Below are 57,671 nucleotides of genomic sequence, written 5' to 3'. Positions count from 1 at the left end.
CAGTGGTTTGGGTTGCTTGAACAGCGGAACGTTGCTGGCGATGATAAAATATATGGAAAATTTGAATTCAAAAAAAGCGAAGGATTTGATAGTATTTTTTCTTTTCGTCTTTGATTCTGGTGAGGTAAAAGAATAGAGCCATAGCATGCTCTGGTGATGGCTTTTGATTTTATTTGTTTTGAACGAGGGTTATGAGATGGATTTGAGGGTGATAACGGCAGAGTCCTGCCATTTAAATCCCTTGTTTTTGTTTATATTTTAATGAAAGCAGCCAAAGACTTCCTTTTCTGTGCAGCTACTCGATTTTGTGGGTAAGACGATGGATTGATGACGTTTCTGGTGAAAATGCACCTGCGAAATGGCAGAGTCCTGCCATTGTTGCCGTCCTCATGGTCTGAGAAACAGTTTTTTCGCTGAGTTCCCACTTCACTCCCCACTTTGGACGGCCAGTGCTCCAAAATCCGGGGTGAGACTTTTTGCTTTACCACTTGATGGATAAATTTGCACCAGAATAACTTTCCATTAACCACTTTTGCTCGAAGAGCAACGCAGCTATTCCCTCGGATTTTCGTATGGAATTAGTGCGTTGCAAACCGAAGAACGATTCTCTAACAGCCAGTTTTTGCGTAGCTTTTTCTGACATGCCAGCCAGTGACCGTCTTGGCGAAGCGTTTTTCAAGGTTTATTGAATTGAATTTATATCCTGTTCATTTCATTTTTTTTGGCCCAAATTCCTGCGGTTGACAGCTCATTGGTAGGGTGAGTCAATTTTTTGGAAAACATAAAGATCAGTCCTTTTGTATTTTGCTGGGTTCGAACAATGAAACGAACTTGTCGCTGTCTATTGCGCTTAAAAAGAAAGTTTTAAATAGTCTGTATAAAATATATGGAGACAAAACATTCAATAATATTACAGAAACGAGTATGTATATTATGCCGTTTAGAATGGTAGCGAAAAAATCTTTTAATCCTTTGATATCTTTATTTGGGGCATTGGGTGTTTCGTTCGATATGAATTCTTTTGCTTTGTCGAGTACAAACGTTGTGACTCCAACTGCTGCTTTCTTTGAAAGTCCTATTGCGCCGCCGTTCCTCCCGTATTCATCGTTGATGTTTTGAATTTGTTGTGAAGTGACTTGATTGAATACGTATGTTTCTGCGACAACAAGAAGTGGCATAAACGCATAAAGGAAGACTGTAAAAAATACAATTTTTTCACCAAATTTTCTCGAAGTATCAAATATTCCAAACCCGAATCCAAACGTTAGTCCTGTCTTGAATAGAAATCCTTGTTGGATAATTTTTAGCAACACTGTTTGTGCCGTTAGGGCTATTAATCCGTTCTCTAAGAATCCAGATATCCTACTGACAAATTCACTAATCCCTGTTAATGAAACTACGCTCAGTGACGTTATGTGTTTTGCTATGGATGCAATTATGAATATTGTTTCTATTGTAGCGAAAGAATTGGTGCAATATTCATATGAGATATCGTAGATTGGATTTAAAATTATATCAAACACTACATTGTAAAGACCTAAGAAAGCGACTACCGCCAATATCACGAAGGATTGCTTAGTGGAAATTTTTCTCTTGCAGATTTTTGAAAATGCCAAAACCGGAAATATTATAAGCAACCTTGTGTAGTTGAATATTTTCTGTAAAATTAAGTCAATTGTTATGTTTGTCCTTTGGGCGGTTGCGATAGGATTTTTATCTGGTGCAGATTTTTTGCTAACGACAAGTGCCTTTTCATCTACAACTGCATAAATACCAACACGTGTCAGCAGTGCTTTTATTTTTAGAGCTTGTTCTTTGTCCGAACCTTCAAAAAGGATTGTATTTTCTTTGTTTAAAAATTTAGAATAAATGGTTTTATTGTTTCTGGATATTCTCGCAAGCAGGCCATCGGCATTAGCTTTGTTGTAGTTCTTTAATTTGTTCCAACCAGTTGTGACAGTGTAGATAGTTTTAGACATAAAATGCCTCTTTTGTTGAAGTGTCATGCTTGACATGGAGAGGATATCGCCAGTAATCGTTAACGTTCTTAAATATGCAATAAATTCCTAACATTCAGATCATGAATTCTGCCGGTGACTCTTGGCCTGTCGATACAAAATTTCGGAGTCGAAATTGACAACGTAGTGTATTTAAAAATCATAAGATTTTTGTTTTGTATCTATTCTCTGGCTGTAAATATTCAAAAAAGTAGTGCCAAATAGTAACCGGAACAGATTGTTAAAGTGGCATTGACTCTCTTCGGCTAGCGATTCCATCGGGGGTGCCACGAGATACACTAGCTCAAAATGGGGCTACTCTGTGGAGAAAGATATTTTCACAATCATTTTGAAATTTCAATAAAATAGTGATGTTTATCTTGTGTTTCTGCTCAGCGGTGATGAATGCTTCGCCTGGGAAAGGACGTAGGGAGTCTCCGGGGTGGCATCTGGGGTTCAAACCCAGATCTAGGATAAGGGGGGAGCCGGGTCAAATACTAGTTGGTGGCAGGGTGTCGCGAAATAGGAAGGTGTTGGGGAAGGTGACAAACCCGAAAATTACCCCAAGGGGAGCTTAGACTCCTTATTGAAATTAAATATCGATATTTTAGCTAGTTATGAGATGCAAGGGGTTGTGTCTACGGATTTTCCGGGGCCTGGATAGGAGGTAGTTCTGCTTAGCGTCAATAACAGTTGGGCGTGTTTGTGTGTGGTCGGAGGGGGGCTGTATGAAATTTATACCATGATGTCAGTAGAATACTCAATTTTTTGTGGAATAGATTCATAATGATGATGCCTGTCGGCAGGATCCTGCCATTTCCAGAGGGAGGTTTTGGTGGAAGACCTTGCAACAATCAACTTTTGCTTGGCCTTTTGCCACGTCAACTCATCGTCCTCTGGCAGGATATTCATCATGGCCTGTTCTTCTTCGTCACCCAGAGCGAAGGGAAGCAATTCGGATTGTCGCTCGGTCAGAGCTTTGCATATGCTAAAACGGCAGCGGCAGATTCACCACTTTTGCTCGAAGAGCAACGCAGCTATTTCCTCGGATTTCCGTATGGAATTCGTGCGTGTAATCCGAAAACAGGTTTCAACTAACTGATTGATATTTCTCGGTTTTAATAAATATTACCATAATAATTTCAGGTAGGTAGTTATGGAATTGCAGGCAATTGCCATTGGTCTCTGTTTGGGGTTGGTCTTTTATGTTACTCTGACGTTGTATAGAGAAGCTACGTATGTGATGCCAAGAATCTTTAAAAGATATCGCGATGGAAAGTGGAAGAAGTAGTGGTAACCATGGAATGGTTCATAGGATCAGCCCTGGTCATGGGCATAATCGTCGTTCTTGCTCTGACTGTTGGCAAGAAGAAAGGTCAGAAGAAAGGCTCTGTTCCTGGATTCTTCAGCTTTGACCAGTACAAAGAGAAAGAACTCTCCCAACGAGGAGTGTTCGACAAGACGAAATGGTAGCGGGAAAGGGGGCAAGGCAAAACGTTTAACCCGACAAAGTTAGCCCTGTATGATTTGTAATGCCATCTTTGGCAAAGAATTCGCTTGCGATAGCATGGCAACTGCTGCTTGAGCTAGTATTTGTTCTTTCACAAATGAGGTCATTTCTTGGGCAACGTCTGTATCAGATATTTGCGATTCAGCGGCTTGGAGATTCTCCGCTTGGATTTGGATGTTTGAGATGGTGTTTTCGAGTCGGTTCTGTGTTGCTCCAAGGTTTGCTCTGATGTTGTTTGTTTTTACCATCGCTGATGATATTTTTTCCAGATGATCTTGAGCTCGGGTTTGTGTTCTTATGTCTAGGAGGGGTTGGTAAATTCTAACGGAAATTCCAACGCCAGAAGGATCTTCTCCCGCATCGTTGTTGTAAGCTATCGCGTAGCTTCCATCGTCTAATGCTGTAATCGCTGGATTTGATTGATTCCCTGTGGATTCGCTGTTAACCATAAATTCATTCCCAAGTTTTGATCCGTTATAGGCGAAGATTTGTGCGCCAGTCGCCCATCCAATTTTTCCATCAAACCCCCCTGAATTATAGGAAACAATGAATGATCCGTTTTTAAGGTCTGCGATAACGGGCGCGTGTTGGTCGTTAGTTGTTGCTTCGTTCACCTTAAATTCAGGTTTGTATACTGTGCCGTCCTGATTGTATATCTTTGCATAAACACCCCAGCTAGTCGGAGTGTCTTGTTCGAATGATGACCAAGAGACAACATATTTTCCGTCTGAAAGAGATTGGACGGATGACCAGTTTTGAGAATTTGACGTATAATCGTTGACTAATGTGTTGTTCCCAACTTTTGCCCCACTTGTGTCATATTCTTGAGAATAAATCCCATAACTACTTGGGTCAGGGCCGCCCCCGCCTCCTCCAGAGTATGTGACTATTGTATTCCCATTTGTAAGTTTAGTGATTGATGGTATTATATTTGATCCGTTTGGGTGGTCGCTGACAATGGATTCATTTGTTAAAGGATTTCCCTCGTTGTCGAATATTCTAAATATTGTATTCGACCCTGCGCCTCCTTGTTGATCCGACGACCAAACTGCTGCAAAACGGTTGTCGTCCAAGGCAACCAAAGGATTTCCTACATATTGTATGGATGTTTGTTGATCGTTTGGTGTCGTGTTGTTTAGCCGAAATTCACTTCCTATTTTTGAGCCATCTTTTTGAAGAACCTGTCCATAGACTCCTAGTCCAGATCCATCTTGTCCATTGGACGCCCATGTGACAAGTAAGTTGCCATTCCCTAGTGTTGTTGTTTTTGGTTGTGTCTGGTCGCTAGAGTTGTATGTATTTACCTGGAATTCAGATCCAACTTTATTTCCTACAGCATCCATAACTTGGCCATGAATCGACCATCCTGTTTCCCCTTGGTTTTGCGATTGCCATACGGATAGGAAATTTCCACCCTCTATTGAAGTTAGAGAAGGGTATTCTTGGTCGCCGGCTGTGAATGTGTTTACTTGTTTGCTACTCCCGTCTGGTTCGTACATTGGTATCGAGTCTGGCAAGACTGATCCAACGATGTTTGCATTGCTAAATAATGAAGGAAGTCTTGAATCATTGATTGAAATGGAATAGTAGTCTTCTGCTGAGTTATTGCTTGTGCCAAAATGGACAACAAGTGGTCCAGAAGAATTTAGGCCTGATGTATTGGATATTCCAGACAAATTACCATTAAGAAGAGGTATCCCATTGAAGTCAGTCGCATTTGAAATACGCTGTATTTCAAGTGCCATAGCTTGAAACTCACTGTTTATTATCGCTCTTTGATCGTCAGTGTAAGTTCCAGTAGCTGCTTGTTCTGCCAGTTCCTTCATCCGAATCAACTTTTCATCGACAACTTGTAAGGCCCCATCCGCTGTCTGGATCATGGAGATGGCATCGTTAGCGTTCCTTATTCCTTGGTTCAAGGTGCTGACATCAGATCGCATTAACTCCCGGACAGCGAGTCCGGCAGCGTCATCGGCGGCGGAATTGATCCGTAGCCCAGACGACAACCGCTGGGTCGACGTACTCAGCGCCCCATAGTGGGCTGACAGATTTCTGGCGGAGTTCATCGCCATGAGGTTGTGGTTTATGATCAATGCCATGGGGCGGCATCTCCTTCCTTGTTCAGCGGGCATTTCCCGGCAAATCACCGGAATTATTTTCCGGTGGCCCGGGGCCTGAACCACCAGAAATCAAGGCTCAGGCGGAAAAATTGGCATAAAATAAAGTTTACTTGTTAATATCTAGCAAATTACATACCTAACTTTCTTATAAGAACGACTCGCTAGCCCTAGACTGTCCGAAAAGGACGGTTCCATGGGCGAGATTCTTAAGGTTTTCGGGAAACGTGTCCGGGCATTGCGCCGGGCAAAGGACATGACCCAGGAGCAGCTTGCGGAGCGGGCGGGGCTGTCCCTCCAAAGCGTTGGGGAGATCGAGAGGGGTAGGGGGAATCCGACCTTGGTGAATATCGAAAGATTATCCGCCGCACTCGAGGAAGATTTGGCATCCCTCTTTGACCTCGGGGATGTCGGCATGACGCGGGAACAGGTGCAGAAGGAACTTCTGGAGTTGCTGGCCGGGGCCAGTGAAGAGCAAGTGCGAGCGATCCTGACCATGGCCAGGGTACTGATCCAGAAGTGACCGGGGATTGCCCCCGTCAACATTCAATCATCCTCGGGCAACATCAAGGTCAGAACTGGCTCCCCCTGATCACCAGGACCAATGTGCACGATGACGTCCACCGTCTCCGTTTTCCCAGGGGCCATGAGGAATGCGACCCGGACTGTCGCTCGATCCGCGCCGGCGTGATTCTTTCTGGCTGCACAGAGCACTAGGAACAGCAGATCATGGAGGCGGCCAGCTGTGGACTGACCCTCGCCTGTCAGCCCGGTGGGTGGTTCGACGTATCCGTTGTAAAGGGTAGCGGTTACGACAGTATGCACCTTGAACCCGACTCCCTTGGCCGCGTCGGTGACATCGATTAGAACCCCGTCCTCGATTGCTTGTGCCCTGGTATACGAATAAATCAGATTCCATTCGTTATCGCTGGTCATCTTCTTGCTCCTGTTCTTGAGTGGTTAGAAGGGCATCGAGTTTGAATCGAAAGCTTTTACATAGTTCTAAACCTACCTCTGCACATGAACGGGTCATATCGTCATGGATTCCTTCAGATTGTTTGCTCATGATCTTGAAAAGTTGTTCAATTGGATGAAATCCATTGATTATCTCCGATTTTAGATCAAGAAGGTCTTGATGATTTTTCTCCATAGTTTTGGCCTTTGTTTTTATAAAGGTTGTCAGGAATGTTCTCTGTTTAAGAAGTTGCTCAAGAAGAAGTGATAGGTGAAGAAACTTCGCAGGATGCTATTGCTAACACCCTGCGAAGTCGGCATAAAACTTACTCGTCGGAAGCGTCGTTCATCTCTTGGACGAACTGTTCCTGGTCGGCCGGCGACATCCGCTCGAAGGAGTCGTGCATCTCTTCACGTTCAGGATCAGGACCGAGGTCAGGTGCGCCAGGGATAAAGACGGGGCCAAAGGGATTCTCAACCATTGGATTTACCTCCATTTTTCATTAAGAAGACGAGCAAGTACCGCAAGAACCTGCGGTTACAGGTTCAAGGGGAAAAATACCCTCGGTGCTGGGGCCAGGTCACGGGGAAGGTGGAGTGGTTGGGACGGCAGGCACTGGAAACGGACATTGAGAGTATACGGGGCTTCCCTGGGATTTGGGACCAGGGTGAGACAAAGGGGGGAGCTTTAGGGAAAAACCCCAGGAAGGGGGCCTAGGGCGCGAATCCAGGGGGTGTCCGGGGAAGGAGTCCAACCCCCAAAATTCCCCCATGGGGTGCTTGAGCTGTTTGCTCCGAAAAAAATATGGCTATTTTAAGTAGTTATGTTTTGCAGGTTGCTGCATTTTTCGATTTTCAGCAGATGGAGTGGGAAATCGGTCTTTTGGGAGTGTAGTAAGTGTGTCGTGTCATTTGAAGTTTTCTTCTGTAATTTCGGTTGAATAAATTGATTTTGGTGAAATGTGCTGGAAATGGTTGGTGCCGGATGGCAGGAATCTGCCATTTTTAGGTCCTGTTTCTTGTAAATGGGCGTGAAGCTGGCGGTCCAGGGTCAAGTTGGAGGGGGAGGGGAGTGTCTCCAATATAATCATCCGGTATAATGAACTTTTCAAATGCGCGGTTGCCCGCGTTTTTGGAGCGACATAAGTTTGAATTCAGGTGACAAATTCGACCTCGCCGTTATCCATATCTAGCCACTCTTCCGAAATTGATTGTATTGACATCCTTTGTTTTTTCAGTACAGTTTACTCTCGAACATTGACATTAAATCCTAAGGAGACGCTACCCATGCCTGGAAAAGAATCGAAATTCGATGCGGTGAAACTTCGCACTTTGATTATCGGAAACAAGACCGCTCAGCAGATCATTGATTCTTTCGGGATTGATAAGGTGACTTTGAAAAATCATCTCCTGAAATTGATGCAGATGGATGAAAAGTTTTATAAGATCGAAGGGATGGAGACTCGGGCGGTTTCTGGAAATGTGAAGTTCTCAACCACTGGACTTCGCCTGTCCCCGACCCTTTTGTCAAACTATGGTTTCACCCTGGGCGACGAATTCAAGGTGTCCTGCCTGGAAGAAGGGAAGATTGTGCTGGAGCAGAAGTAGTTTGTTCCGGTAACGAAAAGTGAAAGCCCACGTGGTCCAAGTTGGGGCGTGGGCTTTTTCACTTGTACGTTTTGTAAAGCTTAAGCGCTTGTGTCTGGGCTAAATATTTGATCTATTGCGTTCTTTAAGTCTTCGAGGATGATTGGCTTTGATAAGTAGCCGTCCATGCCATGGGCCAAAAATTTTTCTCGGTCTCCAGCCATAGCATGAGCAGTCAGAGCTATAATAGGTATTTTGGAGAAGTTTTTGTTTGAATTCCTTATCGCTATAGTCGTTTCTACTCCATCAAGATTCGGCATTTGTATATCCATCAGAATTAAATCGTAATTTTCAGATTTTAGCAACTTTAAAGCTTCAACTCCGTCTTTTGCGCATAATGGAATGTGACCAATTCTTTTAACGAAGCTAGATATTGTCAATTGGTTAACGTAGTCATCTTCAGCGATAAGTATTTTTAGATTCGAAAAATTTTCGTGAGTGATGTCGGTAGTTTTATCTGTCTCCTCTAGGATCGGAGGCTCAGTAATCTTAAAAGGAATTGCAATACAAGTTGTAGTACCCCCTCCCTCATTGTTGTCGACAGTAATACTGCCTTCCATGATTAAAAGTAATTTTTTTACAATTGAAAGTCCAAGGCCTACTCCTCCGTATTTACGGGTCAAAGAACCATCAACTTGGGTGAAAGGGACAAAAATTTCATCGAGCTTATCTTCTGGGATTCCAATGCCGGTGTCAGATATTTCTATAAAAATGTGTATTGTTTTCTTTACTGTTAGTGAATTAATCGAGATATATACGCGCCCGTGTGGGGTAAACTTAATTGAATTTCCGAAGATATTAAATATAATTTGCCTGAGTCTGCCTGAATCTCCGTAAATAATTTCAGGAATAGATTTGTCAATGCGCGTAGAAAGTTGAATTTGTTTCGTTGTTAACTCAGTTATGAAAGTGTTGACAACGTCTTCTATGAGGTGGTTGATACTGAATCCATGATTTTCTAGGGTGACACTGCCTTGTTCTATTCGAGATAAGTCTAAAATGTCAGAGATTAAACGAGTTAAATTTCTGCCAGAACTAAGTGCAATATCAATATACTCGCTTTGCTCATGATCCGGGTTCGTAGATTCAAGTAATTGAAGCATACCCATGATCCCGTTTAATGGCGTTCTTATTTCATGGCTCATGTTGGCTAAAAATTCAGATTTTGCTTTATTCGCAGCTTCAGCAGTTTTTTTTGCTTTTTCAAGCTCAAGTTCCTGTTGTTTGCGTGTTGTGACATCGAGAAACATTACTGCTATCTGGTCAAGAAAAATTCGAAAGCAAAGAATTTCATAAATACCGGATATGTTGGCGTCCTCATATCCTAGTTGCTCAGTGTGCCATGTTTTACCCGTTTGCAATGCCTCGAGATAGCGAGCAGATATATCGTTTTCTGCAAGCATTGGGAAAGCGTCGGCAATATTTTTTCCAATTAAATCAGAGTGATTTATACCTAGTATTAAGTCTGCTGCTGGGTTCGCACCGCTAAATACGAGTGCGTTTTCGACAAGTTCATAGATATGTATGCCGATGGGCGTCTCATGAATTATTGAGCGGAGAGTCTCTTCGCTTTTTACGAGTGCTCGTTCAGCCTTTTTTTGGTGAAGTATTTTTGAAACGGAGTCCATTAACAGTGTTAACTGGTAGACGTCACTACTAGAGTAGTCAGTGTCTTTGTTCCCCATGCCAACGACTAAAATTATCTTGTTTTCTTTGAACACTGGAATCGTCATGAATGATTTCAAAAGAGCATGTCCAGTGGGAAACCCCTTTTTTAATGCGTGCTCCTCCTCAAATTTGTTTAGAATTATCGGCTTGCGTTGGCGGACCGCTTCTCCCCAGATGCCAGTTTTGTCTAGTTCATAACGAGCTTGCGGAGACGTGATGCTACATTCATGCATAACTTCATTTGACCACGTGTTTAAAGTAAAAACACGTCTATCCTCGTCGTAGTGATAAATATATCCAATTTTACTCTCAGTTAGTTTTATAGCTTCATCGAGAGCAAAATCCAAAAACTCCTGGGCAGAAGTGAATGGATGTTGGAGAATATTTACAAGGGAAAGTAACCTCGTTTCGTTTCGAAGAATTTGTTCTTCAGATTTTTTGCGATCAGTTATGTCGACAAAGGTTACAACAACTTGGAGCAGTTCATTTTGTTGATCAAACTCAGGAAAAGCATTAACTAGAACCCAAACTAAGTCGTTGTGCAAAGGACGATTTATCCCTAAAATTAAATTCCTCACTGGGGAACGAGTAGCGATCACCTGAGATACTGGGTATTCTACGAAGGACATTTTCGTTCCATTTTCATGAATAAAAAACCACTCAGGATCTATCGCATTTTTCCCTTTCAGTTGGGAAATGGAAAGCCCAAGTAGCTGAGAAGCTTGGTCATTAGCGACAATTATTCTAGAATCCGATGCGTGGACAACGACTCCTGCATGAAGATTTTGGATGAGGTCATAATTTTTCTTTTCACTTTCCTGTAAAGCTTTTTGTGTCATTTTGCGTTCTGTATGGTTGACGTAAATGCTCATTCCGCCTATACAGGTATTGTTTGTGTCATAAAGTGGAAAAATATTTGCTATGATATGAAGGTCATTTTCAAGATGATCCTTGGTAGGAACCTCAAGGTCGCGATAAACAGTTCCCTGACGAAGGGTGTGACTCATAAAAGTTATATGTGTTGGGTCATTATAAAAAACTTCACCCAAAGTTTTTCCGTAAGTGGTTTCAATAGGTCCAATAATTTTGAGCATTTCTAGACATGCTAGATTCGTTTGGAGAATACGCTCTGAGGTGTCGACAAGGAAATAAGGCATTGGAAGACAACTTAAGACAGTGTTGAACAATCCTTTGTCGTACATAGCTGTCTTGCTAAGAGCCTCCATCTCTTTGGATATTTGGCTATTAAATTCTTTAGGGTGTGACATCGGGTTCCTTGGGTATTTAAAGGTGTTAACCTTGCATCATAAAGTTGCAGTTGTCTTGGCTTCGTGTAACGTAGTGTTTAGTTTTAAATCTTAAAAAGAGTGAGTTTTTTCTGAAAAGAAAAAACTTATCTCGGAAAATTTTCAATATGTTGCTTTGACTGGTATTTTTCAATCAATTTTACAGAAACCTGCGGAACCTTGTGTAGGTCGGGTTTTGACATTTGCTCGTCTGCTCCAACCGATTGGCCCTTGTGGTATAGTTCTTCAGTGATGATTGAAGAATAAAGCAAAACAGGCAGATTTTTTAAAAGTGAATTTTGTTTAATTTTCTTTGTGAGAGTGAAGCCATCCATTTGAGGCATTTCGATATCTGTTATAACGATGTCAAAATCAAGTTGTTTTGGAAGTGAGTCGTCTGAAGTATCAGATGCACGCTGGTTTAAATAATTCCAACAGTCGAAGCCATTTGTGAACTCACGTACTTCAAAGTTTGCTTCTCCCAGAGAAATTCTTAGCATTTCGCGGATTAGTTTGGAATCGTCAGCTATTAAAGCTCGGTATTTCTTCTCTGAAATGAAACGGTCGATTTTCGCTTCAATCGTGACACCCGTCATATCAGAGATCATGTATTCTAAGTCAAGGAGTTGAATAATTTTTTCTTCGATTTGAATGATCCCAACTATGCAGTTCTCTTTGTAAGATGCTACTAGTTTGTCTGGTGATTCGACTTGGGTCCAATCCAGTCGATGAATTTCAACGACACCTGAGACTAAGAATCCGGCTATTTGCTTACTGAATTCAGTCACAATTATTATTTCATTTCTGAACTTTTTTTTAGGCAGCTTAAGCCATTTTGAAAGGTCGAGCACAGGTAAGATTTCACCCCGTAGAGGAATAACTCCCATGAAACAGGGATTGACATTGTCGTAGGTAAGTTCAAGCCCTGGATTTTCAATTACTTCCACGACTTTGGCAACGTTAATTCCGAACGAATTAACTTCAAGTGGTGATTCCTCATCTTTTTGTGACGAAATAAAAAACTCTAAAATTTCAAACTCGTTAGTCCCTGTTTCGAGTAGTATTTCTTGTGACATGGGTTTCCTCTTTTAGCGTATGCTATGATGGACTTGCTTTTGAGTTCATGGTGTTGGCCGACATATTTATAAGAAAATTTGAAAGTAGACGTACGATTTGACAGAAATCGTTTTCGTGAAAATTTTGCTCTACCTCTTCGAGTATTATTTCCGAATTGTAGAGGGAAATAAGTATGTTTTCTTTGCCCGCATTGTTATATGCTTTGAGAAATCTTTTATCTTCAAGAACTATTAAGTTAATAAAATATATGGCTAAAAAACTTTTGTTGATCTGGGTCCTGTCTTTGGTTTCTCCCAAAAGTTTATTCCCAACCATTTGAATCATTTCAGAAAGCTGTTTATTCGTATCTATGGCTTGGCAAAGATTCATCTGTGTGCTCATTGCAAGGAGGTGGGGGAAGGCCCCACCTCCTTGCGTAAACCGCTAAAATTTTTCGAAGTCGTGATCGTCCATATCCAAATCAATTTTTGCGGTAGAAGTTTGCTTTCTGGACGTGGAAACAACCCGTGCACGGCCAGTAGGCAATGCTTTTGGTGTTGCACGTCGTCTATTAGCAGTAGTGCCAACTTGGAAAAATTCAATTGTGCTTTGAAGTTGTTCAGCTTGACTCGAGAGTTCTTCAGATGTCGATGCCATTTCCTCGGAAGCAGATGCGTTCTGTTGGACAACCTGATCAAGTTGAGTAATGGCTTTATTTATCTGATCTGCTCCAGAGTTTTGTTCCATACTGGACGCAGCAATTTCCTGGACGAGTTCTGCCGTCCGCTGGATGTCTGGGACCATCTTGGTCAACATTTGCCCAGCTTGCTCAGCAATTCGAACACTCGAGGTCGAAAGATCAGAAATTTCCGAGGCAGCACTGCCACTCCGTTCAGCCAGTTTCCTGACTTCTGCGGCTACGACCGCAAACCCTTTACCGTGTTCACCTGCTCTAGCTGCTTCGATAGCTGCGTTAAGGGCTAACAGGTTGGTCTGACGTGCTATTTCTTCGATAATCGAAATCTTTTCAGCAATATTTTTCATGGCGGTCACAGCTGAAATGACAGCTTTTCCACCTTCTTGAGCGTCTTGTGCGGCTTTGACTGCAATAGACTGGGTTTGCTGGGCATTCTCAGCATTTTGTTTTATGTTTGAGGACATTTGCTCCATGGATGAAGAAATCTCTTCAACGCTGGCCGCTTGTTCTGTTGCACCTTGAGACATGCTTTGAGCTGAAGCAGATAATTCTTCTGAACCAGAAGCAACATTCTCTGAGGCAGATTGAATTTCAGCCACAACCTCACGCAATTTTACAACCATAGTATTAAGGGATGCTGCCAAAATACCGATTTCGTCTTTTTGATCTATTTCAAGGGTTTTGGTGAAATCTCCGTTAGACATGGCTTCGGCAAACTGAACACCCTTTTGAACTGGCCCCGTAATTGCTTTTGTTAAAACGACTGAAACGATAATACCTAGGAGAAGGGCGATAGAAAGTCCTACAACCATGGTAGTAGAGGCAGTCCCAAGACTGGTGACTGCTTCCTTCGAAATCTCACTTGTTTGATCCATACCTGCAAGTGATGTCTGAGCCGCAGCACTTAAAACTGCTTGGCCGATCTCTGTCCTTTTGACGTTGATTTTTTGTAATTCATTCCAATTTGTAACTAGACCTGTCATCGCAGATTTGTAAGCTTGTGCTGATTCACTGGTTGTTGCTAACTGCCGAATATTTGCTTCGGCAAACGTAATGCTTTTTATTTTTGCCAGTAAATCTTCAATCTTTGGGAAGTTACTCATTGCTCCTTCAAGAATTTTAGGTTCCCTGAGGGCTTGCGCTTTCCAGACCAAAATGCGTGTTTCATTTCCAATGTCTATGACATCGTTGATCATTGAAACTTTGCTGGTCCTTTCTTTAAGCTTGTCGCCAGATGTTCCATTGGAGATTTCTTTGGCAAGAGCATCTTCTTGACTTTTAAGGAAATCGCTTGTGTTTTTTGCGTAGCTAGTTGCTGCAGTGTCAAGTAGTTTTCGGTCTTTATCTAGTGCTTGGATTTGAGCTACGGTTTGATCGGCAAGTTTTGAATATTCATTAACTTTGCTTTGGGCCAGAGCAACGTTTTCCCGCAGCTTGACCAAGTCAGAGTACTTGTCGGCATGTGTTTTGGCATCAGATAAATGCTTTTGAACTTGGCTAAGTTCCTTTTTACCTTCTTCGAGAAAAGAGGTTTCTTCTGAAAGACTGTATCCGCGCCAGGCATACATTGTTAAAAATGATGAGCGTTCGACGTTGGTGGCAATAGCTACTTCTGGTACGTATTCGTCTGACAATTTTTTTGCATCGTGTTCAACGTTTGTCATGTTAAACACAGCCATTCCTCCAAGAGAGCATGCTATCAAAATGAGGATGCCAAAGCCAATGCCTATCTTCATTCCAAGTTTAAGATTTCGCATCTTATCCTCCTGATTAGTATTTGGTCAGTTCAAAATGAAGTTGCGACGGTCCATTTGAAAAGAATGATTATAGAGCTATGGCAGCCTGTTCGTTCTCCACAGCATCGAGAACGTTGGCTAACTCCTGTGAGCTGAACACTTTATTGATGTCTAAAATTATAATAAATACTTCATCTGACCGACCCATCCCGACAATGAAATCTTTTCGAATGGCAGTGCCCATATTTGGCGGTGGTTCGATTTGTCCTGCATCCATTTCGTAGACTTCTCGGACAGAATCCGAAAGAATCCCGAAAACAGTTTGGTCACCTTCAAAATTTACTTCGGTAATTATGATGCACGTATTAATGGTTTTTTCGGTTTGGCCGAGGCCGAACTTTACTTTGAGGTCGACTACTGGGACTGCGTGACCTCTTAAATTGATAACACCACAGATATAGTCCGGCGTCCTAGGCATTCTGGTGATGGTCACATACTCAAGAACTTCTCTTACATGATTGATACTTAAGGCGTATAACCCTTTTTCTAGGGTAAAAGTCAAGTACTGGTCATCGCAGCTATCTGTAGGTTCTTTCATCGATTTCCCCCGTCAGGTTTCCGGGTTTCAGGGTGAGTGACGATGCTATTTCTTTCGATGAAGCCTCCCGCGTTGTACCAATGCAGTGAGAGTGATGGTTATTTAAAAAGCAATTCATATGCGCTCCCAAATATCGCTTCGTAAAAACTGGTAGAGTCTGGAAATATAATTTTTTTTACCTCCGGTGCAAAATTTTTTCAAGCTAAATGTTTTGAGCAAAGTAGTTGCGCAAACGAGTTCAGTGAGTTATTTTTTACGGTCAGGGCTTTAAGCATAAAGTGGGATTTGCAATGTCGTTGCGTTTATAATCTGACATATGTCTCGTCTGGCATAGAAAATTACTATTTAAAGCAGATGTTTTTTGAATATTGACGTTGGCGATTTCCTGTGATTTTGGTCTAACGGAAGTCCAACCAACGTGACGATTGGGAAAGCATCGGGAACGGGCCAAGGTGTCCGAGGGGAAAACCCGAATCCAGATTTCCCCAAGGGAGGGTTGCAGGTGTTTTCTGAGAAAAATACAACGAAGTTACCGACTTTTGAAAAGTCCAGTTTACTGGAATTTTTGATTTTCAGTTGATGGATAGAAATGTTAAATATTTGGAATTGGATCGACGACAACGGCGGAAGAGGGCATTTCGGACCAGAAACGATGGTGTCGGATCGCAGGACTCTGCCATTTTTCAGCCCCGTGATGGTGCTACAGTCATTAAAACTTCCCTGTCCCTGATCCTGGAGTGGGGTAGGGCGGCTCAGTAATGTTAACCACCTGTAATCGAATGCTTTTTCCAAATACGAAATTTCCTTCGTTTTTGACTGGACTGAAAAGCACTTATTGGACAAATTTCGTGGTTTTACAAGATTTAAGAAGTTTTCTTTGGTGGAGTAGCTCTTGAATTCTTATGAGCCTATCAAAAATTTCAGACATGATGTTGTTTATTCCAGAATTTAAAAAAAGAACGTAGACGTGTTCGACAAAACTAGCATCTAAGTAGAATATGTTGAACAAGCGTTCCCTAGTATTTGTTTGGAATATCGCATCAATTTCTTTGAAGTTGAGAGCTAATAGCTCGGAATAATACATGACGAGTAGAACTTTCTTTTCGAAGGTTGTTGAAGACGATTCGCCTAGGATGCCTTCTGAGATAGTTCTAAGGTCTTTGTAGGGCATAGCAATCGTATGGGTTGTGGGGTGACTCACACATGTCTTTTGGAAAAATGCAAGTTCACCCCAGTTGGTCTTAGTTAAAGTTTCTATGGACGATATGCCCTAACGGATCAGACAGTAGCCTGATATAGTTAAAATTATTCTCAATTACCCTCTCCCTAATGCAAACGGTTTCTTTCCAGCAGTAAGTGCAGTAGTACCAGAACTACCCTCAGATTTCATCTCGTCAATGAGTCGCTTTAGGACCTGGGCCTGAGTGGCCAATTCACCGACTGCCTGTGCCGATTGTCTCATTCCATCGGAGGTTTCCATGGAAACCCTGTTGACGTCTTCAATGCTTCGGTTGATCTCTTCGCTAGTTGCGGATTGTTGTTCGGAAGCTGTTGCGATAGCCCGCACTTGATCCGTAGTTAAATCAACAAGCGTGACAATTTCATTGAGAGAATCACCTGCTTTTGTCGCTAGAATCGTAACCGAACTGATCCTTTTTACTGCTAAATCAACGTTTCCAATGTTTTTATTGGCTTCGTTCTGGATGCCCCTGATCGCATCGCCTACTTCCTTCGTCGCGGTCATGGTCTTCTCTGCCAATTTCCGAACTTCATCAGCTACTACGGCAAATCCTCGTCCTGCATCACCTGCCCGAGCAGCTTCAATCGCTGCATTGAGGGCAAGAAGGTTTGTCTGGTCAGCAATATCTGAAATAACATTAAGAACTTGCCCAATTTCTAGAGCTCGTTTTCCAAGTAAAGTCATATCGTTTTTCAATTCAAGAGCTGTAGATTCTACTTCAGCAATACCTGTGACAACTTCAGTCACCACAGTAGATCCATCTTGTGCTTGATGTTTAGCTTGGTCTGCGGTTTCTGCCGCCTGAGAAGCATTCTTCGCTACTTCCATAACCGTAGCGTTCATTTGTTCCATGGCAGTCGCAGTTTCTGCTACTCGTTGTGACTGAATTTCAGCCCCTTGAGTCGATTGTTCTATCTGTGCCGATAACTCTTCTGATGCAGAGCTAACAATTTCTACGACACTTTCAATAGAACTAGCCGCTGCAGTCATGCCTTCAGCTTTTGCATGTTCAGCAAGTGCTTTTGCTTCTTCAGCTTCTTTCGTGGCGATTTTCGCGTGTAAAGATTCTTCTTCAGCTTTTCTACTGTTTGTTTCTGCCTCGGAAATTTTAGTTTTTAAATTTGAAATCATGGTGCTTAATGAAGATTTCAAGCTCCCAAGTTCGTGCGTGAACTTTTCGTTGATTTCAGCTTCTAAATTTCCCCCGGAAACTTTTTGTGCATACTGAATAAGATGGTTGATCGGTGTTGTGATCGATCTTGCTACAAAAAATGCAATTAAAAGTGATAAAATAAGTGTGGTTCCGATGACGACATAAACTTTTGTGAGTGATGAAGATATCTCGGTTTGAATTGTCGAGAGGTTTTTCGCTATAGTTGCCATTTCTTTTGTACGGACAGAGTTCAGGGAGTCGATGACTTGAGTAATCGTAGAGAAAAAATCTTTACCGTTTATCCCAAAATTCCCTTCTTTTGATTTTACAAGTACTGTGTTGAATCCTTTGTTTGTGTCCAGCCACGCTTGCGATTTTCTGGTTTCATCCAGAAGGGAGTGTGCTTGGGCTCCAAGTACAAGAGCTTTTGATTCAAGGTTTGCATCGATGTTGGATTTGAATGTAATGAGACGAGTAAACATCTCTTCGTTGATAGGCTTGTCAGCTGTTAGGATACCAGAAACAGTAGCACGGAGTTTTCCTGCATTCTCTTTTGCAGTCTCTAGTATGATGATGGTCGTCAAAGATTTTCCGAATCCTCGGGTTGTTTTGGAGTTAGCGATAGCTGTTTCGCTGGTCATCAAATCTGCAATGATTTTCCCATATGCATCGACAACTTCTCTCGCTGGTGAATTTTGATTCGCCTGAGTTCGTACTTTTTCAATGTTTGAGACTGCTTGAGAAATGGCTTCTTTGACTTGTGGGGTAAGGTTTTCCGTTTTAAGCGCATCAATTACGGGTTTGATTTGATTGTCGGATAATTTCCTCTGTGAATTCATATCGTCTTGAGAACCGCCGGAGAGATATATGGAGGTTCGACCACGTTCTTTCTGTAGTTCGTGAACTAAATCAGATGTTGCAATAAATAGTTGCGTATTCTTTGACATTTTGTCTACTATATTAGATTCGTCGATGCTGATTTTGGTGTAAAGAATGCTGATCGCCAGAAATGCGATAAGTGGAATCGTCGTCAGCAGGATTAGTTTGCTGGAGATTTTCATGGTACTATATCCTTCTAAATCGGTGATGTTTTGGCTAAGCGAGATACTCTTAGTCTGGGAAGACGTTAACACCTTTCTTAGTCCAAGGGCAAGTAGGGTAGTGCTTTGAATAATTCGAAATTATAGGTCTAATTTGACACAGGTTGAGTTTGGCATACCTTAGTCCCACCTGGATAGTACGAGCGCCCGAGGAGGAACCCACCAGTTCTCAGATTTCCATAGACAGACAGCTGATTGCTGAGACAAAAGCTACGAAAATGTAGGTTGTTAAAAAATCCAGTTTACTGGAACTATTAATTTTTTGTTGATGGGTAGAATACGGAGTTCTTAAGCCACGCAATGAGTGCGGACCAGAAACGAGGGTGGCGGATGGCAGGATCCTGCGATTGTTTAGTTTGTAATGCCGTCACCCATCGCCCCTGAAAATGTCCGGTTTGATGAATAAAAGTGTCCAGGCAATCTAAGCGGCGGCTACTATAGGTCTGCCTCGATCCAGAGTCTTGGTAAAGGAAAGTGAAAGCCCACGTAGTCCAAATATTTGGGGCGTGAATTTCATTGATCACTTTGAAGTAACTTTGTTCCTGCCTGTTTTTTTTGATTCATACAGAGCTTCATCTGACCGGATTATTAATGAATCCTGAGTGTCTGCTTGGGTTACTTCTGTTGCGCCAATGCTTATAGTGATATTGAAATTTCTTGTGAAACTAATTTTCTCTACAATCTCTCGTATTTTTTCAGCAAATATAAGTGCCGATTGAATGGTAGTTGAGGGCAGCAGTAAAACAAATTCTTCGCCTCCCCATCGAGCAAAAACGTCGTTGGTTCTAATGTTTTTGGAAATTTCTGAACTCAATTTAACAAGAACTTCGTCGCCTATCATATGGCCGTAGATATCGTTTATTTTTTTGAAAAAATCAATGTCAAAAATACAAAGAGAAAAAATGGTGCCGTGACGCTTGTATCGCTCAAGTTCTAGGGCGAACAATTCCGAGAATTTGTGGCGGTTGTATAAGTTTGTAAGCTTGTCCCTGGAGGCTAATCGATCTTTTTCTTCAATTAGTGAGTTTGTAAACTTTAGCAGGGTGTTCAGTGAGTTTGAAATTTCTGAAATTTCGTCATCGTTTTTGTCGTATATTTCGATTCGGTAGTTATTTGTTGATAATATTGATTTCATTTTTATGTTTAACGTTGAAATTCGAGATGAAAATAAATTCAAATACTTGACAAAGAATATGAAAGAAAGAGTGATGGCTAAGATTGTTGTTGTTGATGCTGCCAGCGCAGTTGTTTTCGAAGATTTAATATTCTGGGTTAGTTTTTCTTCAATTAATGAGTTTAGCTTGTTCTGGATGGAGAGGTAGTAGTCCATGGCTTGTGTCGAAAGTCTAAACCATTCGTTCGGGCTTAGATTTATCACCTTTATCTCGCTGTATATTTGTATAAAGTTTTCGGCACTTTTTATATGGTTTGATCGAGTAATGTCTTGAGTAATTTCGGGGTATTCTTGGTTCAAAATGCTTAATAAGTTTTCTTTGGCGGCTAAGTAGTAAGAGTTTTCGCTGTCGATGTAAGGGCTGTCTTGTTCGGAAGCGCTTTTGTTGTTTAGTAATGTGGTTATATATGCCCGTAGTTTTCCGAGGTGTTCCCTGGTAGAAATTAAGTTCTCTACGATTAGATATTGTGGTGTGTGATGAAAGTTTTCAATAAATGAGTTTGAGCTGAGCGCGCGTATCAAACGATAAATAATCAGCGAATATTCTTTGGTGGTTGATGATGGCACCGACTTTCCCTGGTCCGCTTGATTTCTAATCTGAGTAATTCGAGATGTAGTGCCCGATGCATCAAGCGTGTTTGCAAATATTCCCAGTTGCTCGTCTGTATTCGAACGGGCATTTTCTAGGTTGACTTTATTCTCTGCCGTTCTGTTGGAGAAATAATTTGCTGTGAGTCCCCGTTCTTTTTGTAGTAAATGAATTAGCCTTGAATAGTTTCGTATGTAGCGAAATTCCTCAAGTAGAATTTCATTCGTGGAGATGGTTTTTAGATTTGATTGAAGCACGATAGTCATGATGCAAACTAAGAATAGTGCAATTAGCGCATAAAAACAATAGAATTTACTGCGAATTGTAGAAAGCATTGAGCCCTTCCTCTTCAGTTTTGAAAATAACAAGTCGGAGCAAAACGACCAAATCAATGGGGTTCAACTTCAAGGGCTTAGCACACTTTTTGTTAGAAATAAAAATAATTCCTTACGTTGATACTACATATTGTTGAGCAAAAAAGTCAATATGCTAGAATTCACCAATAACATGCTTCTGCTATCTTGGAAGGCGCACGGTATTGCTTAACATACTGTAATAATTAACTATTCACATTCAACGTCTCTCCCCAATGACATTTTCTCCATCTCCCCGCGAAAAATTTCTTGACCTCCCAGCCCGTGGGAGTGTAGTCCCCTCCGACCAACGACGAGCCAACAAGCGCCAACGGGTTGGTACCCGAAAATTTCTGGGGAATGGAAAATTTAGGGTTGACTTCGGGAAGAGTTTGGAATAGATATCCCCTTCCCTGATTTGAATTTAGGAGCGTAGCTCAGGGGGAGAGCACTTGCTTGACACGCAAGGGGTCGGGAGTTCAAATCTCCCCGTTCCTACCATGAACCTACAGGGAGGCTTCGGCCTCCCTTTTTTTAGATGCGTGGGGGGCTGCCCCCGGAGAAGGCGACGTGCAGGTCACAATCGAGGATCAATCCCTGGAGGCGGCGGCTGGCGAAGCCTGCGGCCAGGTTCTTGCCCGGGTCCTTTCCGGTAAACGCCTGAAAAATACGGTGGCTTGTCTTGTAGATGGCCAGCCGCGCGATCTCGCTTCGCCCCTGCCGGACGATGCCCACGAAATCGCGGCCATTGCCGCCGATACCCCCCAAGGCCTGTCTGTTATCCGCCACTCGGCTGCCCACATCATGGCCGAGGCGGTCAAGAAGCTCTTTCCTTCGGTCCAGGTCACGATCGGACCGTCGATTGAAAACGGCTTCTACTACGATTTCGCGTACGAGCGTCCGTTTACCCCCGAAGATCTCGAAGCCATTGAGGCGGAGATGCACAAAAGCATTGCCGCCAACCACCAGTTTGCCTGCACCTATGTGCCCAAGGCCGACGCCAAGGCGCTTTTCGCCTCCCAGGGCGAGAGCTATAAGCTCGAGATCATGGACGAGAACATCGTCGGGGACATCGTGTCGCTCTATCGCCACGGCGCGTTTACCGACCTGTGCCGCGGCCCACACGTGCCGGCCACCGGCATGGTGCGGGCCGTCAAGCTGTTGTCGGTGGCCGGAGCCTACTGGCGCGGCGACGAAAAGCGTCCCATGCTCCAGCGTATTTACGGCACGGCCTTTGCCTCCGAAGCCGACCTCAAGACCTACCTGCGCCACCTGGAAGAAGCCAAGAAGCGCGACCACAGAAAGCTCGGCGCCCAGCTCGACATGTTCAGCTTTTCCGAGGAAGTGGGCGCGGGCATGTGCATCTGGCATCCCAAGGGCGAGCTGGTGCGCACGATCCTTGAAGATTTCGAACGCCGCGAACACTTGCGCCGGGGTTATGATCTGGTGCGCGGGCCGCTGATTTTGCGTCGCGAACTCTGGGAACGCTCGGGGCACTACGACAATTACCGCGAGAACATGTATTTCACCGAGATCGACGAGCAGTCCTACGGCATCAAGCCCATGAACTGCTTGGCGCATATGCTCATTTACAAGTCGCGCATCCGCAGCTACCGCGATCTGCCCCAGCGGTATTTCGAGCTGGGCGTGGTGCACCGCCATGAGAAATCCGGCGTGCTCCACGGACTTCTGCGCGTGCGCCAGTTTACCCAAGACGACGCCCATATCCTGTGCCGCCCGGATCAACTCCAGGAGGAGATCACCGGCGTGGTGCGTTTTGTCCAGGATGTCGTCGGCCTGTTCGGCTTCGACTTTGAGGCTGAGCTGTCCACCCGTCCGGAAAAGTCCATCGGCGCTGACGCGGACTGGGAACGCGCCACCAAGGCCCTGGTCGACGCCATGGAGTCCATCGGCCTGCCCTATGAAGTCAACGAGGGCGACGGAGCCTTTTACGGACCAAAGATTGACATAAAGCTCAAGGATGCTTTAGATCGCCGGTGGCAGTGCGCCACCATCCAGTGCGACTTCACCTTGCCGGAACGCTTCGACCTTGTGTATACGGATGCTGATGGGGAGCGAAAACGGCCGGTCATGTTGCATCGGGTCATCTTGGGCGCAGTGGAGCGTTTCCTCGGCGTGCTCATTGAGCACACGGCCGGGGCCTTGCCCACCTGGCTTGCCCCGGTGCAGGCCCGCATCCTGATCGTGACGGATGCCCAGAAAGAATTTGCCGAGCAGGCGTTGGCCAGGCTCAAGGATGCCGGCATCCGGGCAGAACTTGATGATCGTAACGAGAAACTGGGCTTCAAGGTTCGCGAGGCCCAGGTCGAGAAGATCCCCTACATGCTCGTGGCAGGGGACAAGGAAAAGGAACTCGGCGGCCTGAACGTGCGGCTGCGTTCCGGGGAAAATCTTGGCGTCAAGACCCTGGACGAAGTAGTGCTGCTGATCACGGCCGATTGCCAAGAACCCTTCAAGCGTGGAGGAATGCGCTATAACTTCTGCTCCCAGTAGTGATCCTCGGTGTAATCACCGGATCCGCGCCCGCGAGGTGCGGGTAATTGCCGACGACGGCTCGCAGGTAGGGATTATCCTTACCAGTGAGGCGTTGCGCATGGCCCAGGAAAAGGGCCTGGACCTCGTAGAGGTCGCGCCCAATGCCGAGCCGCCTGTCTGCCGGATCATGGATTTCGGCCGCTTCAAGTACCAGCAGCAAAAAAAGGTGCAGGAAGCCCGAAAGAAAGCAACCACGGTTCAGCTGAAGGAAATTAAGGTTCGGCCCAAAACCGACGAGCACGATTACCAGACCAAGCTCAAGCATATCCGTCGTTTTCTTGAGGACGGGGACCGCTGCAAGGTCACGGTGTTTTTTCGTGGACGCGAAATCGTGCATAAGGACCGGGGACAGGTCATCCTGGCCCGGGTGGTGGTCGATCTTGGCGAGCTGGCCAAGGTGGAGCAGGAGCCCCGTACTGAAGGGCGCATGATGACCATGCTGCTGGCCCCCCAAGTCAAGAAACCCATCGCGCCTGCTTAAGGCTTGCGCGTCACTGAAGGAGTCCGTCATGCCCAAGATGAAGACCAACCGCAGCGCTGCCAAACGCTTCGGCAAAACAGGTTCCGGCAAGTTCACCCGGCGTCGCCAGAACCTGCGCCATATCCTGACCAAGAAAAACGCCAAGCGCAGCCGCCGTCTGGGGCAGGGCGCTCTGGTCGATTCCGCCAACGTCAAGGCCGTCAGCCGCCTTTTGCCTTACGCCTAGCCCGCAAGGGTCAGGCATTCATGCTTGAAGGAGCAGATACATGCGCGTGAAAAGGGGACAAGCCGCCCATAAACGGCACAAGAAATTTCTTAAAATGGCCAAAGGTTACGTCGGGGCTCGCAGCAAGCTGTACGAAACCGCCCGCGAGGTTGCCGAACGTTCGTTGGTCTATGCCTACCGCGACCGCAAGCAGCGCAAGCGCCAGATGCGCAAGCTCTGGATTCTGCGCATCAACGCCGCCGCCCGCGAAAACGGCATGTCCTACAGCGTGTTCATGCACGGCCTGACCCTGGCCGGCATCGAACTCGACCGCAAGGTCCTGGCCGATATGGCAGTTCGTGAAAAGGACAGCTTCGTTAAGCTGGCGGAGCTGGTTAAATCCAAGGTGAACTAAGTGTCCGGACTTTCGCTCGTTGCCGAGCTCGAAGGCCTGGTCGAGTCGTGCGCTGCACGGCTCGACCGGGCCTTGGCTCTTGAAGAGCTTGAGGCCGCCCGGGTCGAGTATCTCGGCCGCAAGGGCCAGCTGGCCGCCATCATGGCCCGGCTGCCGTCGCTTGAACCCGATGCCCGGCGCGAGGCCGGCAAAGCCGCCAATACCGTCAAGGAGCGCCTGACCGCCCTCTACGACGGCCGTCTGGCGTCGCTCAACCGGGCCGCCATGGACGCGGCTCTGGCTGATTTCGACCCCACCGTGCCCGGACTGGCCCCCTTTGCCGGGAGCCTCCATCCGGTCACCCTGGTCACGGCCGAAATCTGCAAAGCCCTTGAAGAGCTCGGCTTTACCATCGTGACCGGGCCTGAGATCGAAACCGACTACTACAACTTCGAAGCGCTCAACATGCCCCCGGAGCATCCGGCCCGGGACATGCAGGATACGCTCTATATTTCCGATTCGGTGGTCCTTCGCACCCATACCTCGCCGCTGCAGATCCGCACCATGCTGGCCCAGAAGCCGCCGGTTGCGGTCATCGCTCCGGGCAAGGTCTATCGCCGCGACTCCGACATCACCCACACCCCGATGTTCCACCAGATCGAGGGGTTGCTCGTGGATGAAGGCGTGTCCATGGCCGATCTGCGCGGCACGCTGACCGCCTTCGTGCGCCGCATCTTCGGACCCTCCACCAACGTGCGCTTTCGGCCGAGCTTTTTCCCGTTCACTGAGCCGAGCGCCGAAGTCGATATCTCCTGCGTCATGTGCGGCGGCAAGGGCTCGACTGCGGCCGGACCGTGCCGGGTGTGCAAGGGCACGGGCTTTGTCGAGATCCTGGGCTGCGGCATGGTGGACCCCAATGTCTTCGACGCCGTGGGCTACGACACCGAGCGCTACACCGGCTTTGCCTTTGGCATGGGCGTCGAGCGCGTCGCCATGCTCAAGTACGGCATCGGCGATTTGCGGATGTTTTTTGAAAACGACGTCCGGTTTCTGAGTCAATTTTAATCGGGGTTTGTCCCTGATACGTCGGGGTTCCTCCGGTTCCGCCTTCGCCTGTCTCCACGCTATGCCGCAAAAGGTTTTGGGGAAGGCAGGGTCCGGGGAGGGAACCCCTTTTTGCAAAAAGGGGTTCCCTCCCCGGCCGCCGGAGGCATATCATCATGCTGCTCAGTCTGTCCTGGCTTCGCGAATTGACTCCTTACCAAGGCACGGCCCAGGAATTGGCCGATCGCCTGACCATGCTCGGCCTTGAAATCGAAGAGATCAAAAATCCCTTCGAGGCCATCATGGGCGTGGTGGTTGGTCGCGTGCTCACCCGCGAGGCCCATCCCGATTCCGACCATTTGTCGTGCTGCACCGTCGATGTCGGCGGCCCGGAGCCGCTGCCCATCGTCTGCGGCGCGGCCAACGTCGCGGCCGGGCAGCTCGTGCCCGTGGCCACGGTCGGCGTCACCCTTCCTGGCGGACTCACCATCAAAAAAAGCAAGATTCGCGGCCAGGAATCCCAGGGCATGATCTGTTCCGAGTCCGAATTGGAACTGGCCGAGGAGAAAAGCCCGGGCATCATGGTCCTGCCCGAGTCCTGCATGGTTGGAACGCCCCTGCCTGAAGCCCTTTCCCTGGACACCTGCGTGCTCGACGTCTCCATTACGCCCAACCGGGCCGATTGCCTGTCCGTCTTGGGCATTGCCCGGGAAACGGCCATGGCTTTTGACCTGCCGCTCACCCTGCCGGCGGTGGCCTATCCCGAAGCCGGGGACGACGCCGGCGGGAAGATGGCCATTGCCATCGAGGACCCGGACCAGTGTCCGGTTTACCGGGCCAAGCTCTTAACCGGCGTGACGGTCGGCCCTTCGCCGGACCGCATCCGCTGGCGGCTTTTGGCCATCGGCCAACGCCCCATTTCCAATATCGTCGACGCCACCAACTACGTGCTTTTTGAACTGGGCCAGCCCCTGCACGCCTTTGACCGGCAAAAGCTGGCCGGCAATGTGGTCGGGGTGCGTCTGGCCAAGGACGGCGAGAAGATCGTCACCCTCGACGGCCAGGAGCGCCTGCTGACCAACCGCGACCTGCTCATTTGCGACGCCGAAAAGCCGGTGGCCCTGGCCGGCGTCATGGGCGGGGCCAACAGCGAGATGGAGGCCGGCAGCACCGAGGTGCTGCTGGAGTGCGCCGTGTTCCGGCCCGGCGCCATCCGCAAGACCGCCCGCCGTCTGGCCCTGCCAAGCGAAGCCTCGTACCGCTTCGAGCGCGGCGTGGATCAGGTCGGTTCGGTCTATGCCATGAACCGGGCCGTGGCGCTCATGCTCGAAACCGCCGGCGGCACGGTCCTGCCCGGCGTGGCGGCGGCCGAACCCCATCCCTATACGCCCCGCGGCATCGGGTTTCGCCCGGCCCGGGCCACGATGCTTCTTGGCGAGTCCATGTCCGAGGACTTTTGCCGCAAGACCCTGACCGGCCTGGGCTGCGTCCTGACCGACACCGATCCTTCCGGGGCCATGGCCGTGACCCCGCCGTCCTATCGTCTCGATCTCGAACGCGAGGCCGATCTGATCGAAGAAGTGGGGCGGGTCTACGGACTTGACCGCATTGCCCCGCGCCTGCCTCGGGTGGCCAAGGCCCTGGACGACGTGCCGGCCGAGTCGGAATTCGGCTTCTGGGCCAGGGTGCGGGCCTTTGCCGTGGGTTTGGGCCTGCGCGAAGCCGTCAACTACAGCTTTGTCGGCCACAGCGATCTGGACATCCTGTGCCTGGACGCCGCCTGCCGGGTGTCGGTGGCCAACCCGCTGTCCGAAGACCAGAACGTCATGCGGCCCATGCTGGCCCCGGGCCTTCTGGGCACGGTGCGCCACAATCTGGCCCAGGGCAACGCCAACCTGCGTCTGTTTGAGGTGGCCCGCATCTTTACCGCCGACCCCGAGGCCGAATCCACGGCCCGGGAGGCCGGACGCCTGGGCCTTGTCCTTCACGGCCTGCGCCACCCCGAAGGCTGGCCCTGGCCCAAGGACGAGACGGCCGGGTATGCCGACATCAAGGGGATGGTCGAAGCGCTTCTCGCCCACTTCAAATTGCCGGCGGCGGTGTTTAGCCGCGACGACGCCCTGCCCTGGCTGGCCCCGCAGGTGACGGTGACGGTTGCCGGCAAGCCGCTTGGCCTCATTGGCCAGGTGACGCCGGAAGTGGCCGACGCTTATCATGCCCGCCATCCGCTGTGGCTGGCCGAGCTTGACCTCGATTTGCTGCGCGTTCTGGCCGGAGGCGTGGCCCGGGGCTTTACGACCCTGCCCGGGTTCCCGCCGGTGCGCCGCGACGTCACCCTGGCCGTGCCGGCCGGCGTGACGGTCGGGGCCATTTTGGACGCGGTGGCGGCGGCCAAAACGCCCATTTTCGAGGATGTCCTGCTTCTTGACGCCTACAAGCCGGAAGGAGAGGACGGGCAGCGGCTGACTTTCCGCCTGACCTACCGGCACGGTGAAAAAACCCTCAAGGACAAGGAAGTGGACAAGGTCCATGAGGGGCTGGTGGCCGCTGTGCTGGCCGCGTTGCCGGTGACCCGGCCGTAGCCCCTGGCCTGCGTCCTTTTAAACGGCCAGCCGCCTGCCCCGCTTCGAAGCGGGGCAGGCGGCTGGCCGTCAAGCTTCCTCCGGGCGGCCTTTGCCTGACCGGTGGAATTTCTTCTTCCCGCTTATCGTCGCCGCAACGCCGTCCCCTGAACTTTTTTGAGGGGCGGAGCCTTTGGCCGTCGGAGCGCTCATCTTTTTCTACCCACTCTTGTCCCGTATTTCTTACTGTTCCTGCTCCTTGGGCAGTTTGCCCAATCGCCCGGCGATGAGTTTGCGGCGGCCTTCGGGGGAAACCTGGGCCAGGGCGTCGACCAGGGTATTGCCGAACTCGGCGGCAAAGCCGTCCCAGGCGGTTATCCAGGCCCCAAGCGCCCGGCCGGTAGCGATTTTGTCGTAGGGGTCGGCCGCCACCTGGCGCGCGAGTTCGGCTCTGGTCGCGCCAACCTGTTGCCAGGTTGGGGAAAAGCGAGGCAAATCGCGGGTGATGACCGCCTTGAAGGCCTGGGCCTCTGCCGACGGCAGCACGGCCTCGGCCCGGGCCTGAAGGCGTGAGAGCATGCCGGTCCCATCCAGGCGTTCGGCCCGGCCGTAGAGCAGCCGGCCGCCGATGACCGCAACCAGGAACAGGTTCAGGAGCAGCGAGCAGGGCAGGACAATGCGCCGCCAGTCGCGTTTGGGGTTGGCTGTGGCATCCATACGGCCTCGCTATTCGGTGAAGAGGGCAAGAGGCACGGGCTGCATGAGGGCGAGCAGGGCATCGCCGTCGGGTTGGGACACGGTCAGCGCGCCAACGAGGAGCCCGGCCATGACGGCAACGCTTCCGACCGTGGCCAGCCCTGCCAAGCGCGGCGGAACAGGAAGCCAGTCGGTCAGCCGGGCCGGCCGCCTCAGCCGTTTCGGTTGGGTTGCAGCAATGTGGGCGGCGATGTTTCGCCGCAGCCGCGCCAGGGCCGCGTCTGCAGCCCCGGCAGACAACAGCGTTTCAGCCTCGCGCCGGCCGGCGTCAAGCAGGACCGCATCGAGCCGGGCGGCCTGGTCGAGCAGCCTGCCTGCCTCGGGCGAGGCGGCGGCGAGCCTGCGCCCGTCGTCCCGGAATGCTTCGGGCCAGCGGCCGATATCGCCGCCGTAGCTGGCGGCCAGGGCGGCAAAGCGCGACAAGGACATCATGGCGGGCCTCCTTTGGCGGCCGGATCGACCAGCCGTTTGCGCAAAAATTCGCGGCCCCGGGCGAGCAGCCGTTCCACGGCCTTGGCCGTAACCCCGAGGGCCTTGGCTGCTTCGGCCCCGGACAGGCCTTCTTCGTAGACCAGGGCCAAGGCCGCCCGCTGCCTGTCCGGCAGTTCGGTCAGGGCGGCGGCCATGGCCCGGGCCTGCTGGCCGGCGGCGATGCGCTCTTCCGCGCCAGCGGCCGGATCGACCGGATCAAAGCCTTCGGGCAGGGGCTCGGGCCGGGCGCGGCGCACAGTGTCGCGGCTTAAGTTGGCCACGATGCGGTAAAGCCAGGTGGTCAGCCGGGCACGCTGCGGGTCAAAGCGGCCAATGGCCCCCCAGGCGCGCAGGAAAGCCTCCTGGGCCACGTCCTCGGCGGTTGCCGGATCGCGGGTCAGGCGCGCCGCCACCCGCAGGGCAAAGGCTCCATGTCGCAGGACAATGGCGTCAAAGGCCTGGCGGTCGCCGGCTCCGGACCAGGCCGCCAGGAGGTCGTCGCCGGCTGCGGCGTAGTCCCGGGCTGGCGGCGCGGCGTCGGAGCTGCGCCCGGTCAGGCGACGGGGAAGCGGCAGCCATCCGCCAAAGGGCCAGCATTTCTCCACGGTTTCCGTCCGGTGGGTCACGGTTGCGGGGCAGGCCGGGACGTGCCGGCGTGGCCCCTTTCCGGTCGTGTCGCGCCGCGCCGTGCAGGCAGCCGGCGCGGTTAGGCGTTGTCCTACTGACCGGCTCCCTGAGCCTGCTTCGCCGACCGGGCTGCCGTCAAGGCCTGCTTGCAACCGGCCGAGACCTTGTCGGCGTTCTGTTTGAGGCAGGCGACGATGCGGCCGCCGCCGGGCTGCACGCCAGAGCAAAACGTCTTGTAATCGCCCTTGCAGGCCTCTTTGAGGGACTGGCCGGACGCCCCGGCCGGCTGCTGGGCCGGGGCCGGGACGGCAACGGCCAACAGGCAGACGGCAGCCAGGGCGACGGCCAGGGGTTTGGACAGGCGCGGCAGGGCCAAGGGGGTGAAAACGAACGGCATGGTCGGGTCCTCGCTTGGGGTGTTGTCGTTGGCCGCTTGTGGGCGGCGTTTGCCTGATGATACGGGCGGGAGCGGCCAACCCCCCGCTTTTTTTATTGCTGTGGTCTGGAAATGACAGCCGGATGGGGCGGCTGGTTGCCGGTTGGCGCAGGACGCGGCTTGGCGGCAGGGATGCCGCTTTGCTGACGCGGGGAGAGGCTGTTGCCCGCACCGGGAAGACGGCCCGGAGGGATCCCTGACCGGGGGGAAACGCGCTTGGCCCCGTATCATGGCCAAAGGGACGGTCACGGCTTGCCGACCGTCCGGCGCGCCTAGGGCGGACTGCTGTCCGGCCGGGGCGCGACAACCCCAACAAGCAAGTGAGGAACCATGATGCGGCGACAACTGATTCTGGCGGCGGCCCTGTGCGGGCTGCTGCTCTTGGGCGGGACGGCCTGGTCCGGCGCCACGGGCGGCGGCGCCCCGGCCGAAGAGGGGCCGGGCCTGGTGCGAATGCTTGACGCGCTCAACCTCAGCCCCGCCCAGAAGCGGGACGTGGCGGGCATCCTCAAGGCCAACCGGGAAGCCATGCGGGCCTTGCGGGGAACCGTCAAAGCGGCCGCGCAGGCCCTGGGCGCGACCATGGCCAAGACCCCTGGCGACGAGGCGGCGGTCCGGGCCGGGGCCAGGACGGTTGCGGAGGCGGCTATCGAGCTGGCCGTGATGCGCGGGCGGGTCAAGGCGGCCGTTGACGCTGTGCTGACCCCGGAGCAGCGGGCCAAGCGCGACACCCTGCGCGAGGCGCTGCGGGAGAAGATTGAGGCCCGGCGGCTGGAGCGCCAAGAGCAACTCGATGCCTGGATTGTGGGGAATCTGTCGTAACGGGCGGGCATGGTTGAGCCGGCCGATGCTCCTGTGCGCGAAGCCGTCCCAGGAAACCGCCAAAGCCCCGACGCCTGTGCGCCGGGGCTTTTTTTGGGGGCTGCGGGGTGGGCTTATGCCTGTAAAAAGGCCAGGAGATCGGCGTTGACCATATCCTTTTGGGTGGTGCAGATGCCGTGCGCGCCGCCCGGGTATTCCTTGAGGGTCGCGTTTTTGACCAGCTTCACGGCCGCCCGGGCCGAGGCGTCGATGGGCACAATCTGGTCGTCGTCGCCGTGCAGGAAGAGGGTGGGCACGTCAATCTTCTTTAAGTCCTCGGTCAGGTCGGTTTCCGAAAAGGCCTTGATGCAGAAGTAGGCGGCCGGGAACCCGGCCATCATGCCCTGCCGCCAGAAGGCCTGGCGCACCCCCTCGGATATCGCGGCTCCGGGGCGGTTGTAGCCGTAAAAGGGCAGGGTCAGATCCTTGAAGAACTGGGAGCGGTCCTTTTGCACCCCGGCCCGGATGCCGTCGAAAACCTCGATGGGCAGGCCGCCCGGATTGGCCGGGGTCTTGAGCATCAGCGGCGGGATCGCGCCGATGAGCACGACCTTGGCCACCCGGCCTGTGCCGTGGCGGCCGATGTAGCGCACCACTTCGCCGCCGCCGGTGGAATGGCCGACGTGCACGGCGTCTTTGAGCTCAAGGGCCGTGGTCAGTTCGGCCAGATCGTCGGCATAGGCGTCAAGATCGTTGCCCTGCCAAGGCTGGCTGGACCGGCCATGCCCCCGGCGGTCGTGGGCGATGACCCGGAAGCCGTGGGAGGCCAGGAAGAACATCTGGTCCTCGAAGGCATCGGCGCAAAGCGGCCAGCCATGGCTGAAAACCACGGGTTGGCCGGAGCCCCAGTCATTATAGTATAAGGTCGAACCGTCTTTGGTGGTAATGGTCGCCATGGTCGCATCTCCTTGAGGTTTGTGGCTGGTCCCTTGCGGGATCGACCGGCGTTTGGGTGGATCAGACCACCCGGCGTGTAGGTCCTGTCCGGGCGGGCCGGGGCCGGGAACGAGGCCCGACCGTCCAGAAGATAGGCGTTCCTGGTTACGACGGGAAGAGAATCTTGGAAGATTTCTCTCCCGGACGGCACTTGACCCGGCGTCCGGCTTGGCGCAAAAAGGGTGGATATGCTGCAAAAGACCTATAAGATCGGCGAGATCGCCAGTCTGACGGGACTCAAACCCTTTGTGCTGCGCTATTGGGAAACCGAATTCCCCCAACTGGTCCCGGTGCGCACCCAAAAAGGCCAGCGAGCCTACACGAAAGAGCACCTCGCCCTGGTCAACACCATAAAGACGCTCCTCTATGAGGAAAAGCTGACCATCGACGGGGCGCGGCGGCGGCTGGCCGACTCTGGACGCGACGCCGGAGTCTTGCGGCAGGTTTACGAGGAACTGACGGCGATCCGTCGCATGCTCGACGTCTAGGCGGCGCTGCTTCGACAAAAAAGTCGTTTGGCATTTTGCCAGTGTTCCGGTCCGGTTCGGCGGCTGCGCCCCTGGCCGGGCGGCCTGGAAGCCTGTCCCGGGGCCGTATTGACTCTGGACGGGGGGGTAGTTTTACATTATTGCTAGTTCGCGCGCGCACGGGTGGAGAGAAACCGGGCGCGTGGCGAGAGGCGGAATTTTTCAAGGCCGGCCAGGGCGAAGGACGAGGGAATCGTCCCGGTCGGCAACGGGTCGCCGCGACGCAACAATGCCGTATTCGACCCCGGGCGCGCCGGAAAATGGGCGCGGCCACGGGCGGGCAAGCCTGGCGCGGGGCCTTGGCGTGTAACCTGTTCAACACAAATGCAAGAGGACCCTATGAGCGGAATCAAGGCTCGTTTGGACGCGATCTCGGCGATCATCAATTACAAGCCGGCTCATGCCCCCCTGAATTTCAGCGAGACCAAGCCGACCGAAATGTTTGGCTGCAATGTCTTCAACGACAAGGTCATGCGCGAGCGGTTGCCCAAGCATGTTTACAAGTCGCTTAAAAAGACCATCGAGCTTGGCGAAAAGCTTGATGCCTCCATTGCCGACACCGTGGCCAACACCATGAAGGATTGGGCCATCGAACGTGGGGCCACCCACTTCACCCACGTGTTCTACCCGCTCACCGGCATGACTGCCGAGAAGCACGACTCCTTCCTGGTTCCCGACGGCAAGGGCGGCGCTGTGGCCGAGTTCTCGGGCAAGATGCTCATCCAGGGCGAACCCGATGCCTCGAGCTTCCCGTCCGGCGGCCTGCGTTCCACCTTCGAAGCCCGCGGCTACACCGCCTGGGACGTGACCAGCCCGGCCTATATCCTGGAAAATCCCAACGGCATTTTCCTGTGCATCCCGACGGCCTTCGTGTCCTGGACCGGCGAGGCCCTGGACAAAAAAACCCCGCTTCTGCGTTCCACCCAGGCGCTCAACAAGCAGGCCAAACGGGTGCTGAGCCTTTTTGGCGTCGAGACCAAGCTGCCGGTCGGCTCCTTTGCCGGTCCCGAGCAGGAGTACTTCCTGATCGACCGCAATTTTGTCTTTGCCCGCCCGGACCTGCTCATTGCCGGACGCACCTTGTTTGGGGCCAAGTCGGCCAAGGGCCAGGAATTTGAAGACCAGTACTTCGGCGTCATTCCCCGCCGCGTCCTGTCCTTCATGATGGAAGTCGAGCGCGAACTGTACAAGCTCGGCGTGCCGGTCAAGACCCGCCACAACGAAGTGGCCCCCAGCCAGTTCGAAATCGCCCCGATCTTCGAGACCGGCAACCTGGCCACCGACCACAACCAGATGGTCATGACCGTGCTTCGCACCGTGGCCAAACGCTATGGCATGATCTGCCTGCTGCACGAAAAGCCCTTCGCCGGCATCAATGGCTCGGGCAAGCACCTCAACTACTCCATCGGCAACGCCGAACTGGGCAGCCTCTACGATCCGGGCGAAACCCCGCACGACAACGCCCAGTTCCTGGTGTTCTGCGCCGCCGCCATCCGCGCCGTGCATAAGTTCGGCCCGCTGTTGCGCGCCACGGTGGCCACGCCGTCCAACGACCATCGCCTGGGCGCCAACGAGGCCCCGCCGGCCATCATGTCCATCTACCTCGGCGAGCAGCTCACCGATGTCTTCGAGCAGATCAAGAAGGGCAAGGTCGAAGGCTCCAAGCAGAAAGGCATCATGAGCATCGGCGTCGACACCCTGCCGCCGCTGCCCATGGATCCGGGCGACCGCAACCGCACCAGCCCCTTTGCCTTCACCGGCAACCGCTTCGAGTTCCGCGCCGTCGGCTCCAGCCAGTCCATCGCCGGCTCCCAGGTGGCCTTGAACGCCATGATGGCCGAATCCCTGGACTACATTGCCACCAAGCTCGAAGCCGCTACCGCCGGCGACCCGGCCAAACTCAACGCCGCTGTCCAGTCCGTCATCCAGGAGATCATCAAGGAGCACGGCGCAGTTGTCTTTAACGGCGACGGCTACTCCGAGGAATGGCATGCCGAGGCGGCCAAGCGCGGCCTGCCCAACCTCAAGACCACGCCTGACGCCCTGCCGGTGCTCTCCAGCCCCGAGGTCGTCAAGCTGTTTACCACCTACGGCGTCTTCAGCGAAGCCGAGCTCAAGTCCCGCGAGGAAATCTACCTCGAACAGTACGTCAAGACCATTCAGACCGAAGCCAATCTGGTTGTGCGCATGGCCAAGACCATCATCTTCCCGGCCGCCGAGCGCTACCAGGGCGAGCTGGCCGCCACCTGCGCCAACCTCAAGGCCATCGGCCATGACTACAAGATGGACACCCTGGAGTGCGTGACGACCAAGCTGCGCGACATCCAGGCCAAGACCGCCGAGTTGGAAAAGCTCATGGAGCACAGCGCTGACGGCACCCTGGCCGAAGCCAAGCACATGTGCTGCACCATCCTGCCGGCCATGAACGAGATCCGTGCCGTTGCCGACGCCCTGGAAGCCGTGGTGGCCGACGACCTGTGGTCGCTGCCGAGCTACCAGGAAATGCTGTTTATCCGCTAAGTCTCCGATCCCGGGATTGGACAAGGGCCGCTCCGTTTGGGGCGGCCCTTTTTTTGCGTCCAGGCGGTTGTCGGGCGCGAAGAGGGTGGGGGCAGAGGGCCGTTTGGAGCGCTCGGCAACGGCATCCTGACGGTCGGTTGAGCCGCCTGGACACGGGCGGCGAGTGGCTGGCCTGTCCGGAAATGTAAAAGGGCCGGAACTTTCGTTCCGGCCCTTTCAGGCGAATGTCGATGCCGTCGGGAAGGACATTCCCAAGACATCATGTCCGGCAAAAAAACGCCGGACTGTGCAGACTACCAGCGACCGCCGCCGTAGCCGCCCTTGCCGCCGCCGCCGCCACCGGAGCGGGGCTTGTCCTGGGCTTCGTTGACCTTCAGGCTGCGGCCGCCGAGCTCTTTGCCGTCCAGGTTCTGGATGGCAGCGGCAGCGCCAGCGTCGTCCATTTCGACGAAACCGAACCCGCGCAGGCGCCCGGTTTCACGGTCGGTGATGAGATTGACGCTCAACACTTCGCCGTAGGCGGAAAAATGGTCACGGATGTCGTTTTCGGTGGAAGAGAAGGACAGGTTGCCGACGTACAGTTTCTTCGACATGGCTAAGCTATGGCTCCGGTATTTGGCATGGGCTGATTTCGTCGTTGGGATTGAACTTTCGCTTAATGTCCAATGGGCGAAGGTCATCATGCACGTTGTTAGGAATGAGGCACATTACCGTGATGGAAAAAATATGCAACACTTATTATTCCAGGTCCAGCAGGTGGTATGAAATAAATTATTAAATTAAAACAGTATGTTGTTAGATCGTTGCAAAAAACCGTGCGTTTTTAAAAAAATTATCGGCGGGCCGTTGCGATTTCCAGGCCCGCCAGTATCCCGCCGGGACCGGCCGGGAAGCAGTCCTCCCCGGGATTGCCCGATGCCCGGGAGACATGTAAAAGCGGGGAAATTGCAAACCCCGCGTCGTGGTCGGCCAAAACATGCAGCCGGCGTCGACGGACCAAGGAGAAAGCCGTGAAAAAAATTGTGTTGGGTCTGTTGCTCATCCTCGCTCTGGGCATCCCGGCCTCTTCGTATTGGCTGGGCACGCGTCTCGACGGCGTTCTGGAAGCCCAGCGCAGTCTGCTCGAGGCCCAGTACGGCATACCGATCACCCTGCTGGAGAAAAAGCAGGGCGTGTTTTCCTCCACCTATCGCTACGAGGTGCGGCTCGCCCCCGGTCTCGACCCCGGTTCGGCCTTGCCGCCCTTTGAGGTCGTGGGCGTGGTGGCCCATGGTCCCATTCCCTTTGCGGCCGGCAGCCTGCGCCCGGCCCTGGCCGTCATGGACCTGCGCCTGGCCCTGCCTGCGGAGGCGCAAACCACCTGGGGGAACATCCAAAAGGCCATTCCCGAACTGCAACAGACCAGTCTGCGCACGGTGTTTGCCTTTTCCGGCGACAGCAACACCCGTTTTGCCGTCCCGCCGGTCACCCGCGCCATTACCCAGAAAGACGGCACTGCCCTGGACGTACACTGGAAGGCCGTCACCGGCCGCCTGGACATGACGGCTGATCTGGGCGTCATAGACATGGCTCTGGACGCCCCCGATGCCGGTCTGAGCGACAAAACCATGGTCCTGTCCCTGCAAGGATTTTCCCTGACCAGCAACGCCAAACGGGTCGGCCTGAATCTCTATGTCGGGACGAGCCGGCTGTCCCTGGCCGGCCTCAAGCTGACCAACAGCGTTGCGGCGGAGAACTCCTTCGCCCTGAACCAGCTGGCCATAACGGCCCAAACCGATGTGCAGAATGGGGCGCTGGACAGTGCGATGACCACACAGTGCCAATCTTTGATGCTGCCCGGGTTGGCCAAGGTCTCGCTGGATATGGCGGTTTCTCTGAAAAATCTCGATGCCGCCGCCCTGGATACCGCTGCCAGCGAATTTCGCCGCCTCAATCTGCAAAAGATGTCGCCGCAGGAGATGGTACAGGCCTACGGAGACCTGCTGCGCCGTCATGGTGCGGCCATAGCCTCCAGGGGGCCGCGTCTGGCCCTTGACCGTTTCCTGCTGGGCCTGCCTTCGGGTCCGGTCGAGGCCACGGCCTCGGTGACCGCTGCCGGCTCCGGTGCTCTGCCCGAAACGGTGCCGGCCGCCCTGGCCCGGTTGACGGCTGTGGCCAGCCTCAAGACGTCCCTGGCGGCGATTATGGATCTGGCGGCCGCAGCCGGGAAAAGCAATCCCGCCCTGGCCGGCGCTTCTGCCCAGCCGATGGTCGAAGCGGCCGTGGCCGGACTGGCGGCCCAGGGCTATGTCGTACGCGACAAGGATGGCTTAAGCGCGGCAGTGGCCTGGGACGGCAAGACGCTGACCGTCAACGGCAAACCGCTCAATCCCGCCATGCCCTGATCGGCTGGCAGTGTGCAGGGGGGAAGGATGAAGAGGCCTCCGGCGGCGGGGGGATGATCCCCCCGGACCCCTGCACTTGGAGAAGTTTTTCAAGGGGTTCTTGGGACTGATTGGCAAGCCGGTCGGCTGCGGACCGTGACAGCTGGGGCTTGCCTTTGACGGGAACCACCGGTGTTCCGTCGGAGAGTAGTCCCAGGACCCTCGCTAGGGGGAAAGCGATAAGGTGGGTCCGGGAGGGGGTTACCCCCTCCCGGCCGCCGGAGGCATTCTTTTCCCCTCCCTCTCCGCACTGGCGGCGCTAGCAATTGGGAACGCTGACGGCCAGTCCGCCCTGGGCCGTCTCCTTGTATTTGCAGTGCATGTCCCGCCCGGTGGCCTCCATGGCTTCGATGGCCTGATCGAGGCCGACCTTGTGGTGGTCCGGGGTTTCGGCCGCGGCAATGAGATAGGCGGTGTAGGCCTTGACCGCGCCCATGGCGTTGCGCTCGATGCAGGGAATCTGGACAAAGCCGCCGACCGGATCGCAAGTCATGCCCAGGTGGTGCTCAAGGGCCGTCTCGGCGGCATTTTCCACCACATGCAGGCCATAGCCGGCCGCCTGGGCCAGCATGGCCGCCGCCATGGCCGAGGCCACGCCGATTTCGGCCTGGCAGCCGCCTTCGGCCCCGGCAATGGTGGCGTTGTGCTTGGCCAGAAAACCCACGGCCGCCGCAGCCAGGAGGCCCTCCCGGATGGACTGCTCGGGCACGTTTTGCCGCTCGCGCAGGAACCGGGCCGTGGCCGGAATGATGCCGGCCGAACCGCAGGTCGGCGCGGTGACGATGACATGCCCGGCGGCATTCTCCTCGGCCGCGGCAAAGGCGAAGGCACACAGCAGGGCCAGGGCGTTTTCGTGGGGCTGGCGTTTGGACAGGCTGCGTTTGTAAATGCGTCCGGCCTTGCGCGAAAGGCCAAGCGGTCCCGGCAGCAGGCCCTCGGCCGCCAGGCCGGCCGTAACGGCCGCGTCCATGGCCCCAAGCACGGCGTCGAGTCCGGCCCAAACGGCCGTTTCGCTGACACCGGTGATGGCCATCTCATTTTCCAGCATGATTTCGGGCAGCTCGAGGCCTGTGCGGCCAACGAGGCGGCGCAGCCCGGCCATGGTTTCGTAGCTGTGGGCCGGCGCGCCGCGGGCGGCGGCCGGTTGTCCGGCATAGTGGAGAAAGCCGCCGCCAACCGAAGCGTATTCCCGCTCGGCCAGGGGATTTGGCGTGTCCGCAGCCCCCAAAAGGCGGATGACCAGGGTGTTGTTGCTGGGGAAGGCATGGGCCAGCGGCCCGAATACCACATCAGCAGCGCCAAGGGTCAGGCTGTCCGGGCCAAGGCCCAGGGGACGTCTTTGCTCCGGGGTGCGGGCCAGTTCGTCGAGAAAGGCCGGCGGGCAGTGTTCCGGGGTCTGGCCGAGCAGTCCGGCCAGGACGGCCCGGTCGGTGCCGTGCCCATGCCCGGTGGCCGAGAGGCTGCCGTAGAGCACGATTTCCAGGCGTTCGGCCCGGCCCAGGGTTTCGGCCGGCAGGGCCTTTACAAGCCGGCGGAAATCGCAGCCGGCCTTCATGGGGCCGATGGTGTGGGAACTGGACGGGCCGGGGCCTATTTTGAACAGATCAAAAAGACTCAGGTCGATGGCTGGCACGAAGACTCCTTGGGGCTGTTGGCTGCGTCCGATACGCGGTCTGCCTCAGTCTCCGTCTTCCCGCTGCGGCAGTCCGATCAACCGGCCCGCATCCAGGCGAAGGATAAAGTGTGTGCCGAATCCCGGTCCGTTGTCGATGTAGCGAATGGTCGTCGGGCGAAACACATGGGCCGAGACCCGGCCCATGCGCGACGCCGTCTCGCCCGGGGCCGTCAGCAGGTCTTTGACAAAGGGGAACTTGGCGAAATAGGCGGCCATGGCCCGGGCCTTGGCCGCCAGACCGGCAACCAGTTCGGCCCGGCCTTCCATTTGCAGGCCCAGGATGTCGCGCCAGGAGGAGACTTCGGGCGAGAGCGCCGCAGCGCAGGCCGCATTGGCGGCGAGATTGCGGCAATGTCTGGAACCCGGCGACGACAGAAAGACCAGATTGAAGCCGTCCGGGGCGAAATAGACCGTGGTGGCCCAGGGGACGCCGGCCTGCACGGTGGCCAGGGTCATGGTCGTCACCTCGGCCAACAGCCGACGCACGGCCGCTTCGACGGCCTCAGGCTCCATGGCCAACCAGCTGGGTTTCCGCCTCCGGGATCTCCCGCAGGACTTCAAGCCGGCGGGGGCCGCAGATGACGCCGCTCAATCGCTTCATGGGCATTCCCTCAAGGTTCGTTCAGGACGCAGACTATCCCAGACGAATGCCCTCGTCGACACCAAGGGGCCTCCAAAACAGGCGGCTTTCCAAAGTACGCCGCCTTTGGCCGCCGGAGCACCGGTGGTTCCTGTCCGGGGCCTGCTGCAGTCGTCCCGGTCCACAGCCCGCCGGATTGCCGGCCACCCCCCCCAAATCCCTTAAACAACTCCTCCCATCAAGGGGGTCCGGGGGGGATTATCCCCCTCGGCCGCCGGAGGCCTCTTCTCTCCCTCTCTCCTTAGAGAATTTTTCGCAGCTTCATGATGAGGATGATGCCGGCTGTGGTGATGACGCCGATGCCGGAGACGATGGAGATGGCGGTGGCGTCGTGCTGGAAGGGTAGTTCGATGTTCATGCCGTAGAAACTGGTGATGAAGGTGGGGATCATGATGATGACGGTGAGCGAGGTCAGGACCTTCATGATCTGGTTGACGCTGTTGGAGATGATGGAGGAGTAGACATTGGCGATGGAGGTCAGGACTTCCGTAAAAATCTTGGACATGTAGATGCCCTGGCGCGTTTCCGTCAGGGCGTAGTCCAGGCCGTCGATTTCGTCTTCGGTAAAAGACAGTTTGGTCCCCGTGCCAAGGCTCAGGCCCTTGCGCATGATCCGGTCGATAATGAAGTCATTGGTTTTAAGGGCCGAGTGGAAATAGGTGACGGTTTTTTGCAGGTTGAGCAGCAGCTTCAGGTCTTCGTTGGACCGGGTATCGGCCAGATCGTGCTCCAGTTCCTGGATTTCGGCGGAAATCTCCTTGAGATAGCGCATGAACAGCAAGGAAATTTCCTTGAATATCTGGCAGAGTTGCTGCTCGATCCGGAACAGGCAGGCGGGCTGGACGCAGGTGTGCAGCCGGCTTTGGATGGCGGCGTCGTTGACCCGGCAGATGGTGGTGACGACCGACCGGGCCAGGATGATGCCGATGGGCACGGTGGAGCGTCGCTCCTCGCCCTGGCGCGTTTCGATGTAGGGGGCGCGGATGACCACGATGGTGCACTCGTCGTCAAATTCAATGCGGGGGCATTCGTGCTGATCCAGGGCGTGTTCGATAAATTCCCCGCCCAGGAAGCCAAGGGCCAAGGCCCGCTCGATTTCCTCGGGCCGGGGATCGACCAGATTGATCCAGGTGTAGCGGCTGGGAGTTTCTGGGCCGTTTGCCGCGGTGTTTTCGTTTTTGTGGATGGTAATCATGTCGTAGGGGGTTCCACTCTTGGCGTTAATGATTCCGGGCGGTCGTGACGGGGAGGATCATGACACCCGAAGGTAACGATCCTGTGAAGATTTGTCCCCTGGCGACGGAGGGCTTGTCCCGTTCCCCGGCCAGGGCCTTGGCCGGTTTGCCCACATCGCGCAGGATCTTCTGGATGATCTCCGTGATGCTGCTTGACATGAGAATAATATCTTCCAAATAGCATGGCCTTTGCTCAGGACATCGCGTAAGAAGAAAAATGGCAGACCCGGTGTACTGTCGGGCGCCGAGCACCGTGCTTGTCCCGAAGGTCCTGTATTGTCCTTTTCTCGGTTTGGGACAACCACGGCGGCAGTTACTGCCGCCGTCACGGCGGCCCGGGCGACAACGCCAGCCCCGTGCAGCCCCATGCCTGCCCAGTCCGCCAGGGTGGCGACGGTCGTTGGCGGCGCGCCCGACAAATCATAATGAACTGGAAAACGAACAGTTCTCACAAACGCACAGCGCTGCCCCCAGGGGCAGGCAAGGCCGGACAGGCGACAGGCTGTCGTGCCGGCTCCCAAGGTTTCCTATGTGGTATAAAGAGACGATCGTATACGAATTGCATGTCCGCTCCTTTGCCGACGGCGACGGCGACGGGGTGGGGGATTTCAAGGGGCTTATCGACAAGCTCGACTATCTGGAGCGCCTCGGGGTCGGGGCCTTGTGGCTCCAGCCGTTTTACCCCTCGCCCCTACGCGACGACGGCTATGACATCGCCGATTATTGCAATATTCATCCGGCCTATGGCACCTTGCCGGATTTCAAACGCTTTTTGCGCGAGGCCCACAAACGTGGCCTTCGGGTCATCACCGAGCTGGTGCTCAACCACACCTCGGATCAGCATCCCTGGTTCCAGCGGGCCAGGCGGGCCAAGCCCGGTTCGCCGGCCCGGGATTTCTACGTCTGGAACGATACCCCGGACAAATACCGCCAAACGCGCATTATTTTCAAGGATTTCGAGAATTCCAACTGGGCCTGGGACCCGGTGGCCAAGGCCTATTACTGGCACCGCTTCTACGCCAACCAGCCGGATCTCAATTTCGACAATCCGGCCGTGCGCCAGGCCATGCTCAAGGTGGTGGATTTCTGGCTCGGCATGGGCGTGGACGGCCTGCGCCTGGACGCCGTGCCCTACCTGTTCGAGCGCCAGGGAACCAACTGCGAGAATCTGCCCGAGACGCATGGGTTTCTCAAAGAATTGCGCGCCCATGTCGATGCCTCCTACCCGGACCGGATGCTCCTGGCCGAGGCCAACCAGTGGCCCGAGGACGCGGTGGCCTATTTCGGGGCGGGCGATGAATGCCACATGGCCTTCCACTTCCCCATCATGCCGCGCATCTTCATGGCCCTGTGGGCCGAGGACCGCTACCCGGTCATTGACATCCTGAAGCAGACCCCGGCCATCCCGGAAAGCTGCCAGTGGGCGCTTTTTTTGCGCAACCACGACGAACTGACCCTGGAAATGGTCAGCGACGAGGAGCGCGACTCCATGTACCGGGCCTATGCCCGGGACACCCGGGCCCGCATCAATCTGGGCATCCGCCGCCGGCTGGCCCCGCTTATGCAAAACAACCGGCGCAAGATGGAGCTCATAAACATCCTGCTCCTGTCTTTTCCCGGTACGCCCATCCTCTATTACGGCGACGAGCTGGGCATGGGCGACAACTACCACCTGGGCGACCGTAACGGCGTGCGCACCCCCATGCAGTGGACCCCGGACCGCAACGCCGGTTTTTCCAAGGCCAACCCCCAATCCCTGTTCCTGCCGCTGATTATCGACCCGGAATACCATTACGAGCTGGTCAACGTCGAAACCCTGGAGCGCAACCCCTCGTCGTTTCTGTGGTGGACCCGCCGGTTGCTGGCGGCCTACAAGAGCGAACCGGCCCTGGGCCGGGGCGATCTGCGCTTTGTGGGCGGGGAGAACACCAAGGTGCTGGCCTTGCTGCGCACCGATGGCGGGCACCGGCTTTTGGCCGTGATCAACCTGTCCCGCCATGCCCAGGCCACCGAACTCGATCTGGCCGATCTGGCCGGGTACACGCCGGTGGATGTCTTTGGTCAGGCCCGTTTCCCGACCATCGGCCGCACCCCCTATGTCCTGACCCTGGGCGGCTACGACTATTTCTGGTTCCGTCTGGAAAACGGCTATAGCGCCAAGGAAGACGCGCCGTCCGGGCCGTTGCGCCTGACGGGCCGGGTGGCCCAGACCATCTGCGCCCAGGAGGGCCTGTCCCTGCCCGGCGGCGACATCCTGCCGCCGCAGTTGACCCACAGCCTGTCGCGCCTGATCGGCGGCGAGGTCGATGAGATCCGCCAGCTCGACGAACTGGTGCTGCACACGCCCAACCGGACCACGAGCCTGCTTCTGGCCGAAAGCCAGCAACAGCAGGGTGATCTGACCACCCTGTTCCTGCTCGCGTCCCGGACCCGGGCCGGGGACCAGGGCGTGGGCGAACTGGCCGATGAAGCGATCCTGGCTGAGCTTGAGTGCCCGCAAGGGGTGACCACGGTGCTGCGCGGCCTGCTCGATCCGGCCTCGGTGGCGGCCCTGGCCGGGCTTATCGCCGCCGGCAAGCGCCGACGGGGGGCGTCCGGGGTATTTTTGTGCGACAACTACAGCCACAAGATCGACCCGGCGGCCCCGGAGCAGGCGCCAACCGTCCGCCTGCTCACCCGGAAACACCAGTCCATGACCTTTTCCCTGGACAATACGGTCTTTCTCAAGGTGTTTTTACGCCCCGAAGAAGGCGTCAACCCGGAACTGGAGTTGCCCCTGCATCTGGCCCGGCAGGGCGTCGCCGGCATCCCCCGGGTGCTTGGCTCCCTGGCCTACCGTCGGCCCCACGGTCAGGACATGGTTCTGGCCGTGGCCTCCTCCTACGTTTCCGGGGCCGTCGCCGGAGACAGTTTTGCCCTGGAGTCCCTGGAACGGTTTTTCGGGGAAATTCTGGCCCTGGGACAGCTGCCGTCGGACAAGCACGAAGCCGAGGCCGTCGAAGGTTCACTGCTCGAATTCTTCCGAAGCCTGGGCGAGCAGACCGCCCGGCTGCATCTGGCCCTGGCTGCTGTGCCCGATCCGGATTTCACCCCGGAGCCGGTGACGAAACTGTACCTGCGCTCCATCTACCAATCCATGCGCAACCAGCTCCACCGGGCCTCCCTGGCCGTGGACGCGGCCCGGCGGGACGCCAAACATCTCAAACCGCTGCCCAAGCGCACGTTGCTTGAGAAGCTGTCGCCGCTTTTGACCCTGACCCCGGTCGGGGCTAGGCTGCGCATCCACGGCGACTTCCAGTTGGAGAACATCCTGCGGGTGGGGCAGGAGCTGGTGGTGACCGACTTTGACGGCGACGTCCGGCTGCCGCTTGGCGAACGCCGCATCAAACGCTCGCCCCTGCGCGACGTGGCCAGCCTGCTGCTTTCGGTCGCCATGGTGGCCAGACGGGGCTATGCCCGCCATATCGAACAGACGCCAAGCGATGGGCCGCTTTTGGCCGGGTGGCTGGAGGGCTGGATTGCCGCGGCCTGCGACAGTTTCCTCTCCGCCTATCTGGAAACGACCCGGGAGGCCGCCTTTCTCCCGGCCGATCCGGTCACCCGCCAGACCCTGCTTGAGATCTTTGTGATCGAACAGGGGCTTCGGACCATTCTGCGGGGCAGCGACGAACATCGGCTGGCCGACGTGCCCTTGGTCCTGGCTGCGCTCGGCAGCCTCAAAGGGCTGCTCCCATGAAGGCGCGTGCGGGAATAGCGGCGCTTTTGGCCGATCCGTTTGTGTCCGATATCCTGGCCGGCCGCCGCGACGGGATGCTGCTCCTGGACTACGACGGCACCCTGGCTCCGTTTGTGCAAAAGCGCGATGAAGCCCGGCCCTATGCCGGCGTGGTGGATATCCTGGCCCGGCTGCCAGTCCGGGGCCCGGGCCGCTTTGTCGTTGTGACCGGCCGCAGGGCTACGGAACTTATCCCGTTTTTGATGCCGGCCAAGCCCATGGAGATCTGGGGTTGCCATGGAGCCGAGCGGCTGCCGGCCGATCGTGCGGCCGGGAGGCTGGACGTGCCGCCGGCGGAGGCCCAGGTGCTGGCCCGGGCCTTGGAATTGGCCCAGAGGATGGCCCCGCCCGACGCCCTGGAACAAAAACCGGTCAGCCTGGCCCTGCACTGGCGTGGGCTGGACGAGGCGAAACGGAAGTACCGGGCCATGAAAGAGGAAATCGAGCGCATGGTGGGCGAGATCAACGGCCGCTATTCCATGCCGGGTTGGGCTCCTGTGCATTTCACCTATCGCAATCTTCCGCCCGAGGAGCTCATCGCCTACTATATGGCCAGCGACATGGCGCTGGTCACGCCGCTTCGAGACGGCATGAATCTGGTGGCCAAGGAATACGCCGCCTGCAATATTCGGGAAACGGGCATCCTGTGTCTCTCCGAATTTGCCGGCGCCGCCATGGAACTGCACCGCCATGCCACCATGGTCAATCCGTTCGATGTGGACGGCGTGGCCGCAGCCATCCGCGACGGGGCGTTCATGGACATCGGCCTGCGCCGCCGTCGGATGCGGTCCATCCGGGCCATTGTGCGCCGCTACGACATTTTTTGGTGGGTGGACGCCTTTCTGGAAGCGGCCTTTTCCACGCATCTGGAGGCGTTTCCCCAAAACGAGGCGGCTTATTGGGCCGATCTGGAGCAAAACCAGGGACCGCCCTGGGATATAGAGCCACAAGCCTAAGGCCTTTTGGCAGTCGCCTGCTGCCCGGCAGGCGGCCCGCACCAGCCTCGAAGAGTCCCGTCGTTGTCCGGGCTTGCGTATTGACAGGCTAGCCGCTCTCGTTCATTGCTTATAGGCTGGATTTTTGCGAGTCTTGTAAGCGGTTCGAGGCTGCTATGGCCGACACGATGGTTTCTCCTCGTGGCCCCTCCACCCCGTCGTTATTTGTGTGTTACGACTGCGCCTCCCAGGCCTGTCCTCCCGGGAGTGCTGTCTGCCGTTGCGTCCCACCTTGGTCTGCCTGCAGTCTTTGGCCCTTGGCTTCTGCAGTCCAGCCCACGCGCATGCATCTCCCCCTTCGGTCTGTCCTTCGCCGGGAGCGCTGGTCAGACGACACCGCCTGGTCTCCTGGTCGGCCTGGTTTTGGCGAGGTCTTTCCTGGCGGCCTTTGCCTTCGGGGGCGTCCCCGGCGCGACGCCCTTCGCGGTGGCTGCGTCCGAACTTGCGGCTGGCTTGGAGACGTAAGAGGAAGGCCTGCGGTAAAACGTCCAGGCCTTGGGAGGGGGTGATGACCCAAAGAAACCAGGTGTCCAGTCCGCTTTCCCCGGCCTTGCCCTGGTGGGTTGTCACCGGCGTTTTGGTGGTCAACCTGCTGGTCTTTGCCATGGCCGGCCTGTCGCTGCTGAGCAGCCGGGGCCACTTCCAGGAGCGAACCGAGGTCACGACCCGCAATATGGCCCAGGCCGTGGCGGAGTTTACCGGCGACCTGATCTCCAAGGTGGAGGTCGCCCTGGTTGCGGCTGCGGAAGAGTACCAATGGCAGCAAACGACAGGGCTCGTCGATGATCAGGCTTTGGAAGCCTACCTTGCCAAATTATATGGTTATTTTTCCTTCCTTGGCGGCATACAGATTGCCGACGCCCAGGGCACGGTCACGCATGGGGCCGGGGAGGACGGCCGCAGGCAGATCAACGTGGCTGACCGTGCGTACTTCCACGAAGCGCGAGACAATCCGAAACAAACACTGATTATTTCCCAGCCGCTCCTGGGACGGGTCGCCAAAGAGTGGGTGGTCGTTATCGCCCTGCGCATCAGCAAGCCCGACGGGTCTTTTGCCGGGGTGGCGTATGCGCCGCTTCGCCTGCGTCACTACAGTCGGTTCCTGGCGTCGTTTGATGTCGGCAAGGATGGCGTCCTGGCCGTGCGCGACCAGGATATGGGGTTGCTTGTCCGCTTTCCGGATTTGAAGCCACTTGGCGTCGATGTCGGGAGTAAGACCGTCTCGTCGGAATTTGTCCAGTTATTCCGGTCAGGGGCAACCTCTGGCACCTATTTTACAGAAAATAATAATGATAAGATCGGTCGAACGTATTCCTATGTGAAAGTGCCTGGTTGCCCCTGGTATGTTGTCGTTGGGATAGCCGGCGAGGAGTCGCTTGCCCCCTGGTGGAAAGAATTCACCAGAACTGTTTTCCTGGTCGCCATATTTACCCTCTGCACCGGTGTATTCGGTGTGCTTTTTTCCTTGTACTGGAAGCGTCAAATCGGTTCGGCCGTTCGTCTGGCAGAGCAGGAGGCCAGATTCCGGGAGGTCGTGGAAGGGACCGACAATCTCATTGTCAAATTAGATGTCAACGGGCGCATCCTCTACGCCAATCCTGTGGCCCGGGTGGTTTTTGGTCTGGCTCCGGAACAGTGCGTCGGGAAAATGATCACGGATTTCATACATCCCGCGGACCGTGAGCCAAGCATGAAGGCGCTTCAGAGCTGGATTGGGGAGAGATTGTCCCATGCGACCTTTGAAAACCGGCAGGTTTCCGTCACCGGAGATGTGCGGCAGATGTCCTGGACTGTGGACATGCACTATGATTCTCAGGGGAAACTTGTCAGTATCGGCAGCATTGCCCAGGATATAACCAAGCGCAAGCAGCTTGAGGAGAGCCTGGTCAAGGCCAAAGAGGCTTCCGATGCGTCGAACAAGGCGAAATCGACTTTTCTGGCCAATATGAGCCATGAGATCCGCACGCCCCTCAACGGCATGTTCGGGATGCTTGAACTTCTGGAGACAACCGACCTGACCGCCGAACAACGGGGCTATCTCCGCTCCGCCCTGCTCTCCTCGAAGCGTTTGTCCGTGCTCCTCTCCGATATCCTGGATATTTCGCGGATCGAGGCGGACAAACTGGCGATTGAGGACGCGGAATTTGCCCTGATCGACCAGAAGGAATCGGTGCTGGACGTGTTTGGCCTGGTTGCCAGGGGAAAAGGCCTGGTCTTGGACTTTGTGATCGACGAGCAGACGCCGCCGCAGCTTGTGGGGGATGGCGCCCGGCTGCGCCAGATTCTTTTCAATCTGGTCGGCAACGCCATCAAGTTTACGGAGCGCGGTTCAGTCACTGTCGAAGTGTCCATGTTGCCCCAGCGCGCAAGCGGCAGCGTCCACCTGCTTTTTTGCATCACCGACACCGGCATTGGCATTCCGGATGCACAGCTGGCGACCATCTTCGAGCCGTTCACCCAGGCGGACGCCTCTTACTCGCGCCGTTTTCAGGGGGCCGGCCTGGGGCTTTCCATTGTCCGAAAGCTGCTGGCCCTCATGGGCGGCGGGTTGTCTTTCGACAGCCGGGAAGGGGTCGGAACGACGTTTTTCCTCTCGCTGCCGTTCCGGCTTCCCGCCGCCCGGCCCAAAGAGGGGGGGCCATCGCCGGCGCTGCCGTCCGGCCCCGGCAGCGGCCGGGGGCTTCGCATCCTTTTTGCCGAGGACGACGCGGTCAGTCTGATGGCCGGCCGGCGGATGCTTGAGAAATGCGGCTACGCCGTGACCACGGTCCAAAACGGACAGGAGGCGCTCGACCACCTGGCCCGGGCCCCGTTCGATCTGGTCTGTATGGACATCCAGATGCCGGTCATGGACGGCGTGGAGGCCGTCAGGCGTATCCGCAACGGCGAGGCCGGCCATGCCTCGGCCACGATTCCGGTTATTGCCCTGACCGCCTACGCCATGGCCGGGGACAGGGAACGGTTTCTGGCCGCCGGGATGAACGGCCATGTCTCCAAACCCGTGTCTGTCGTCGAGCTCCAAGACGCGATTGACGGGGTGATGGCCGGGACCGGCAGGCGCCCCTGACAACAGCCCGGAAGGACTGCCGCCAGGGGGCCGCCGCCCAGGGCGCGCGCCCGGAAGGATCTGTCGCCTCGCCTGAGCGGGCCGAAGGTGCGGCCGGGTGCGGGCTGGGACAGCCTGTCCCCGTTGTGACGGAAGGGGCGGGGGCAACGGTCAGGCCGGGGGCACAAAAAAACGGGGGGCCAATCGGCCCCCCGCATCATTGTAAGCTTCGGCGCGCCGCCAGGCGTTGGCGCGTTTAGATGTCGAACAGCGATTCCAGATCGTTTCGGGTGAGCGACTTGAAGGCGTCCTGGCCGGGAATGACGGCCTCGGCCACGTCGCGTTTCTGCTCCTGCAGGCGCAGGATTTTTTCCTCCACCGTGTTCTGGCAGATGAGCTTGTAGGAGAACACCTGGCGCAGCTGGCCGATGCGGTGGGTGCGGTCGGTGGCCTGGTTTTCCACCGCCGGGTTCCACCAGGGGTCGTAGTGGATGACGTAGTCGGCGCTGGTGAGGTTAAGCCCCGTGCCGCCGGCCTTGAGCGAGATGAGGAACACCTTGATGTTCTCGTCCCCGTTGAACTTGTCCACCTGGTCGAAACGGTCCTTGCTCGAACCGTCAAGATAGCAGAACGGCATCTGGCTGATGGTCATCCAGGAGCGGATGATATGGAGCATTTGCACGAACTGCGAGAAGACCAGCACCTTGTGGCCTTCCTCGATGCAGTCGGTGATGAGGTCCTTGAAGGCGTCGAACTTGCCTGAGGGCAGGTTGGTGTTGACGCCGGGCAGGTCGAGCTTGAGCAGGCGCGGGTGGCAACATATCTGCCGCAGCTTCAGCAACGCGTCGAGGATCGACATCTGCGACTTGGCCAGGCCCTTTTCGTCCACCGTGGCCAGCACCTGCTCTTTGAGCTTTTTGGCCAGGGCGGCGTAGAGTTCCAGCTGCTCGTCGAGGAGATTGCAGTAGTAGGTGTTTTCCACCTTGGGCGGCAGGTCTTTGGCCACCTCGGACTTGGTGCGCCGCAAAATAAACGGCTTCACCCGGCCGCGCAGGTAGTCAAGCGTCTCCACGTCGCCGTCCTTGATCGGCTTGACGATGCCGCGCTGGAAGGCGTTCTGGCCGCCGAGGAAGCCCGGCATCAGGAACTCGAAGAGCGACCACAGCTCGAAGAGGTTGTTTTCGATGGGCGTGCCCGACAGGCAAAGCCGGGTCTTGCCGGTCAGCCGGCGCACCGAGCGGGCGGTGATGGTATTGGGGTTTTTGATGTTCTGGGCTTCGTCCAAAATGATGGAGGCGAATTCGTATTTGAGCAGTTCGTCGAGATCGCGGCGAAGCAGGGCGTAGGTGGTGATGACCAGATCGGCTTCGGCGATCTTTTTAAACATGTTTTCGCGCCGCGCCCCGTAGATGATGAGCTGCTTGAGGTCGGGCACGAACTTCTGGGCCTCACGCTCCCAGTTGGGCAGCACCGAGGTGGGGACCACGATGAGGTTGGGACCGCGCGCCCCGCGTTCCACATTGTGCTGGATAAAGGACAAGGTCTGGACGGTCTTGCCCAGGCCCATCTCGTCGGCCAGGATGCCGCCGAAACCGTATTCGCGCAGGAAATTGAGATAGGACAGGCCCTCGACCTGATAGGGGCGAAGATCGGCGTGCAGGCCCTTGGGCACGCGCACCGGCATGATTTCCCGGAAGCTGTGGATCTTTTCGCGCAGGCTGTTCCAGAACGAGTCCGTGCGCGCCTCGGGCATGTCCTCAAGGAGCTTGTCGAGGACCGGGGCCTCGAACTGCTTGAATTTCGTCTGGGGCGGCTTGTCCGTATCGTAGCCAAGGGCCCGCAGCTTGTGGGCCAGCTTTTCCAGCCAGGCCTCGGGCAGGCTCGTGTACGAGCCGTCTTTGAGCTGCACGTAGCGTTTGCCCTGGGTCCAGGCCCGCCAGATCTTTTCGATGGGCACCCGCTGGTCGTCGTACTGCACCTGGAGATCCAGGTTGAACCACTTCTCTTCTTCCTTGGACTCCACCTCGGCCACAATGATCGGCGTGGTCAGGCGCACCTTGTAGCGGGTCAGGTTCTTCTCGCCAAAGACCCGGTATTTTTCCACCAGCTTGGGATAGGCGTCGAGCAGAAAGACAATGGCCTCTTCGGTCTCCAGGAACCAGTTGGCATTGTTTCTGGCCTGGAAATGCATGTCGGTGAGCATGGTCAAAAGCGCCTGCTCATGGTCGCAGTCCCGGGCGATCAGATAGGACTTGCCGTTGTGCAGATACGAGGCGGTCATGAGGTCCGGGTTGGGCCCGGGGACCGTGATCTCGCCGTGTTCGGTCTGGTAGATGTTTTGGATCTGCAGGGTGAGCAGGCTGCCTTCCTCGTCCAGGAAGATTTTGGGATCGTAGTTGGCGGCCACGAAGAACGGCTGCATTTTGACCAGGAATTCCTCCTGGCCGTAGAGGTCGGCCATGGGCAGGTGGGTCCAGACCCGGTCGAGAAATTCGGACACGTCGGAAGTGGGAATGGCCGGCGGATTTTGCGCCATATCCGACACGAGCTGGGGCGGCAGACCGGTCTGGACCGGATAAAAGGCGTTTTTCCAGCAGACCCAGATGGGCATCTGGCCGTAGAAATAGACTTCCTGGCCGAGGATGGAGAAGGGGGCCTTGCCGGGGCTGCCCAGGAGCGTGTCAAAGGACAGGCCCTCTTCGGACAGCTTGGGGGCCAGCTGCAGGCGCATGGTCTTGGACTCGATGCGCACCGGCTGTTCGGTGTCGCGCCAGTAGAGGTAGTATTCCTTGCCGATGGCCCAGAAAAACCAGGCCAGAAGGCCGGGCGGCAATTCCACCCGGTGTCCGGCGTAGTCCAGGTGATGCTCAAGCATCTCGGCCACCACCGGCAGGGTGGGGGACAGCTCCGACCAGTCCGGGTTCTTGATGATCTGCTCCAGGGTGATCTCGGAGTGGACCTGGGAGATGCCGGACTTGTTTTGCCTGGCCCGGAAAAAGGCCACTTGCAACCGCCCCGGTTCGGGGTGGAAGCGAAAGATCAGGTAGTGGCGGCCGGGTTCCGGCTCGGGTTCGGTGGAAAAATAGGTGCGAAAGGTCTGTCGCCATTCCCCGCGCGCGGCCTGGGCGGCGCGGTCGCTTTCCTCGCTGCCGTCGCCGGCTTCCTCGTCCAGGGTGCGGATGCACTTGAGCGCCGTGGCCCCGACATGGCGGCAGACGCCGGAAAAAGAATCCGGGCAGTTGCAAAAGAAATTGATGCTGCCGTCCCGAAGGTTGACAGACAGTTCCGAAGCATAAACCTGAAAATCATCGCCCTGAACCTGGCCTTCCACATCCCAGAAGTGGTCGTGTTTGTTGACGGCCAGCTTCTGGATGCCGCCCCCGGCCACAATGGCGTGGGACCCGTCCAGGATGTATTCAGGAATCGTCTCGCGAACGAAATCTCCAAGCAATGCTTTGATTTTGGTTTCGTCGTTTCCCATGACCATGGGCCTTGGACTCCTTGGTGCGACATATCTGCGTCCGGTTCCCTCCGGCCGTGCCGGCAGGCGGCCGGCAGGAGAGACAGACAAGTCCGGGCCGATTACCCGATTTCAGACCAATTTGGAACGGAAATATTGCCGGGGCGGTGTGCTGCCGTCGGCGAAGCCGGGCCTGGGGAAAAAGCGCTTTTATTTTTGGCTGGCCCCGTATATATTTTAGCTGCCAAGGGCCTTGCGCATCCGTATCAATACGTTGTTTTGGGCGGGCGTTGCAAGCGAAAAGGAGAACTATGCGTCTGGCGCATGCGGTATTTTTCGTCCTGTTTTCCAGTCTGCTGCTGCTTGGCGGTTGCGACCGGTCCCCCTCGGGCGAGCAGAAGAGCCAACACGCCCCGGCCCCGACGGCGACCCCGGCCCAGACTCCGGCGAAGACCCCGGGCGAACCCGTGACCGGCGGACGCATCGTCATGGCCACCATTGGCGAGCCCTCCAACCTGATCCCGCCCCTGGCCTCGGATTCCGCCTCCCATGAGGTGGCTGATCTGCTCTATGTCTCGCCGCTTCGCTACGACAAGGACATCAAACTCGAGTGTTTTGCGGCCGAGCGCTATGAAGTGCTGGAAGACGGCAAGCTGCTCAAGTTCTGGCTGCGTCCGAACATTCGTTGGACCGACGGCGTGGAGCTCACGGCCGAGGACGTGGAATTCACCTACCAGCTCATGATCGACCCGAAAACGCCCACGGCCTATGCCGAGGACTACAAGGCGGTCGCCAGCTTCGCCGTGACCGGCAAATATTCCTTCGAGGTGCGCTACAATGAGCCCTTTGCCCGGGCGCTGGTCACCTGGGCCGGGGCCATCCTGCCCAAGCACGTGCTGGCCGGGCAGGACCTGATGACCACCAAGTACGCCCGGGAGCCCATTGGGGCCGGACCCTATGTCCTGGCCGCCTGGGAATCCGGCCGCAGCCTGACGCTCAATGTCAACCCCGACTATTTCGAGGGCCGGGCCTCCATTGATCAGGTCGTCTACCGCATCATCCCGGACACCTCGACCATGTTTCTGGAACTCAAAGCCGGCAACCTGGACATGATGGGACTCACCCCGCAGCAGTACCTCTACCAGACCACCGGCCCGACCTGGGAAGCCGACTGGCAGAAGTTCAAGTACCTGTCGTTTGGCTATACTTACATGGGGTATAACCTCAAAAGCCCGTTTTTCGCCGATGTCCGGGTGCGCCGGGCCTTGGCCCATGCCGTCAACAAGGAAAGCATCATCAAGGGCGCGCTCCTGGGCCTGGGCATGCCCACCATTGGCCCTTACAAACCCGGCACCTGGGTCTACGACACCGCCATTGCCGACTACCCCTATGATCCGGCCCAGGCCAAGGCCATGCTGGCCGAAGCCGGCTGGCAGGACAGAAACGGCGACGGCGTCATCGAGGACGCCTCCGGCCGGCCCTTTTCCTTCACGCTTTTAACCAACCAGGGCAACGAGGCACGGATCAAGACCGCCACCATCATTCAGAGCGAGCTGGCCGCCATTGGCATCAAGGTCGAGATCCGCACAGTGGAATGGGCCTCGTTTCTCAAGGAATTTGTGGACAAGGGCAACTTCGACGCCATCATCCTGGCCTGGACCATCGCCCAGGACCCGGACAACTACGACGTCTGGCACTCGAGCCGGGCCGTGCCCGGGGGGCTTAATTTCGTGGGGTATAAAAATCCCGAAGTCGACGCCTTGCTGGAGCGCGGCCGGCGCACCGTGGATCAGGCCGAGCGCAAAAAAATCTACGACGCCTTTCAGCAGATCCTGCACCAGGACCAGCCCTATCTTTTCCTCTTTGCCCCCTACAGCCTGCCCATCCTGACAGCGCGCATCCAGGGTGTGGCCGTGGCCCCGGCCGGCATCAGCTACAACTTCACCAAATGGTGGATTCCCCGCGACAAGCAGACGTTTCGTCTGGAACAGTAACCCGCACGGGCGCGTCCTTCCCCAAGGCGCGCCCGCCAGCCACGGCCGCCGCCCGGGCACGAGGCCGGGACAATCATGATTCGCATCAATGAAATTTTGGATAAAACGGCCCTGTACTTAAATGAACAGGATCAGGCCCTTATTACCAAGGCCTACGTGTTTTCCGCCGCCGCCCATGCCGGACAGGTGCGTCTTTCCGGCGAACCCTACCTGTCCCACCCCCTGGAAGCCGCCGGCATCCTGGCCGACATGCGCCTTGACGCCGCTTCCATCGCCTCGGGCCTGCTCCACGACACCGTCGAGGACACCAAGGCCACGGTGGACGAGATCGAGGAGCTTTTCGGCGAGGAAGTGGCCGACATCGTCGACGGCGTGACCAAGATCAGCCTCATCCCCTTTGAGACCAAGGAAGAGGCGCAAGCCGAAAACATCCGCAAGATGATCCTGGCCATGGCCGAGGACATCCGGGTGGTGCTGGTCAAGCTGGCCGACCGGCTGCACAACATGCGCACCCTGGAGTTCCAAAAGCCCCACAAGCGCTCGATCATTGCCCAGGAAACCATGGACATCTACGCCCCGCTGGCCAACCGGCTGGGGCTGCATCGCATCAAGACCGAGCTTGAGGACTGGAGCTTTCGCTACTTAAAGCCCGACATCTACAACCAGTTGGTGGAAGGGGTCGACACCCACCACACCCTGGACGAAACCTATATCGACCGGGTCATCGCCTACATCAACGGCCTGCTCGAACCCAACAACATCAAGGCCCGGGTCTTTGGCCGCAGAAAGCATCTCTGGAGCGTCTACAACAAGATGCGCGTCCAGGAGCTGACCATCGATCAGGTCCACGATCTGGTGGCCTTCCGGGTGGTGGTGGAGACGATTCGCGAATGCTACCACGTGCTGGGGCTGGTCCACTCCCTGTGGAAGCCGGTGCCGGGGCGGTTTAAAGACTACATCTCCATGCCCAAGGCCAACATGTACCAGAGCCTGCACACCACGGTGGTTGGCCCTGGCGGCGAGCGCATCGAAATCCAGATCCGCACCGAGGAGATGCATCGTCTGGCCGAAGAAGGCGTGGCCGCCCACTGGAAATACAAGGAACGCGAGAAGGGCAAGTTCAACCCCCGGGACGTGGAGCGCTTCCAGTGGCTGCGCCAGATCATGGACTGGCAGCGCGAGCTGACCGACTCGCGCGAGTTCGTCACCAACCTGCGCTTCGACCTCTTCCAGGACGAGGTCTACGTCTTCACCCCCAAGGGCGACGTCAAGGAGCTGCCGGAAGGGGCCACTGCCGTGGATCTGGCCTTTCTCATCCACACGGCCATCGGCGAGCACTGCGCCGGAGCCAAGGTCAACGGCAAGCTGGTGCCGCTCGATACGCCGCTGAAAAACGGCGACACCGTCGAGATTATCACCGACAAGAACCGCCGGCCCAACCGCGACTGGCTCAAATTCGTCAAGACGGCCAAGGCGCGGATGCGCGTCAAACATTTCATCCGCACCGAGGAACGGGTCCACTCCATTGCCCTGGGCCGCGAGATGCTGGAAAAGCAGGGCAGGAAAGACGGGGTCAACGTCTTAAAGGCCATCAAGGACGGCTCCATGCTGGCCGTGGCCCGGGACCTGTCCATGGGCAGCGTCGAGGACGTGCTCTCGGCCGTTGGCTATTCGCGCATCACGCCCAAAAAGATCACGGTCCGGCTCATGCCCAAGCGCGAGGGCGAGGACGCCGAAGCCGCCGCCGCCAGGGTGGCCGAGCAGCATCCCGTGACCCCGGAGTCCGGGCATGTGCCCAAGGGCAAGCCCGGGGAGGGGGTGCGCATCCAGGGCGTGGACAACGTGCTGGTGCGGCTGGCCCAGTGCTGCAACCCGGTGCCCGGCGACGCCATTGTCGGCTACATTTCCCGGGGACGCGGCATGGTGGTCCACACCCACGACTGCCCCAATGTGCGCAACCTGGAATCCGAGCGGCTCATCCAGGTCAGCTGGGAGGGCGAGAAGGAACAGCCCTATCCGGCCGGTCTGTCGATCCTGGCCAAGAACGAGAAGGGCGTGCTCAGCAAGATTTCCAACCAGCTGGCCGAGGAAGGCGTCAATATCGACTCCGGGGCCATTCATTCCAATGTGGACGGCACCACCCAGCTGACCTTTCGCATCGAGGTCCGCGACGCCGGCCATCTCTACCGCACCATTGAACGCTTGCGCCGTCTGGACGCCGTCATTGACGTCAAGCGCCACGCCGTTTCCGACGAGCTTGGGACCAACACCAGCGAACCCGGCAACATGGACTGAGTTGGCCCCATGATCACCCGGCTCATTCTGACGGATTTCATGGCCCACGGCCGCACCGAGTTTGCCTTGGCGCCGGGCCTCAACGTGCTGACCGGCCCCAACAACACCGGCAAGTCCGCCGTGGTCGAGGCCTTGCGCTGCCTGTCGGAAAATCCCGTGCCCCGCCACGTCATCCGCCACGGCGCGGCCGAGGCCCGGGTGGAGGCCGAACTTGAGGACGGGGTGACGGTCGCCTGGGTGCGCCGGCCGAAATACGCCCTCTACGAGGTGCGCCGGCCCGGTGTGGACGAGCCGGAAGTGTTTGCCAAATTCGGCCGGGCCGTGCCTGAGGAGGTGCGCCGGCTCTTGCGGCTGGGACCGGTGCTCCTTGGCGGCGACGGCGAGGTGGCCGTGGACGTCCATATTGGCAACCAGCGCGAACCGGTGTTTCTCTTAAACGAACCCGGCACCGTGGTGGCCGGCTTTTTCGCCGCTTCCACCGAAGCGGCCCATTTGATCGCCATGCAGGCCCGGCTGACCGAGCGCAGCCGCAAGACCAAGACGGAAAAAAAGCGTCTGGAGAAGGGATTGGCAGCCACGGCGGCCAGTCTGGACAAGCTTGGCTCCCTGCCGGAACTGGAGCTGCGTCTGGACGCGGCGGCCGGGCTGGAAGCGGCCGTGGCCGGCCGGGAGGCCGACGCTGCCGCCCTGGAGCGGCTTCTGGCCCGGCGCGGGCAGGTGGCCGGGCGCCTTGCCGCTCTGGCGCGCACCGGGCAAACGCTTGACCGGCTCACCCCGCCGCCGGCCCTGGCCCCGACCGCCGAACTGGCGGCCTTGACCGCCCGGCAGGCCGCGCTGGCCCAAAGCCTCGCCCGCACGGCCCGGCGGGACCAAGCCCTGGCCC

General features: G+C 55.6%; 43 protein-coding genes, 1 tRNA gene and 2 pseudogenes (1 of these 46 running past the window's edge). 22 read left to right on the top strand and 24 right to left on the bottom strand.

The genetic code is table 11. The annotated features are described in order from the left end of the window. Positions 1 to 114, top strand: the 3' end of a protein-coding gene (locus NY78_RS24850; RefSeq protein ID WP_156180980.1) for a hypothetical protein. It extends 723 nt beyond the left edge of the window; only the last 114 of its 837 coding nucleotides appear in the window; its start codon lies off the left edge, out of view; the stop codon is at positions 112 to 114. 674 nt (positions 115 to 788) lie between these two features. Here NY78_RS24850 and NY78_RS24845 read toward each other — a convergent pair. After that, positions 789 to 1,979, bottom strand: a complete 1,191-nt coding sequence (locus NY78_RS24845) for a hypothetical protein (RefSeq protein WP_156180979.1) — start codon at positions 1,977 to 1,979, stop codon at positions 789 to 791. Between the two features lie 804 nt (positions 1,980 to 2,783). Between NY78_RS24845 and NY78_RS24840 the strand changes: the two genes are divergently transcribed. Beyond that, positions 2,784 to 3,095, top strand: a complete 312-nt coding sequence (locus NY78_RS24840) for a hypothetical protein (RefSeq protein ID WP_156180978.1) — start codon at positions 2,784 to 2,786, stop codon at positions 3,093 to 3,095. A 201-nt stretch (positions 3,096 to 3,296) separates the two neighbouring features. Further along, positions 3,297 to 3,470 (top strand): hypothetical protein, encoded by a 174-nt coding sequence (locus tag NY78_RS25300; protein WP_197084270.1) that lies wholly within the window; start codon positions 3,297 to 3,299, stop codon positions 3,468 to 3,470. 39 nt (positions 3,471 to 3,509) lie between these two features. On the opposite strand, the pseudogene NY78_RS23940 reads toward NY78_RS25300, so the two are convergent. Beyond that, positions 3,510 to 3,848: pseudogene (locus NY78_RS23940) on the bottom strand (flagellin); the annotation flags it as partial. A 1,206-nt stretch (positions 3,849 to 5,054) separates the two neighbouring features. Continuing rightward, positions 5,055 to 5,606: pseudogene (locus NY78_RS23935) on the bottom strand (flagellin N-terminal helical domain-containing protein); the annotation flags it as partial. A gap of 214 nt (positions 5,607 to 5,820) precedes the next feature. Here NY78_RS23935 and NY78_RS17780 point away from each other — a divergent pair. Further along, positions 5,821 to 6,147 carry a helix-turn-helix domain-containing protein gene (locus NY78_RS17780; RefSeq protein ID WP_043638945.1) on the top strand — a complete coding sequence of 109 codons (327 nt, stop codon included), beginning with the start codon at positions 5,821 to 5,823 and terminating at the stop codon, positions 6,145 to 6,147. 23 nt (positions 6,148 to 6,170) lie between these two features. On the opposite strand, the gene NY78_RS17775 is transcribed toward NY78_RS17780, so the two are convergent. From NY78_RS17775 to NY78_RS24835, 3 genes are all read right to left on the bottom strand, one after another. Then, complete coding sequence (locus NY78_RS17775) at positions 6,171 to 6,560, bottom strand: DUF6573 family protein (protein ID WP_043638942.1); 390 nt, start codon at positions 6,558 to 6,560, stop codon at positions 6,171 to 6,173. Continuing rightward, positions 6,547 to 6,774 (bottom strand): hypothetical protein, encoded by a 228-nt coding sequence (locus NY78_RS23930; RefSeq protein WP_082140087.1) that lies wholly within the window; start codon positions 6,772 to 6,774, stop codon positions 6,547 to 6,549. Before NY78_RS23930 ends, NY78_RS17775 begins: the two co-directional genes overlap by 14 nt. A gap of 130 nt (positions 6,775 to 6,904) precedes the next feature. Next, the gene (locus tag NY78_RS24835; RefSeq protein WP_156180977.1) at positions 6,905 to 7,060 is read right to left on the bottom strand and encodes a hypothetical protein; all 156 of its coding nucleotides are present in this window, start codon (positions 7,058 to 7,060) and stop codon (positions 6,905 to 6,907) included. 805 nt (positions 7,061 to 7,865) lie between these two features. Here NY78_RS24835 and NY78_RS17765 point away from each other — a divergent pair. Continuing rightward, on the top strand, positions 7,866 to 8,186 hold the full coding sequence (locus NY78_RS17765) for a hypothetical protein (RefSeq protein WP_043638936.1): 321 nt from the start codon (positions 7,866 to 7,868) through the stop codon (positions 8,184 to 8,186). Between the two features lie 80 nt (positions 8,187 to 8,266). Here the strand turns inward: NY78_RS17765 and NY78_RS23240 are convergent, their stop codons facing one another. The 7 genes from NY78_RS23240 to NY78_RS23920 all read right to left on the bottom strand — a co-directional run bounded on the left by NY78_RS23240 (position 8,267) and on the right by NY78_RS23920 (position 20,857). Then, positions 8,267 to 11,161 (bottom strand): ATP-binding protein, encoded by a 2,895-nt coding sequence (locus tag NY78_RS23240; RefSeq protein WP_082140086.1) that lies wholly within the window; start codon positions 11,159 to 11,161, stop codon positions 8,267 to 8,269. 125 nt (positions 11,162 to 11,286) lie between these two features. Beyond that, positions 11,287 to 12,255 carry a chemotaxis protein gene (locus NY78_RS17755; RefSeq protein ID WP_043638933.1) on the bottom strand — a complete coding sequence of 323 codons (969 nt, stop codon included), beginning with the start codon at positions 12,253 to 12,255 and terminating at the stop codon, positions 11,287 to 11,289. A gap of 22 nt (positions 12,256 to 12,277) precedes the next feature. Then, positions 12,278 to 12,625, bottom strand: coding sequence for a hypothetical protein (locus NY78_RS17750; RefSeq protein WP_170300347.1), 348 nt, complete (start codon positions 12,623 to 12,625; stop codon positions 12,278 to 12,280). Positions 12,626 to 12,679: 54 nt separating this feature from the next. Further along, on the bottom strand, positions 12,680 to 14,689 hold the full coding sequence (locus tag NY78_RS17745; RefSeq protein WP_043638929.1) for a methyl-accepting chemotaxis protein: 2,010 nt from the start codon (positions 14,687 to 14,689) through the stop codon (positions 12,680 to 12,682). Between the two features lie 67 nt (positions 14,690 to 14,756). Continuing rightward, positions 14,757 to 15,266 carry a chemotaxis protein CheW gene (locus NY78_RS17740; protein ID WP_043638927.1) on the bottom strand — a complete coding sequence of 170 codons (510 nt, stop codon included), beginning with the start codon at positions 15,264 to 15,266 and terminating at the stop codon, positions 14,757 to 14,759. A gap of 1,315 nt (positions 15,267 to 16,581) precedes the next feature. Continuing rightward, positions 16,582 to 18,720 (bottom strand): methyl-accepting chemotaxis protein, encoded by a 2,139-nt coding sequence (locus NY78_RS23925; RefSeq protein WP_082140085.1) that lies wholly within the window; start codon positions 18,718 to 18,720, stop codon positions 16,582 to 16,584. Between the two features lie 559 nt (positions 18,721 to 19,279). Next, a complete protein-coding gene (locus NY78_RS23920; RefSeq protein WP_082140084.1) occupies positions 19,280 to 20,857 on the bottom strand; it encodes a diguanylate cyclase in 1,578 nt (525 codons plus the stop codon). Positions 20,858 to 21,301: 444 nt separating this feature from the next. Between NY78_RS23920 and NY78_RS17725 the strand changes: the two genes are divergently transcribed. The 7 genes from NY78_RS17725 (at position 21,302) to pheT (ending at position 28,137) form a co-directional block, all read left to right on the top strand. After that, a tRNA-Val gene (locus tag NY78_RS17725) sits at positions 21,302 to 21,376 on the top strand. Positions 21,377 to 21,445: 69 nt separating this feature from the next. Further along, a complete protein-coding gene (gene thrS / locus NY78_RS17720; protein ID WP_043638921.1) occupies positions 21,446 to 23,389 on the top strand; it encodes a threonine--tRNA ligase in 1,944 nt (647 codons plus the stop codon). Further along, complete coding sequence (infC, locus tag NY78_RS17715; protein WP_043638985.1) at positions 23,370 to 23,912, top strand: translation initiation factor IF-3; 543 nt, start codon at positions 23,370 to 23,372, stop codon at positions 23,910 to 23,912. The genes thrS and infC overlap by 20 nt, the downstream gene beginning before the upstream one ends. A gap of 28 nt (positions 23,913 to 23,940) precedes the next feature. Continuing rightward, complete coding sequence (gene rpmI / locus NY78_RS17710; protein ID WP_043638918.1) at positions 23,941 to 24,138, top strand: 50S ribosomal protein L35; 198 nt, start codon at positions 23,941 to 23,943, stop codon at positions 24,136 to 24,138. Between the two features lie 40 nt (positions 24,139 to 24,178). Further along, a complete protein-coding gene (gene rplT, locus NY78_RS17705; RefSeq protein WP_043638915.1) occupies positions 24,179 to 24,532 on the top strand; it encodes a 50S ribosomal protein L20 in 354 nt (117 codons plus the stop codon). Further along, positions 24,533 to 25,576, top strand: coding sequence for a phenylalanine--tRNA ligase subunit alpha (pheS, locus tag NY78_RS17700; RefSeq protein ID WP_043638912.1), 1,044 nt, complete (start codon positions 24,533 to 24,535; stop codon positions 25,574 to 25,576). A gap of 155 nt (positions 25,577 to 25,731) precedes the next feature. Beyond that, complete coding sequence (pheT, locus tag NY78_RS17695; protein WP_043638909.1) at positions 25,732 to 28,137, top strand: phenylalanine--tRNA ligase subunit beta; 2,406 nt, start codon at positions 25,732 to 25,734, stop codon at positions 28,135 to 28,137. 222 nt (positions 28,138 to 28,359) lie between these two features. Here pheT and NY78_RS17690 read toward each other — a convergent pair whose 3' ends face one another. From NY78_RS17690 to NY78_RS17675, 4 genes are all read right to left on the bottom strand, one after another. Further along, positions 28,360 to 28,833, bottom strand: coding sequence for a periplasmic heavy metal sensor (locus tag NY78_RS17690; protein WP_043638906.1), 474 nt, complete (start codon positions 28,831 to 28,833; stop codon positions 28,360 to 28,362). Between the two features lie 9 nt (positions 28,834 to 28,842). After that, the gene (locus NY78_RS17685; RefSeq protein WP_043638903.1) at positions 28,843 to 29,304 is read right to left on the bottom strand and encodes a hypothetical protein; all 462 of its coding nucleotides are present in this window, start codon (positions 29,302 to 29,304) and stop codon (positions 28,843 to 28,845) included. After that, complete coding sequence (locus NY78_RS17680) at positions 29,301 to 29,948, bottom strand: sigma-70 family RNA polymerase sigma factor (protein ID WP_043638982.1); 648 nt, start codon at positions 29,946 to 29,948, stop codon at positions 29,301 to 29,303. Before NY78_RS17680 ends, NY78_RS17685 begins: the two co-directional genes overlap by 4 nt. Positions 29,949 to 30,061: 113 nt before the next feature. Further along, positions 30,062 to 30,367, bottom strand: a complete 306-nt coding sequence (locus NY78_RS17675; RefSeq protein ID WP_043638900.1) for a cysteine rich repeat-containing protein — start codon at positions 30,365 to 30,367, stop codon at positions 30,062 to 30,064. 369 nt (positions 30,368 to 30,736) lie between these two features. Here NY78_RS17675 and NY78_RS17670 point away from each other — a divergent pair, with 369 nt between their 5' ends. Then, a complete protein-coding gene (locus NY78_RS17670) occupies positions 30,737 to 31,228 on the top strand; it encodes a Spy/CpxP family protein refolding chaperone (RefSeq protein ID WP_053062259.1) in 492 nt (163 codons plus the stop codon). 113 nt (positions 31,229 to 31,341) lie between these two features. Here NY78_RS17670 and NY78_RS17665 read toward each other — a convergent pair whose 3' ends face one another. Further along, positions 31,342 to 32,163 (bottom strand): alpha/beta fold hydrolase, encoded by an 822-nt coding sequence (locus NY78_RS17665; RefSeq protein WP_043638894.1) that lies wholly within the window; start codon positions 32,161 to 32,163, stop codon positions 31,342 to 31,344. Between the two features lie 228 nt (positions 32,164 to 32,391). Here NY78_RS17665 and NY78_RS17660 point away from each other — a divergent pair, with 228 nt between their 5' ends. Both NY78_RS17660 and NY78_RS17655 read left to right on the top strand, forming a co-directional pair. Further along, entirely contained in the window at positions 32,392 to 32,691 is a 300-nt protein-coding gene (locus NY78_RS17660; protein WP_043638893.1) for a MerR family transcriptional regulator, read from the top strand. A 378-nt stretch (positions 32,692 to 33,069) separates the two neighbouring features. Beyond that, positions 33,070 to 35,250 (top strand): glutamine synthetase III family protein, encoded by a 2,181-nt coding sequence (locus tag NY78_RS17655; protein WP_043638890.1) that lies wholly within the window; start codon positions 33,070 to 33,072, stop codon positions 35,248 to 35,250. Positions 35,251 to 35,543: 293 nt separating this feature from the next. Here NY78_RS17655 and NY78_RS17650 read toward each other — a convergent pair whose 3' ends face one another. Next, positions 35,544 to 35,843, bottom strand: a complete 300-nt coding sequence (locus NY78_RS17650; RefSeq protein ID WP_043638886.1) for an RNA recognition motif domain-containing protein — start codon at positions 35,841 to 35,843, stop codon at positions 35,544 to 35,546. 417 nt (positions 35,844 to 36,260) lie between these two features. Between NY78_RS17650 and NY78_RS17645 the strand changes: the two genes are divergently transcribed. After that, complete coding sequence (locus tag NY78_RS17645; RefSeq protein ID WP_043638883.1) at positions 36,261 to 37,634, top strand: YdgA family protein; 1,374 nt, start codon at positions 36,261 to 36,263, stop codon at positions 37,632 to 37,634. Positions 37,635 to 37,932: 298 nt separating this feature from the next. On the opposite strand, the gene NY78_RS17640 is transcribed toward NY78_RS17645, so the two are convergent. From NY78_RS17640 to NY78_RS17625, 4 genes are all read right to left on the bottom strand, one after another. Further along, complete coding sequence (locus NY78_RS17640) at positions 37,933 to 39,306, bottom strand: L-serine ammonia-lyase (RefSeq protein WP_043638880.1); 1,374 nt, start codon at positions 39,304 to 39,306, stop codon at positions 37,933 to 37,935. 45 nt (positions 39,307 to 39,351) lie between these two features. After that, complete coding sequence (locus tag NY78_RS17635; protein ID WP_043638878.1) at positions 39,352 to 39,861, bottom strand: pyridoxamine 5'-phosphate oxidase family protein; 510 nt, start codon at positions 39,859 to 39,861, stop codon at positions 39,352 to 39,354. A 368-nt stretch (positions 39,862 to 40,229) separates the two neighbouring features. Beyond that, on the bottom strand, positions 40,230 to 41,183 hold the full coding sequence (locus NY78_RS17630) for a magnesium transporter CorA family protein (RefSeq protein WP_043638875.1): 954 nt from the start codon (positions 41,181 to 41,183) through the stop codon (positions 40,230 to 40,232). Between the two features lie 25 nt (positions 41,184 to 41,208). Then, on the bottom strand, positions 41,209 to 41,382 hold the full coding sequence (locus NY78_RS17625) for a hypothetical protein (protein WP_156180975.1): 174 nt from the start codon (positions 41,380 to 41,382) through the stop codon (positions 41,209 to 41,211). A gap of 370 nt (positions 41,383 to 41,752) precedes the next feature. Here NY78_RS17625 and treS point away from each other — a divergent pair, with 370 nt between their 5' ends. From treS to NY78_RS23225, 3 genes are all read left to right on the top strand, one after another. Further along, positions 41,753 to 44,959, top strand: coding sequence for a maltose alpha-D-glucosyltransferase (gene treS / locus NY78_RS17620; protein ID WP_047960269.1), 3,207 nt, complete (start codon positions 41,753 to 41,755; stop codon positions 44,957 to 44,959). Further along, a complete protein-coding gene (locus NY78_RS23230) occupies positions 44,956 to 45,954 on the top strand; it encodes a trehalose-6-phosphate synthase (protein WP_053062258.1) in 999 nt (332 codons plus the stop codon). The genes treS and NY78_RS23230 overlap by 4 nt, the downstream gene beginning before the upstream one ends. Positions 45,955 to 46,501: 547 nt before the next feature. Continuing rightward, positions 46,502 to 49,060: an ATP-binding protein gene (locus NY78_RS23225; protein ID WP_053062257.1), complete on the top strand. Its 2,559-nt coding sequence runs from the start codon at positions 46,502 to 46,504 to the stop codon at positions 49,058 to 49,060. 235 nt (positions 49,061 to 49,295) lie between these two features. Here NY78_RS23225 and NY78_RS17605 read toward each other — a convergent pair whose 3' ends face one another. Next, the gene (locus NY78_RS17605) at positions 49,296 to 52,526 is read right to left on the bottom strand and encodes a DEAD/DEAH box helicase (RefSeq protein WP_043638871.1); all 3,231 of its coding nucleotides are present in this window, start codon (positions 52,524 to 52,526) and stop codon (positions 49,296 to 49,298) included. Between the two features lie 284 nt (positions 52,527 to 52,810). On the opposite strand from NY78_RS17605, the gene NY78_RS17600 reads away from it, so the two are divergent. From NY78_RS17600 to NY78_RS17590, 3 genes are all read left to right on the top strand, one after another. Further along, on the top strand, positions 52,811 to 54,493 hold the full coding sequence (locus tag NY78_RS17600; protein ID WP_043638870.1) for a peptide-binding protein: 1,683 nt from the start codon (positions 52,811 to 52,813) through the stop codon (positions 54,491 to 54,493). A 75-nt stretch (positions 54,494 to 54,568) separates the two neighbouring features. Then, positions 54,569 to 56,788 (top strand): RelA/SpoT family protein, encoded by a 2,220-nt coding sequence (locus NY78_RS17595; RefSeq protein WP_043638867.1) that lies wholly within the window; start codon positions 54,569 to 54,571, stop codon positions 56,786 to 56,788. Between the two features lie 9 nt (positions 56,789 to 56,797). Next, on the top strand, positions 56,798 to 57,671 hold an 874-nt coding region (locus NY78_RS17590; RefSeq protein WP_047960268.1), incomplete at its 3' end, for an AAA family ATPase.

The organism is Desulfovibrio sp. TomC, assembly GCF_000801335.2.
In the GTDB taxonomy this organism is placed as follows: Bacteria; Desulfobacterota; Desulfovibrionia; order Desulfovibrionales; family Desulfovibrionaceae; genus Solidesulfovibrio.
The sequence above is the reverse complement of the archived record's forward strand: the minus strand, read 5'-3'. Positions and strand labels throughout refer to the sequence as shown.

Excerpts from the sequence above, each read along its gene's own strand:
- NY78_RS24845 (WP_156180979.1), bottom strand. The coding sequence starts at position 1,979 with ATGTCTAAAACTATCTACACTGTCACAACTGGTTGGAACAAATTAAAG.
- NY78_RS24840 (WP_156180978.1), top strand. The coding sequence starts at position 2,784 with ATGATGATGCCTGTCGGCAGGATCCTGCCATTTCCAGAGGGAGGTTTT.
- NY78_RS25300 (WP_197084270.1), top strand. The coding sequence starts at position 3,297 with ATGGAATGGTTCATAGGATCAGCCCTGGTCATGGGCATAATCGTCGTT.
- NY78_RS17780 (WP_043638945.1), top strand. The coding sequence starts at position 5,821 with ATGGGCGAGATTCTTAAGGTTTTCGGGAAACGTGTCCGGGCATTGCGC.
- NY78_RS17775 (WP_043638942.1), bottom strand. The coding sequence starts at position 6,560 with ATGACCAGCGATAACGAATGGAATCTGATTTATTCGTATACCAGGGCA.
- NY78_RS23930 (WP_082140087.1), bottom strand. The coding sequence starts at position 6,774 with ATGGAGAAAAATCATCAAGACCTTCTTGATCTAAAATCGGAGATAATC.
- NY78_RS24835 (WP_156180977.1), bottom strand. The coding sequence starts at position 7,060 with ATGGTTGAGAATCCCTTTGGCCCCGTCTTTATCCCTGGCGCACCTGAC.
- NY78_RS17765 (WP_043638936.1), top strand. The coding sequence starts at position 7,866 with ATGCCTGGAAAAGAATCGAAATTCGATGCGGTGAAACTTCGCACTTTG.
- NY78_RS23240 (WP_082140086.1), bottom strand. The coding sequence starts at position 11,161 with ATGTCACACCCTAAAGAATTTAATAGCCAAATATCCAAAGAGATGGAG.
- NY78_RS17755 (WP_043638933.1), bottom strand. The coding sequence starts at position 12,255 with ATGTCACAAGAAATACTACTCGAAACAGGGACTAACGAGTTTGAAATT.
- NY78_RS17750 (WP_170300347.1), bottom strand. The coding sequence starts at position 12,625 with ATGAATCTTTGCCAAGCCATAGATACGAATAAACAGCTTTCTGAAATG.
- NY78_RS17745 (WP_043638929.1), bottom strand. The coding sequence starts at position 14,689 with ATGCGAAATCTTAAACTTGGAATGAAGATAGGCATTGGCTTTGGCATC.
- NY78_RS17740 (WP_043638927.1), bottom strand. The coding sequence starts at position 15,266 with ATGAAAGAACCTACAGATAGCTGCGATGACCAGTACTTGACTTTTACC.
- NY78_RS23925 (WP_082140085.1), bottom strand. The coding sequence starts at position 18,720 with ATGAAAATCTCCAGCAAACTAATCCTGCTGACGACGATTCCACTTATC.
- NY78_RS23920 (WP_082140084.1), bottom strand. The coding sequence starts at position 20,857 with ATGCTTTCTACAATTCGCAGTAAATTCTATTGTTTTTATGCGCTAATT.
- rpmI (WP_043638918.1), top strand. The coding sequence starts at position 23,941 with ATGCCCAAGATGAAGACCAACCGCAGCGCTGCCAAACGCTTCGGCAAA.
- rplT (WP_043638915.1), top strand. The coding sequence starts at position 24,179 with ATGCGCGTGAAAAGGGGACAAGCCGCCCATAAACGGCACAAGAAATTT.
- pheT (WP_043638909.1), top strand. The coding sequence starts at position 25,732 with ATGCTGCTCAGTCTGTCCTGGCTTCGCGAATTGACTCCTTACCAAGGC.
- NY78_RS17690 (WP_043638906.1), bottom strand. The coding sequence starts at position 28,833 with ATGGATGCCACAGCCAACCCCAAACGCGACTGGCGGCGCATTGTCCTG.
- NY78_RS17685 (WP_043638903.1), bottom strand. The coding sequence starts at position 29,304 with ATGATGTCCTTGTCGCGCTTTGCCGCCCTGGCCGCCAGCTACGGCGGC.
- NY78_RS17675 (WP_043638900.1), bottom strand. The coding sequence starts at position 30,367 with ATGCCGTTCGTTTTCACCCCCTTGGCCCTGCCGCGCCTGTCCAAACCC.
- NY78_RS17670 (WP_053062259.1), top strand. The coding sequence starts at position 30,737 with ATGATGCGGCGACAACTGATTCTGGCGGCGGCCCTGTGCGGGCTGCTG.
- NY78_RS17665 (WP_043638894.1), bottom strand. The coding sequence starts at position 32,163 with ATGGCGACCATTACCACCAAAGACGGTTCGACCTTATACTATAATGAC.
- NY78_RS17660 (WP_043638893.1), top strand. The coding sequence starts at position 32,392 with ATGCTGCAAAAGACCTATAAGATCGGCGAGATCGCCAGTCTGACGGGA.
- NY78_RS17655 (WP_043638890.1), top strand. The coding sequence starts at position 33,070 with ATGAGCGGAATCAAGGCTCGTTTGGACGCGATCTCGGCGATCATCAAT.
- NY78_RS17650 (WP_043638886.1), bottom strand. The coding sequence starts at position 35,843 with ATGTCGAAGAAACTGTACGTCGGCAACCTGTCCTTCTCTTCCACCGAA.
- NY78_RS17635 (WP_043638878.1), bottom strand. The coding sequence starts at position 39,861 with ATGGAGCCTGAGGCCGTCGAAGCGGCCGTGCGTCGGCTGTTGGCCGAG.
- NY78_RS17630 (WP_043638875.1), bottom strand. The coding sequence starts at position 41,183 with ATGATTACCATCCACAAAAACGAAAACACCGCGGCAAACGGCCCAGAA.
- NY78_RS17625 (WP_156180975.1), bottom strand. The coding sequence starts at position 41,382 with ATGTCAAGCAGCATCACGGAGATCATCCAGAAGATCCTGCGCGATGTG.
- treS (WP_047960269.1), top strand. The coding sequence starts at position 41,753 with ATGTGGTATAAAGAGACGATCGTATACGAATTGCATGTCCGCTCCTTT.
- NY78_RS23230 (WP_053062258.1), top strand. The coding sequence starts at position 44,956 with ATGAAGGCGCGTGCGGGAATAGCGGCGCTTTTGGCCGATCCGTTTGTG.
- NY78_RS23225 (WP_053062257.1), top strand. The coding sequence starts at position 46,502 with ATGACCCAAAGAAACCAGGTGTCCAGTCCGCTTTCCCCGGCCTTGCCC.
- NY78_RS17605 (WP_043638871.1), bottom strand. The coding sequence starts at position 52,526 with ATGGTCATGGGAAACGACGAAACCAAAATCAAAGCATTGCTTGGAGAT.
- NY78_RS17600 (WP_043638870.1), top strand. The coding sequence starts at position 52,811 with ATGCGTCTGGCGCATGCGGTATTTTTCGTCCTGTTTTCCAGTCTGCTG.
- NY78_RS17595 (WP_043638867.1), top strand. The coding sequence starts at position 54,569 with ATGATTCGCATCAATGAAATTTTGGATAAAACGGCCCTGTACTTAAAT.